Source organism: Paenibacillus sp. GCM10028914 (assembly GCF_042666275.1).
Taxonomy (GTDB): Bacteria; Bacillota; Bacilli; order Paenibacillales; family Paenibacillaceae; genus Paenibacillus_AQ.
On record NZ_JBHTFO010000009.1, the window covers coordinates 57672 to 115342 of the forward strand.

The 57671-nt window shown below is 43.6% G+C and carries 58 protein-coding genes and 1 pseudogene (2 of these 59 cut by a window edge); 19 read left to right on the forward strand and 40 right to left on the reverse strand.

The window, feature by feature from the left end; all coding sequences use genetic code 11:
* The 4 genes from ACFQV5_RS08910 to ACFQV5_RS08925 form a co-directional block, all read right to left on the reverse strand.
* Positions 1–719, reverse strand: the 5' portion of a protein-coding gene (locus tag ACFQV5_RS08910) for a toxic anion resistance protein (protein ID WP_379245796.1). 421 nt of this gene lie to the left of the window's left edge; only the first 719 of its 1140 coding nucleotides appear in the window; it begins with the start codon at positions 717–719; its stop codon lies beyond the left edge, outside the window.
* A gap of 51 nt (positions 720–770) precedes the next feature.
* A complete protein-coding gene (locus tag ACFQV5_RS08915; protein WP_379245798.1) occupies positions 771–2456 on the reverse strand; it encodes a vWA domain-containing protein in 1686 nt (561 codons plus the stop codon).
* 13 nt (positions 2457–2469) lie between these two features.
* Entirely contained in the window at positions 2470–3225 is a 756-nt protein-coding gene (locus tag ACFQV5_RS08920) for a hypothetical protein (protein ID WP_379245800.1), read from the reverse strand.
* Between the two features lie 361 nt (positions 3226–3586).
* Positions 3587–4429 carry a MurR/RpiR family transcriptional regulator gene (locus tag ACFQV5_RS08925; RefSeq protein ID WP_379245802.1) on the reverse strand — a complete coding sequence of 281 codons (843 nt, stop codon included), beginning with the start codon at positions 4427–4429 and terminating at the stop codon, positions 3587–3589.
* Between the two features lie 186 nt (positions 4430–4615).
* Here ACFQV5_RS08925 and ACFQV5_RS08930 point away from each other — a divergent pair, with 186 nt between their 5' ends.
* From ACFQV5_RS08930 to ACFQV5_RS08945, 4 genes are all read left to right on the forward strand, one after another.
* Positions 4616–5506 (forward strand): DUF8171 family membrane protein, encoded by an 891-nt coding sequence (locus tag ACFQV5_RS08930; protein ID WP_379245804.1) that lies wholly within the window; start codon positions 4616–4618, stop codon positions 5504–5506.
* The gene (locus ACFQV5_RS08935; RefSeq protein WP_379245806.1) at positions 5499–7403 is read left to right on the forward strand and encodes an ABC transporter ATP-binding protein; all 1905 of its coding nucleotides are present in this window, start codon (positions 5499–5501) and stop codon (positions 7401–7403) included. Before ACFQV5_RS08930 ends, ACFQV5_RS08935 begins: the two co-directional genes overlap by 8 nt.
* A complete protein-coding gene (locus ACFQV5_RS08940) occupies positions 7378–8187 on the forward strand; it encodes an energy-coupling factor transporter transmembrane component T family protein (RefSeq protein WP_379245808.1) in 810 nt (269 codons plus the stop codon). The genes ACFQV5_RS08935 and ACFQV5_RS08940 overlap by 26 nt, the downstream gene beginning before the upstream one ends.
* A 77-nt stretch (positions 8188–8264) precedes the next feature.
* Complete coding sequence (locus tag ACFQV5_RS08945) at positions 8265–9047, forward strand: PHP domain-containing protein (protein WP_379245810.1); 783 nt, start codon at positions 8265–8267, stop codon at positions 9045–9047.
* Between the two features lie 61 nt (positions 9048–9108).
* Here the strand turns inward: ACFQV5_RS08945 and pstB are convergent, their stop codons facing one another.
* The 9 genes from pstB to ACFQV5_RS08990 all read right to left on the reverse strand — a co-directional run bounded on the left by pstB (position 9109) and on the right by ACFQV5_RS08990 (position 20206).
* The gene (gene pstB / locus ACFQV5_RS08950) at positions 9109–9864 is read right to left on the reverse strand and encodes a phosphate ABC transporter ATP-binding protein PstB (RefSeq protein WP_379245812.1); all 756 of its coding nucleotides are present in this window, start codon (positions 9862–9864) and stop codon (positions 9109–9111) included.
* A 30-nt stretch (positions 9865–9894) separates the two neighbouring features.
* On the reverse strand, positions 9895–10803 hold the full coding sequence (gene pstA / locus ACFQV5_RS08955) for a phosphate ABC transporter permease PstA (RefSeq protein WP_379245814.1): 909 nt from the start codon (positions 10801–10803) through the stop codon (positions 9895–9897).
* The gene (gene pstC, locus ACFQV5_RS08960) at positions 10800–11753 is read right to left on the reverse strand and encodes a phosphate ABC transporter permease subunit PstC (RefSeq protein ID WP_379246193.1); all 954 of its coding nucleotides are present in this window, start codon (positions 11751–11753) and stop codon (positions 10800–10802) included. Before pstC ends, pstA begins: the two co-directional genes overlap by 4 nt.
* Positions 11754–11858: 105 nt before the next feature.
* Entirely contained in the window at positions 11859–12713 is an 855-nt protein-coding gene (locus tag ACFQV5_RS08965; protein ID WP_379245816.1) for a phosphate ABC transporter substrate-binding protein, read from the reverse strand.
* A 68-nt stretch (positions 12714–12781) separates the two neighbouring features.
* Positions 12782–14179 carry a stalk domain-containing protein gene (locus ACFQV5_RS08970; protein ID WP_379245818.1) on the reverse strand — a complete coding sequence of 466 codons (1398 nt, stop codon included), beginning with the start codon at positions 14177–14179 and terminating at the stop codon, positions 12782–12784.
* A 320-nt stretch (positions 14180–14499) separates the two neighbouring features.
* On the reverse strand, positions 14500–17187 hold the full coding sequence (locus tag ACFQV5_RS08975) for a family 78 glycoside hydrolase catalytic domain (protein WP_379245820.1): 2688 nt from the start codon (positions 17185–17187) through the stop codon (positions 14500–14502).
* A gap of 307 nt (positions 17188–17494) precedes the next feature.
* Positions 17495–18454, reverse strand: coding sequence for a serine hydrolase domain-containing protein (locus ACFQV5_RS08980; RefSeq protein ID WP_379245822.1), 960 nt, complete (start codon positions 18452–18454; stop codon positions 17495–17497).
* Positions 18455–18671: 217 nt separating this feature from the next.
* Positions 18672–19133 (reverse strand): hypothetical protein, encoded by a 462-nt coding sequence (locus ACFQV5_RS08985; RefSeq protein ID WP_379245824.1) that lies wholly within the window; start codon positions 19131–19133, stop codon positions 18672–18674.
* A gap of 176 nt (positions 19134–19309) precedes the next feature.
* Positions 19310–20206 carry an SDR family oxidoreductase gene (locus tag ACFQV5_RS08990; protein WP_379245826.1) on the reverse strand — a complete coding sequence of 299 codons (897 nt, stop codon included), beginning with the start codon at positions 20204–20206 and terminating at the stop codon, positions 19310–19312.
* Positions 20207–20479: 273 nt separating this feature from the next.
* On the opposite strand from ACFQV5_RS08990, the gene ACFQV5_RS08995 reads away from it, so the two are divergent.
* Positions 20480–22390 carry a beta-N-acetylhexosaminidase gene (locus ACFQV5_RS08995; RefSeq protein ID WP_379245828.1) on the forward strand — a complete coding sequence of 637 codons (1911 nt, stop codon included), beginning with the start codon at positions 20480–20482 and terminating at the stop codon, positions 22388–22390.
* 77 nt (positions 22391–22467) lie between these two features.
* Here ACFQV5_RS08995 and ACFQV5_RS09000 read toward each other — a convergent pair whose 3' ends face one another.
* The 14 genes from ACFQV5_RS09000 to ACFQV5_RS09065 all read right to left on the reverse strand — a co-directional run bounded on the left by ACFQV5_RS09000 (position 22468) and on the right by ACFQV5_RS09065 (position 34582).
* Entirely contained in the window at positions 22468–23421 is a 954-nt protein-coding gene (locus ACFQV5_RS09000; protein ID WP_379245830.1) for an ABC transporter permease, read from the reverse strand.
* A 4-nt stretch (positions 23422–23425) separates the two neighbouring features.
* A complete protein-coding gene (locus tag ACFQV5_RS09005) occupies positions 23426–24481 on the reverse strand; it encodes an ABC transporter permease (RefSeq protein WP_379245832.1) in 1056 nt (351 codons plus the stop codon).
* Positions 24478–26010, reverse strand: coding sequence for an ABC transporter ATP-binding protein (locus ACFQV5_RS09010; protein WP_379245834.1), 1533 nt, complete (start codon positions 26008–26010; stop codon positions 24478–24480). The genes ACFQV5_RS09005 and ACFQV5_RS09010 overlap by 4 nt, the downstream gene beginning before the upstream one ends.
* 193 nt (positions 26011–26203) lie before the next feature.
* Complete coding sequence (locus tag ACFQV5_RS09015; protein WP_379245836.1) at positions 26204–27310, reverse strand: BMP family lipoprotein; 1107 nt, start codon at positions 27308–27310, stop codon at positions 26204–26206.
* Between the two features lie 342 nt (positions 27311–27652).
* A complete protein-coding gene (locus ACFQV5_RS09020; RefSeq protein WP_379245838.1) occupies positions 27653–28645 on the reverse strand; it encodes an SPFH domain-containing protein in 993 nt (330 codons plus the stop codon).
* Between the two features lie 18 nt (positions 28646–28663).
* On the reverse strand, positions 28664–29539 hold the full coding sequence (locus ACFQV5_RS09025; RefSeq protein WP_379246195.1) for a TPM domain-containing protein: 876 nt from the start codon (positions 29537–29539) through the stop codon (positions 28664–28666).
* A gap of 2 nt (positions 29540–29541) precedes the next feature.
* Positions 29542–30573, reverse strand: a complete 1032-nt coding sequence (locus ACFQV5_RS09030) for a TFIIB-type zinc ribbon-containing protein (RefSeq protein WP_379245840.1) — start codon at positions 30571–30573, stop codon at positions 29542–29544.
* Positions 30574–30601: 28 nt separating this feature from the next.
* Positions 30602–31246, reverse strand: a complete 645-nt coding sequence (locus tag ACFQV5_RS09035) for a PspA/IM30 family protein (protein ID WP_379245842.1) — start codon at positions 31244–31246, stop codon at positions 30602–30604.
* Positions 31247–31429: 183 nt separating this feature from the next.
* On the reverse strand, positions 31430–31618 hold the full coding sequence (locus tag ACFQV5_RS09040) for a hypothetical protein (protein ID WP_379245844.1): 189 nt from the start codon (positions 31616–31618) through the stop codon (positions 31430–31432).
* Between the two features lie 117 nt (positions 31619–31735).
* Positions 31736–32758 carry a carcinine hydrolase/isopenicillin-N N-acyltransferase family protein gene (locus ACFQV5_RS09045; protein WP_379245846.1) on the reverse strand — a complete coding sequence of 341 codons (1023 nt, stop codon included), beginning with the start codon at positions 32756–32758 and terminating at the stop codon, positions 31736–31738.
* Positions 32759–32760: 2 nt separating this feature from the next.
* Entirely contained in the window at positions 32761–33270 is a 510-nt protein-coding gene (locus ACFQV5_RS09050) for a helix-turn-helix domain-containing protein (RefSeq protein WP_379245848.1), read from the reverse strand.
* Between the two features lie 147 nt (positions 33271–33417).
* Positions 33418–33618: a cold-shock protein gene (locus tag ACFQV5_RS09055; protein ID WP_379245850.1), complete on the reverse strand. Its 201-nt coding sequence runs from the start codon at positions 33616–33618 to the stop codon at positions 33418–33420.
* Between the two features lie 460 nt (positions 33619–34078).
* Complete coding sequence (locus tag ACFQV5_RS09060) at positions 34079–34279, reverse strand: cold-shock protein (RefSeq protein WP_379245850.1); 201 nt, start codon at positions 34277–34279, stop codon at positions 34079–34081.
* Positions 34280–34381: 102 nt separating this feature from the next.
* The gene (locus ACFQV5_RS09065) at positions 34382–34582 is read right to left on the reverse strand and encodes a cold-shock protein (RefSeq protein ID WP_379245853.1); all 201 of its coding nucleotides are present in this window, start codon (positions 34580–34582) and stop codon (positions 34382–34384) included.
* 322 nt (positions 34583–34904) lie between these two features.
* Between ACFQV5_RS09065 and ACFQV5_RS09070 the strand changes: the two genes are divergently transcribed.
* Both ACFQV5_RS09070 and ACFQV5_RS09075 read left to right on the forward strand, forming a co-directional pair.
* Positions 34905–35396: an RNA polymerase sigma factor gene (locus ACFQV5_RS09070; protein WP_379245855.1), complete on the forward strand. Its 492-nt coding sequence runs from the start codon at positions 34905–34907 to the stop codon at positions 35394–35396.
* Positions 35393–36406: an anti-sigma factor C-terminal domain-containing protein gene (locus tag ACFQV5_RS09075; RefSeq protein WP_379245857.1), complete on the forward strand. Its 1014-nt coding sequence runs from the start codon at positions 35393–35395 to the stop codon at positions 36404–36406. The genes ACFQV5_RS09070 and ACFQV5_RS09075 overlap by 4 nt, the downstream gene beginning before the upstream one ends.
* Positions 36407–36514: 108 nt before the next feature.
* Here the strand turns inward: ACFQV5_RS09075 and ACFQV5_RS09080 are convergent, their stop codons facing one another.
* The 7 genes from ACFQV5_RS09080 to ACFQV5_RS09110 form a co-directional block, all read right to left on the reverse strand.
* A complete protein-coding gene (locus tag ACFQV5_RS09080) occupies positions 36515–36715 on the reverse strand; it encodes a cold-shock protein (protein WP_379245850.1) in 201 nt (66 codons plus the stop codon).
* Between the two features lie 102 nt (positions 36716–36817).
* On the reverse strand, positions 36818–37018 hold the full coding sequence (locus ACFQV5_RS09085; RefSeq protein ID WP_379245853.1) for a cold-shock protein: 201 nt from the start codon (positions 37016–37018) through the stop codon (positions 36818–36820).
* A 340-nt stretch (positions 37019–37358) separates the two neighbouring features.
* A complete protein-coding gene (gene dcuC, locus ACFQV5_RS09090; protein ID WP_379245859.1) occupies positions 37359–38774 on the reverse strand; it encodes a C4-dicarboxylate transporter DcuC in 1416 nt (471 codons plus the stop codon).
* 31 nt (positions 38775–38805) lie between these two features.
* Positions 38806–39726, reverse strand: a complete 921-nt coding sequence (gene rihC, locus ACFQV5_RS09095) for a ribonucleoside hydrolase RihC (protein WP_379245861.1) — start codon at positions 39724–39726, stop codon at positions 38806–38808.
* A gap of 20 nt (positions 39727–39746) precedes the next feature.
* Positions 39747–40169 (reverse strand): GNAT family N-acetyltransferase, encoded by a 423-nt coding sequence (locus ACFQV5_RS09100; protein WP_379245863.1) that lies wholly within the window; start codon positions 40167–40169, stop codon positions 39747–39749.
* A 444-nt stretch (positions 40170–40613) separates the two neighbouring features.
* A complete protein-coding gene (locus ACFQV5_RS09105; RefSeq protein WP_379245865.1) occupies positions 40614–41288 on the reverse strand; it encodes a YdeI/OmpD-associated family protein in 675 nt (224 codons plus the stop codon).
* 111 nt (positions 41289–41399) lie between these two features.
* The gene (locus tag ACFQV5_RS09110; RefSeq protein WP_379245867.1) at positions 41400–41615 is read right to left on the reverse strand and encodes a hypothetical protein; all 216 of its coding nucleotides are present in this window, start codon (positions 41613–41615) and stop codon (positions 41400–41402) included.
* Between the two features lie 209 nt (positions 41616–41824).
* Here ACFQV5_RS09110 and ACFQV5_RS09115 point away from each other — a divergent pair, with 209 nt between their 5' ends.
* The 4 genes and pseudogenes from ACFQV5_RS09115 (at position 41825) to ACFQV5_RS09130 (ending at position 43196) form a co-directional block, all read left to right on the forward strand.
* Positions 41825–42313, forward strand: coding sequence for an RNA polymerase sigma factor (locus ACFQV5_RS09115; RefSeq protein WP_379245871.1), 489 nt, complete (start codon positions 41825–41827; stop codon positions 42311–42313).
* Positions 42313–42411: pseudogene (locus tag ACFQV5_RS09120) on the forward strand (zf-HC2 domain-containing protein); the annotation flags it as partial. The gene ACFQV5_RS09115 and the pseudogene ACFQV5_RS09120, both read left to right, overlap by 1 nt.
* Before the next feature lie 27 nt (positions 42412–42438).
* Positions 42439–42921, forward strand: coding sequence for a hypothetical protein (locus ACFQV5_RS09125; RefSeq protein WP_379246227.1), 483 nt, complete (start codon positions 42439–42441; stop codon positions 42919–42921).
* A gap of 98 nt (positions 42922–43019) precedes the next feature.
* Positions 43020–43196, forward strand: coding sequence for a hypothetical protein (locus ACFQV5_RS09130; RefSeq protein ID WP_379245873.1), 177 nt, complete (start codon positions 43020–43022; stop codon positions 43194–43196).
* A 106-nt stretch (positions 43197–43302) separates the two neighbouring features.
* Here the strand turns inward: ACFQV5_RS09130 and ACFQV5_RS09135 are convergent, their stop codons facing one another.
* Entirely contained in the window at positions 43303–44121 is an 819-nt protein-coding gene (locus ACFQV5_RS09135) for a methyl-accepting chemotaxis protein (RefSeq protein ID WP_379245875.1), read from the reverse strand.
* Positions 44122–44610: 489 nt separating this feature from the next.
* On the opposite strand from ACFQV5_RS09135, the gene ACFQV5_RS09140 reads away from it, so the two are divergent.
* The 4 genes from ACFQV5_RS09140 to ACFQV5_RS09155 all read left to right on the forward strand — a co-directional run bounded on the left by ACFQV5_RS09140 (position 44611) and on the right by ACFQV5_RS09155 (position 49127).
* Positions 44611–45783 (forward strand): M20 metallopeptidase family protein, encoded by a 1173-nt coding sequence (locus ACFQV5_RS09140; RefSeq protein WP_379245877.1) that lies wholly within the window; start codon positions 44611–44613, stop codon positions 45781–45783.
* Between the two features lie 40 nt (positions 45784–45823).
* Positions 45824–47062 (forward strand): MFS transporter, encoded by a 1239-nt coding sequence (locus ACFQV5_RS09145; RefSeq protein WP_379245880.1) that lies wholly within the window; start codon positions 45824–45826, stop codon positions 47060–47062.
* A gap of 201 nt (positions 47063–47263) precedes the next feature.
* Entirely contained in the window at positions 47264–48457 is a 1194-nt protein-coding gene (locus ACFQV5_RS09150) for an MFS transporter (RefSeq protein WP_379245882.1), read from the forward strand.
* 70 nt (positions 48458–48527) lie between these two features.
* Positions 48528–49127: a TetR/AcrR family transcriptional regulator gene (locus ACFQV5_RS09155; protein ID WP_379245884.1), complete on the forward strand. Its 600-nt coding sequence runs from the start codon at positions 48528–48530 to the stop codon at positions 49125–49127.
* Positions 49128–49246: 119 nt separating this feature from the next.
* Here the strand turns inward: ACFQV5_RS09155 and ACFQV5_RS09160 are convergent, their stop codons facing one another.
* Positions 49247–49882, reverse strand: a complete 636-nt coding sequence (locus ACFQV5_RS09160) for a 2OG-Fe(II) oxygenase (protein WP_379245886.1) — start codon at positions 49880–49882, stop codon at positions 49247–49249.
* A gap of 430 nt (positions 49883–50312) precedes the next feature.
* Between ACFQV5_RS09160 and ACFQV5_RS09165 the strand changes: the two genes are divergently transcribed.
* Genes ACFQV5_RS09165 through ACFQV5_RS09180 form a run of 4 tightly spaced genes read left to right on the forward strand, consistent with a single transcriptional unit; the run spans position 50313 to position 53496 of the window.
* Positions 50313–51167: a DUF4097 family beta strand repeat-containing protein gene (locus ACFQV5_RS09165; RefSeq protein WP_379245888.1), complete on the forward strand. Its 855-nt coding sequence runs from the start codon at positions 50313–50315 to the stop codon at positions 51165–51167.
* 3 nt (positions 51168–51170) lie between these two features.
* The gene (locus ACFQV5_RS09170; RefSeq protein ID WP_379245890.1) at positions 51171–51845 is read left to right on the forward strand and encodes a response regulator transcription factor; all 675 of its coding nucleotides are present in this window, start codon (positions 51171–51173) and stop codon (positions 51843–51845) included.
* Positions 51846–51856: 11 nt separating this feature from the next.
* Complete coding sequence (locus ACFQV5_RS09175; protein ID WP_379245892.1) at positions 51857–53230, forward strand: sensor histidine kinase; 1374 nt, start codon at positions 51857–51859, stop codon at positions 53228–53230.
* Between the two features lie 14 nt (positions 53231–53244).
* On the forward strand, positions 53245–53496 hold the full coding sequence (locus tag ACFQV5_RS09180; protein ID WP_379245894.1) for a hypothetical protein: 252 nt from the start codon (positions 53245–53247) through the stop codon (positions 53494–53496).
* A gap of 195 nt (positions 53497–53691) precedes the next feature.
* On the opposite strand, the gene ACFQV5_RS09185 is transcribed toward ACFQV5_RS09180, so the two are convergent.
* The 4 genes from ACFQV5_RS09185 to ACFQV5_RS09200 form a co-directional block, all read right to left on the reverse strand.
* Positions 53692–54948: a DUF438 domain-containing protein gene (locus tag ACFQV5_RS09185; protein WP_379245896.1), complete on the reverse strand. Its 1257-nt coding sequence runs from the start codon at positions 54946–54948 to the stop codon at positions 53692–53694.
* Positions 54949–55227: 279 nt separating this feature from the next.
* Positions 55228–56481 (reverse strand): mechanosensitive ion channel family protein, encoded by a 1254-nt coding sequence (locus tag ACFQV5_RS09190; RefSeq protein WP_379245898.1) that lies wholly within the window; start codon positions 56479–56481, stop codon positions 55228–55230.
* Positions 56482–56679: 198 nt separating this feature from the next.
* Positions 56680–57276 carry a 4Fe-4S single cluster domain-containing protein gene (locus ACFQV5_RS09195; RefSeq protein ID WP_379245900.1) on the reverse strand — a complete coding sequence of 199 codons (597 nt, stop codon included), beginning with the start codon at positions 57274–57276 and terminating at the stop codon, positions 56680–56682.
* On the reverse strand, positions 57276–57671 hold the end of the coding sequence (locus ACFQV5_RS09200; RefSeq protein ID WP_379245902.1) for a ComEA family DNA-binding protein. It continues 408 nt past the right edge of the window; the window shows 396 of its 804 coding nt (coding positions 409–804); its start codon lies off the right edge, out of view — the gene reads right to left on this strand; it ends in the stop codon at positions 57276–57278. Before ACFQV5_RS09200 ends, ACFQV5_RS09195 begins: the two co-directional genes overlap by 1 nt.

Consider the following 57671-nt stretch of genomic DNA (forward strand, 5'->3'; position numbering starts at 1 on the left):
GCCATAATTCCTTGCTGATTCACAACCAGCATTTGCTGCAAGTCCATCACACGCTGGCGCAGCGGGAATAAGACCTCTTCTGTTATGAACCGTATCTTGTCCTCTGATTCCTGACGCAATTTGGCAGCTTCAATCTGAGTTTCGATCTCTGAGTCCATTAACATCCCAAGCTGGATTTCCTTTTGAAGTTTCTTGGTCAGATCCCGAAGCGTCTGCTGTTCAAACTCTAATGTAGTATTGTCATTCCTTAATACGGTTTTTCCTTTATCTAAGGATATAATGATGTCCGAAATGACCGCATCAGCCTTCTGGTATTTGGCGAAGTAACTGCGCAGCGGGTTAAAGAACTTGCCCAAGAATCCACTTTTAGCAAAATCCACAACACTTGGATCTAAATCCTTCAATTGAAGCTGTAACTCCGTTAACCCCTTTGCAACCTGACCGCCTTCATCCCCTGTTTTGGACAAATTGCCTACAGATACTTGCAAGAGGGAGTTTTTCTCTGAGGAAGACCTCATCGTATTCATGCCAAAACTATCAATTGATTGCAAAACCTGTTTTCGTTTCTCTAATGAATCGATGTCGAGCTCAAGGATTGTCTGTACATTGTTAGATGCAAGTTGTTTCAGTTGAGTAACTTCCTCTGGTTCAGGCTTCACTTGTTCTTCGATGACCGACTTGAGCTTTTCTTCATTAATGACCTCCATTGTAAATGACACCGCGACCCCTCCTAAAGTGTTTAGTGAATTACAATTCAACTCAAGTTCAAGTTACATTTGAACGTTAAGCAATTGGCCGATCTTGTAGACAACGTCGTCTGTATCTGCGTTGATACTAGCTGCCTCATTGATACTAGAAATGCTCTCAAGTGCCTTAATATCCGCGTTATAACCAATGGTGTACACCGGAATTTTGTATGCCTCAATTAATCCCCTAATATCATCAAGTGAGTGCCCCTTATTCGTTTCACCATCACTTAGCACAAAGATTAAAGGCTTCACATCCGGATTTAACGCCATTTCGTCTTGAAGCATTTTCAAAGCTACAACAATACCATCAAATGTAGCTGTCCCTCCGCCAGACTGAAGGCTGTTAATTGCACCAACAAACATGGACTGCTGATTCGTATCGTACTTACCTATCGGTAGATTGATTGTCACACTATCGGAATAGGATACAAAACCAATGCTATTATCTCTGCCCAAATATTTTTGCCCTGTTAATAACGACTCCTTCAAACGGTTCAAAGGCTCGCCATCCATACTTCCTGATACATCAGCTACAAACACAGCCGTAACCGGTTTGTTGCCGTCTTTCTTCTCCTTCCACAGCTTCTGTGCCGAAGGCAAGAGACTGCTCTCAATCGTATCCATTTCCGGCTGGTAGTCATTAAGAGCATTAAAGCCCTTTTTCTCAGCCAAGCTCTGGTATTTGTCCTGCTCAACAAACTCTGCAAATTTCTTAATAATATCAGCTTTTTCCTGAATCACATTCCCAACAGCATACAGCGGACTGTCATGCCTTACGCCAAAAGGAGTGAAAACATACCCTTTGAAATCCGCTGCGTTCACAAAAGTCTGATACTCCAGTACAAAAGCATCTAGCGCCCCTGATTTAGCCGCCTCACGCATCTGTATCGTGGTTGAAGCAATGAAAGGAACATTGGCCTGGAATTTCTCAAATCCTTGGACTGCCTTTTCTCCAAGCATGTCGCTGCTATCAAAAGTCTGAAGCGCAGTTACGAGAAAGTTCAGACCCGTCGAGCTTGCAAAAGGATCGGTATAACCCATGGCCAGCTCATTCGCGGCGATCGCGTCCGTCAGTGTCTTGAGATTCAAGGAACCATATTTGTTGACGAGCTCATCAAATTTCGCCTTTCTGGTGACCACACCGGTTACATTACCGGTAAGACGCTTGGATACAAGCTCTATGTTCACTCCGCTCTCCTTCACCATTTCCCCCCACAACTCATTGGAAGGTGTAAAGGCATCCGGCACATATTTACCGGAAATTATGTAATCTTTAGCTGTCCCAGAGGCAATATTGCGGATTTTTACAGAAATCGGCTTCCCATTCACCACCATATTTGCCTTATTGAATTCTTCTGCCACTTCATTTAGCCATCCATCTATACCTGGCCCTGCTTTCTCCGGGGAAGAGAATATCTCAACGAAGCTATCTGTCGTATTCTCCACAGAAATCGGATATTTTGAGATATCCGGCAGTGAATCTCCAACCTCTACAGGATCAAGATCTATTTGTCCCTTCACCGGCTCAGCCGTTGATATCGTGATGTTGCCATACGCTTTATTCAGCTTTTTCGCTGCATCTTCCGTGCTTATCTCGGTCTTGGTTTTACCTAAATTGGACGTTAAGTTGATCCCTGCATATACAAGAATAAAAACAACTACTGCAATCGCAGCTAAGACAAAAAAGGCTTTGCCTTTACTCCGCATGTCCATCCCCCTCTCACTGCTTATAAAATTTGGTCTGCTGAATCAATTGGTCTATCTCTTTCATACATGGCATTTCATCAACATCTTTATAATCGGTACTGCCTAATAAAGAAATCTCTAACAATAACTGGTCTAACTTGAGCAGTATTTCTTCATTCGAATCGAGGTACCCCGTTACATGGGACAAATACTCCTCATATAGTGCTGTCTTTTTTTGCATTACATTGGTTGAACGCTGCGTAGTACGCTGCCTGGATCGTTGCTGACTCGCCATGCTCGAAAAATCGGATGCACTGAAGACCCCCAGTTTATTCAGAACCCCGTTAATATTGAGATAGAACAGCTTCTCGACCTGGGCAATGACAGCGTAAAACTTCTTGTAACTAAGCTCTGTTTGTTCAAATCGCTGTTGAAGGACATTTAGCAGGGTAAGCTTCTTCTTGTCGATTCGATCTAACTGATCCAAGGCAAGCGCAATATCATCCTTTAGTACTTTCACATTCCGATATTGATGAAGTGCAGCTATATAATCCTCACGTGTTCTCATATCCCTTACAGGAGCAAGGACGGGACGTTTAAACAATAGAACATAACTGCCGTACAGCAGCACTAGAAAACTGATAAATAATATCGTTACACCGGAAGCTGTCTGAAGAGCACTTTCCCCTCCGATTTCTAAACCCAGGAACCCTGGTGACAACATAATAATATTAATCAGTACCACCCCAGCAACAAGTAAGACGAGCTTCACGGCTTTCGAGCCATCCAAAACATACACCTCCCCCACTAATTCGATACATGAATCCAATTGTTAGTACAGCGATTCCACAACACTCAAGGCATAACACATAATACGTGATAAATGGAAGTTAGATGCATTTTCCTCACAAACCACCTTCATTGTCATTTCGAGTGCAGATTGTTAAACGCAGTATTAAATCAACCTCTATTATAACGGAAAACATCATAAACCAGCATAATTTGGTGAAATATAGGAGACTAAATTAAATAAAAATAGGCCTCACTGATGATCAGCAAAGCCTGTTACGGATCGAAACTCCTTATAACACATAGAAAAATCGTTCGTTTGTGCTCTGGGCGACTTGTCTTGCTCACATCTCCGGCAGCCTCTATGCCTTTCCCCGTGGCAATTTATCCGCATATCTCTTCCGCAGAACACCCAGATGATCCAATCTATCGATAACCTTCTCTTTGTTCAAAATCCCAATACTTAAAATGAGCTGCTCGATTAACAGAAGAGGTGTAACCATGGAATGAAATTCGCCCATATCACCTCGGCTGACATAGAAAGATACTTGAGCAGACGTTCCATACCGGAAATCCTCCCGGTCGGTGACCATAATAGCAGAACACCCGGTACGACTCACGCAGTCTAGGATAACCTCCGTCTCAGGCAGCATCCGGGTAAAGCTGAAGATTAGCACGGCATCCTCCTGCTCCAAATGCGCCAGGGATTCTAATAGCTCATGACCGCTTCCCGCCATAATTCGAATCGACATACCAAACCGCGACAAACGATAAGCGAGCAGGTCTCCTAGCGAAAGTGACGGACCTGGCGCATATATATAGACTCTTCTTGCCCCGGCCATCAGCATAGCGGCCTGCTCTAGCTCACCCGGCTCCGTCTTCTCCATCGTAGCTTGTAAATGCTGCTTCGCCTGCTCCAGCATTTTATATGGCAAGCTGTGAGCATCCATCTGGGACATCGTCTTCTCTAATTTTACTGCAGGCGTTGTGTCTGTTGACTCTCGAAGCGACAGCTTAAATGCCTTCGCATTATCATAACCTATCGCCCGCCAGAATCTTGATACCGTTGCAATGCTTACACTTAGCCGATCTGCAATTTCCTGTTCCGTCATAAACAGCACCTCTTCAGGACAACGCTCGATAAAATCAGCGATTTTGAGCTGACTTGGTGAAAGTTCAGATTTAACGGGGAACCAATTTATCACGTATGCTGCACTCCTTTTTGCGAGTATCGATTGTGTCTATCTTAATTCGTGATTATTATGTAAGTTTTATTTCATGGTTAAATTTATGTAAAAAATATTACACTCCGTTGACATAATTATCCGTTAGTTTTAACAATCCCCTCCTATACTAAGAGCAACTAATCCATTTCAAGGAGGCTAATCTTCATGGTTCGTAATTCAAGGGTGTATACCCTCACTTCTTCACAAAAAATGATGATTTTCGTTCTATCCATGTCTCTGTATGGCTTGTCTAACATGTTTACAGAACTAATCCCTTCATTAAAGCTCGGACCAATTGAGTTATCTGTTGAATACTTCGCGTTTATCCCACTCACCCTCTGCATGTTGTTCCATCCATTCTATGCGGCTGTAGGAGCGGCTCTTGGTGAGATCATCTTCGGTGAGCTTATGCTCGGTCAATTCGGTGGATTGGGAGAACTCGAGAAATTTCTGACCTTCTCCTTCGCCATGTATGTCGCTGGCCGGATCGTAAAAGATCCGAAGAACCGCGCACAGGTCGGAATTGCTGCCATGACAGGTGTTATTATTCATCAGCTCTGCAGCTCGCTGGTTGATATCGGTAAGGTATGGATTGGTGTCGAGGAATTTGAAGCTGTACCTGGTCTGGCACAAAGCGTTGTGCTTGTAGAAGGTGTTGGATTCCTGAATGATGTCTTATTCTCCGGAATTCTGTTTGCCCTGTTGCCTACATTATATCTGGTTCCAAGATTGTATGGAAAAATCGAGCCTCTGCTCGGGATCAAACCACGTCAAAAACTTACCAAATACGAAGCGGCCGGTATTATCTCCCCTAAGCTGATCATTATAGGAATCGTTCTAGCAATCGTCGCATTCGGAGCAGAATCCTTATCCGAGACGGATTGGAATATCGGTGAATGGGATAGCGGATTTGCAGACCGTTACGGAGTGAGTGCGATCTGGATCAGCATTGCTGTTGCAGCTGTTGTAGCCATTGCCGTCTTGCTGCTCATGCGTTCGAAAAGAAACCGCAGCATAAATAAAGAGAATACGTCAGGAAGTCTGCCTCATGCATAAACAACCTCAACCTACAGATGACGGCTTTGTTGTAAAAATTTCCGATGTATCCTTCGTTTATCCAGGTTCGGAGCAATCTGTGCTGAATGGATCTTCCCTGACCATTCAGCGCGGCAGCTTCACCGCCATTATTGGTGGGAATGGATGCGGCAAGTCCACCTTATGCAAATTGTTTAACGGTTTGATTCCTCATTATTATTCAGGGGATTATGCAGGCAAGGTCGAGATTTGCGGACTGTCCACTGAAGACCATAGCGTCTCGGAGCTATCCCGAAAGGTCGGTTATGTATATCAGGATTTCGAAAATCAGCTCGTACGTCCGACTGTGCTGGATGAAGCCTTGTTTGCCCCGCTCAATTACGGACTGGCCGATTATCGGAACATGGGTTTACGGTCACTCGAAATGTGTGGACTTTCCCATCTAAAGGACCGCTATATATGGGAATTGAGTGGCGGACAGAAGCATCTTCTCGCCTTGGCAGGAGCGCTTTCGCTTGAGCCGGATATTCTGGTCGTAGATGAGCCCGTCTCCCAGCTCGATCCTCAGCATGCGCGCCAAGTGTACGAAGTGCTGCGCCAGCTGAATCAAGTGTATGGCAAGACAATTATTGTCATAGAGCACCACACCGAATTTATCGCTGATTATTGCAAAGAAGTCTGCTTGATGGAGAAGGGAAAGGTGCTGTGGAAGCGTCCCGTTGTGGAAGCTCTAAACAGTATCGATGATCTGGAGCGCCTTGGTATTCAGCCGCCTGAGGTAACCAAAGCAGCCGTGCATTTGTCCGCAGCGCTGGCGAAGCATCCTGAACGCACTCCTGCTACTCAGCTGGAAGTGAAGACGATGTTACCTTATCCCATTACTGCTGACGCTGCGAAAATGTACTTTAGTGAACTTTTACAAACATATGCAGTCAATTCTATAACCCACCCAGAAGCTAGATCGTACGAATTAGAGTTACGTCCTACGAAGTTGGAGACAATCCATCCTGTGTGGGACAGAGCGAGTTTGGATGCTGCACCAGGTGTAAGCCATAAAGCTACACCAGTAATCCAGTTTAGCCAGACCCGATTAAGCTATCGAACGATTCGCAAAGCGCAGCATGAAGTGCTTCGGGGCATTAATCTGAACTTATATGAAGGAGAGCGCATTGCGCTTGTAGGCAATAACGGTGCGGGGAAATCCTCTCTACTCAAGCTGATTGCCGGCATCGCCAAACCTTCAGATGGTTCAGTCACGATTATGGGGAAGTTGACAAAGGATTTGTCGATCGAACAACTCTCTTCAAACGTTGCATTTGTCTTTCAGAATCCCGAGGATATGTTCATCGAAGACAATGTCTATAAAGAAGTCGCCTACTGCCTGAAAAGACGCCGTTATCCGGATGCTGAAGCCAAAACCAATCAAATGCTTAACAATTTCCGGCTCGAACCCTTAAAGGATCGTGATGCCCGGCTCCTTAGCGGTGGTCAACAGCGCCGCGTATCTCTAGCGATTGGAGCAGCCATTATGCCTAAAGTGATTCTACTCGATGAACCAACCGCCAATCTCGATCTGGCCACCCGTGAAGAACTGCTTGGTACGCTTCAGGAACTTGAGGAGCATGTACGCACCGTCATTATTGCCACCCATGACATGCAGCTTGTCCACCAATGGGCAACCCGGGTTATCGTCATGAATGAGGGCTCTGTAGCCGGAGATGGAACAGTGGATGAAATTTTCTCGAATACGGACCTGATCCAAAGAGCAGGACTCGCACCGACACAGATGATGGAGTTATCTGCAAGAATGGGGCTCATCTCATCAAGCAGTTCCCCAGCAAGCTTTGCCCAGCAGATTTACGGAATGCTTACAAGAAAGGAGAATCTTCACGATGCAGCTTGTCCGCAACTGGGTTAACAAAATTACAATCGAACGGATCCAGCTTGAGCTGATGAATACAGCTTATGGCAGCGGTCATGCCTCTCTCTCCAGATTGGACCCGCGAGCGATGCTTATCTGGTATCTGTTCTTCGCCATCGTGCCCTGGTTTATTTCGAGTATTACCGTGCTAGCCGGTTTATTCCTTATGATGGTGATCACGACGATCCTGTCACGAGTCACCCCGTTTATTATTTTCGTGTTATGTCTCGGGCTCATTGGACAGGTCGGATGGTTGTTCATTATTTCCCTCTTCTTCGGCGGAGATATCAGTTCAGCATTGCCACTGCTGAAGCTGACGCTGAAGTTGTCGGTCGTATCTTTGGCAAGCATTACCGTCTTCTCCGGTATGGACCCCGAGAAGATCAGCGATGGTCTGCTTGCACTCGGTATGCCCGCCGCTTTCTCTTTCAGCTTATCGTACGGATACCGGATTCTTCCCGTGCTGTTTGAAGAATTCCGCAACGTCCTGCTGTCCCATAGGCTGAGAGGTAAAGCACCTGAGCGTCCCGGTTTCCTGTACTCTCGTATGGCCATCTATTATATTAAGCTGCTGGTGCTCTCCTTCTTCCCGCTCATGCTGGCAACGGCGAAGCGTTCCCGTACTACAGTGGAAGCATTGGAGACTCGCGGCTTCTCCTTTGGCATGAGCAACCCGACTTCCAAGAAGCTGAAGCTGTCCCATCTTCGCATCACCACTCGGGATATTGTATTCCTGTCCGGAACAGCATGCTATACCGCATTACTATTCTGGATTGGGTAAGCTGCCAAAGTATCTAGCCTGTTACATCACTCAGTTCCAGATACCCCATTTCACTATAATACGAGGAGTGTTCACCTATGAAAATTGATCTGCATACCCACGCTAAATTGTCTAAAGCTTCGGATTTCACACCGGCCTATTATGAAGAAATGATTCAGGAAGCGAAAGATAACGGTCTGAATGCACTCGCATTGACCGAGCACTTCAACACGCGGAATTTCTACGAGGTCTACGAGCAGCTTGACCGGATGTTTCCATACAACGGCGAATACTACGATGCTGACGGATTGAAGATCTTTCCCGGCATGGAAGTCGATATTCAAGAGACAGGTCATATCCTGCTGATTGGACAGAAGGAGCACATCCTGAAGGCTCGCCGTCAATTGGATAACTATACAGAGAAAGGCGCCTTCATTGCCTTCGATGACTTGATGGATTTGGCTGAGGAACTGCCGCTGCTCAAGATTGGAGCACATCCTTTCCGCGAAAGCACCCCGCTCTATCATCTGGAACGCAGTCAGCTGACACGCCTTGATGCATTTGACCTCAATGCCAAGGATATGTACCAGTACGGTTGTGAGAATAACCTTGAGAAGGTCAAGCAATTCGCAGCCGATCTTGGCAAGCCGGTTACTGCAGGCAGTGATACCCACCAGTGCCTCCAATACGGAAGTGTCTATAACGAGCTTGCCACTCCATGTGAATCCGCTGCGGATCTTAAGGCGGCGATCCTTCAGGAAGCCTACGAACTTCGAGTCTCTGATAGCCTTCCACTTAAGGTCAAAGCCTCTGTTATGCTGAAAAAGCTCATGAAAAAGATCGTCCGGCTTGAAGCTGCTTCAAGTGTTCATTCTGTCTAAATGAAACCAATTATGATGCCCCGGTCAAGTAAGTTGACTGGGGCATCTTTTATATAGGGGATCAGCCAAATCGACCGCTTATATAATCCTGCGTTCGCGAATCGCGAGGTGTAGAGAACAGCTCCTGAGTAGCTGCACACTCCACCACTTCTCCATTTAGGAAAAAAACCGTCTGCTGCGATACCCTAGCTGCCTGCTGCATATTGTGCGTGACCATCACAATCGTATAGCGTTCCTTCAGCTCATGCGTCAGCTCCTCAATCTTGAAGGTGGAGACCGGATCAAGCGCTGAAGTTGCTTCATCCATGAGTAAGATGTCCGGCTCGACCGCTAGCGCCCGTGCAATGCACAGCCGCTGCTGCTGTCCTCCAGAGAGACTTAACGCTGGACGTTTCAGATTATCCTTTACCTCATCCCAAAGCACCGCGGAACGAAGGCTCGTCTCCACGATCTCATCGAGCATCTTCTTGCTGCGAATACCATGCTGTCTCGGTCCAAAAGCCACATTATCATATATCGACTTCGGAAAGGGATTCGGCTGTTGAAATACCATTCCGATTTTTTTGCGGAGGGATTCAATATGAACCTCATCGGCATAAATATCGGTTCCGCCAATAGCCACTTTACCTTCAATCCGCGTTCCAGGTATCCGGTCGTTCATCCGATTAAGCGTCCGCAGGAGCGTGGATTTCCCACATCCCGACGGACCGATAAATGCAGTAATCGCACGCTGCGGAATATGAAATGAAACGTTCTTAAGCGCATGAAACTCACCGTAAAATAAGTTAAGCTTATTCATTTCAATTAATGCTTGCATGGCTTTTCCCTCCAAGGTAGAAATCTACGATTACGCTTTATTCTTCCGTGAATTCAGCCAAAGCGGGACACGGAACACGATGTTAATGAGCAATGCTACAAAGATGAGTACCGCGGTTGTCTTCTGGGCAATGTCCTGGGCATCCGGCACAATCGCTTCCGACTGGACGTACCATAGGTGAACCGCGAGCGTTCCGCCCGGCGAGAAGAGATTGAAGTCCCACATTTCGCCCGAAGTGGATACACCAGCAGTCAGAATAATGACTGCACTCTCACCGAATGCTCTGCCTGCTGTTAGACAGATACCGGTCATAATCCCACTCATCGCAACAGGCAACAGTACACGGCGAATCGTCTGTAGGTGCGTTGCACCGAGGGCAAAGGAAGCATTGCGGAGCTCTTCAGGAACAGCACGAATCGATTCCTCCGTCACGCGTGTTAACACGGGCAGGTTCAGAAAGGCCAAGCTGATGGCCGCGCCAAGAATTGTTAGTCCAATTTCGAAGAACTCAACAAACAGCGCAATCCCGAACAAACCGAAGATGATAGACGGAACTGAGGACAAGCCCTCTACGCAGATCCGAACGACCTCGATTAATTTATTATTCGGAGCGAACTCAGCCAAATAAATACCGGCGGCCATCCCAATCGGAATGGAGACAATGAGAGAGATGATCAGCACGTAGAAGGAATTGAACAAAGCAGGTCCAATGCCGCCCCCCTCCTCAATCTCGCTTGGCAATCCGTAAAGAAAGTCCCAGCTCAGCTTCGGAAGTCCCTTTTCAAGCAAGAGAAATAACAGCCCGAGGATAAATAAAATGACGATAATACCAACACCCCATACAAGCCCGGTAAACAACCGGTCCAGAACAACAGATGTACCTCTGCGTTTCCCAAAATAATAGGAGGGGATGGAATCTACTGGCTCTTTCAACCTCATAAATAACGTCCCCCTTTCTTCTGAAGCATTCTGACTCCGACGATCATGAGAAGCGAGATCGCCAGCAGGATAAAGCCCATCATATACAATCCGTAATTCCAGGTAGAATCGAATTCAACGCTCGAAATCTGCATTACGATGTTACTCGTCAGTACAGCCGTCGGGGTGAATAGACTGTTCGGCAATTGGGCCGTATTCCCGATGACCATCACAACAGCCATGGTCTCACCTATGGCCCGGGCCATACCCAGTATGACTGCATACATGATTCCACCTTTAGCTGCAGGCAGCACCACACGGATAACCGTCTGAAAGCGATTCGCACCAAGTGCATAAGCCGCATCACGGTATTTATTAGGAACGGCAGCGATGGCATCATCACTAATTCGGCTGATCGTTGGCAAGACCATAATCGTAAGGACAATCGACGCGGCTAACAGTCCGTCAGCTAGATCATGCCCGCTGATGTCTCGAAGCCACGGAATGAGGATAGTCAATCCCAAAAATCCGTAAACCACCGAGGGAATACCCACCAGTAGATCCATGACCGGCCTGAGCAGGTTACGTAACCATTTCGGTGTCATCTCGGCCAGAAACACTGCAATGATCACAGAGATTGGAATGGAGATCAGCATCGTCAGACTGGTTAATGCGAACGTGCCAAGAATGAATGTAAGTGCACCGTAGTGCTCATTTTCAGGATCCCAATTGGTGGAGAAAAAGAATTCCTTAAATGAGACATGGGAGAAGGTTAAGACCCCCGTACGAAGCATCAGAACCAGAATGCAAAGCAGAACAAGGCAGACAAACAACGCACTGGAAATACAAAGTACGCGAAACAGGCTGTTAGACCATCTAAGACGTGCTTTACGATCAAACTTTGAACCGGAGGCTGTGCCAATTCTGTGGCCAAGCTCAGCTGCGGTCGCGCTTTTCGCCTCGGAATTCATATTTATCATGATGGGTTCACCCTCTCATAAAGAGAAGCCAGCTTGGCGTCCGTGCGCTGTAGCTAGCTTCTCTTCCTTATGAAATACGAATGTTAAAGATCAAGCTTATTTTACAGCGGACAGTGGAATGAATTTCAGTTTTTTGAGTGAACCGTTCTGGAATTTACTGCTTTGGATGTATTCAATGAACGCTTTGGTTGCACCGGTTGGTTGACCTTTCGTCATGTAGTAGCCGATTCCCCATACCTTGTAACTTCCGTTCAGCACATTTTTCTCTGTTGGAGCCACGCCGTTAATTGAAATAGCCTTCATCTTACTCGTCACATATGGAAGGTCGATATAACCGATTGCATTCGGCGTCGTTTCGATCGTGGTCTTCATGTCACCGCTGGAGCCAACTTCCTTGTAGTTATCCCCTTTGTTCATAAAGTCTGTGCCACCCAGTGCTTTTTGCTGAAAATTAACGCGCGTTCCGGAACCGAATTTACGATTAACGACGACGATATTCGCATTGGCCCCACCAACATCTTTCCAGTTGGTTACTTTACCTGAGAAAATGTCCTGCAATTGCTTGGTCGTCAAGCTTTGCACACCTACGTTCGGATTCACTACAGCGGCAAATACAGTTACCGCTACTGGATTCGCTACCAGACCATCAAACTTCTTGAATCCAGGTACATCCTTGGAAGCGTCCCAATCTACTGCACCGATATCGGCGATTCCTTTACGGACCGATTGTGGTCCCGTGATCGAACCTGCTGCAGAAGCAGAGACTCTGACTTTGGGATTGTCTTTCTTGAATTCACTTGCTGCTTGAAGTGTAAGTGGAAGAAGTGCGGAGGAACCGTTGATAACAATGTTGCCTTTCAGATTACTTTTGGCTGCTGCGGCAGAAGAAGCGCCGCCGACCAAAGATACGGCCACCATAATTGCCGTTAAGGATTTCATCCATTTTTTCATCGTATATAAACCCCTCTCCATTTTGGAAAATCATGAATCTGTAAATTACCGCTTTAGAAGTAAAGCCATTACTTTGTAACCGACTTCCAGGAATCACCTGCGCTCACAAAAACCTGATCATTCTTAACAATCGCGATTTGTGATCCATTCACAACGATAGAAGATACATCAGAGGATACGGTGTACAGCTTCGTTTGCTTGCCAGTCAACGTATCGATGGCATAAATCACACTGCTCGTATCATCCAGCGCTGCCAGAACATACAGCGTGTTCTGATGGAGAACGACTTGCTCCACATCATGATCTGTAAATATTTTGACCATCTGAGAAGAGCTGTCTACAGACATGAGTGTTGCTTTATCTTCCGCAGAAGGCACGCTTACATAGTAGGCTTTCAAGCCATCGTTCGAAACCACAAACACTTTGTCATCCGTTGTGGAGGTAAGCGCCGACGCTTTTGGTGTTGAATTTTCAATGTTAAACGCATTAATTTGCGTCTGATTCGAAGAGAAGTCGATCGATACATTGTCCTCATCAACATTAGTCGCATCAGACGTTACCGTACCGAGTGTCGTTACCGTGTATATAAATTTCTTGCCATCCGGAGAGACACTCAGGTTCTCCTTGTAATCCACCTTATCCTCAACGATCTTCGTCATCACCCCATCGCTCAAGCTGAGCTTGGCAATAACCGATCCCTTATCCCCTTGCAGGAAATAAATCTCGCTTCCGTCTGTAGACCATACGAACTCCGACTTAATGCTGTTGTCGTTCGTGATCAGCTTAGAGGCTTTGCTCTTCAGATCCACGACATAAACTGCACCTTCAGCAGAAGAGTACGCCGCTTTATCTCCACTAGGTGCAACCACCAGATCAGAGCCGCCGGTCGTCGTCAACAGCAGATCGTATTGGCCGCTAGCTGTATCGATCAGATAATCCGTTCTTCCGTTCTCACCCGATTTGGAGACAATCAGCTTGCCCGCTCCTGCGAAGCGAGGATTCTCCGCACCTTCGAGCAGCTCTATAGTGCTGATCTCGATAACTCCCGCATTCCGAACCAGCGTACCGCCAAGCCCGGAAATAAGCGGACGAACAGCAACATAGCTTGAGCCTTCGATGTTAGTCATGGGTTGTGACATGTTGGAAGCCGTACCATCAATGATGATCTGCTTCGAGTTTGATCTGAGGACCACCGTATGGTCATTCAGCTTGATCGTTGTCGTTCCGCTACGTACATCAGCTTGCGCACTGAACGCTGTGATCAGATCACGTACGGATACGAGCGTTTCACCATTTTTAATGATAGAACGGACCGAAACCGTATTGCCGTTGATCTTAAATGAGGACTGCTGAACTTTCCCTGTCGCCGCAGCTTTCGCTGCAGGTGCAGCCGATACTGCGCTCACAACAGAAGTACTAACTACAGCAGTAACCATCGAAACTACTAACGCCTTCTTCATCAACATTGGCTCATGTCACCCTTCTTTTTTAGCATTCAAATCAATTTCTCTTCTTATTTATTAGTACAACCTGATGCTTGAGCTATCGCGAATCGATCTGAGCGACCCTGGCTCATCCCCCCAAACTCTCCTGCGCTGATTGTAAAATTTATCCTGATATGATGTTATTATAGGAGCCATTTGTAAACGGATAAGCCTATATTTGTAATTGAATTGTCAATATTTTCATTTCAATAATATTCTTCTAGGTACGCGCAAAAAAAGTCCCCACCTCACTTAGGCTGCTCTGGAGCAACCCCTAGGTGGAGACTCTATGGAATCTTAATCTATTCGGAATAATGAATCCTAAATTCATATTCCCCGGACAATAGTTCGAGATTAAGTGATGCATCCTTTAGATCGCAACGAACAATGCCATCTACTGTCGAATGACCCAAATCCGATCCCCATATGGCCCTTCCGCCAGCGGTTAAGACTCTAATAGGGTGTGAGGTTGAAGCATCTAGCATTAATCCCGCGCTCATCATACAAGGGATGGTCACTCGAAGCTGGATAACCGATTTCGACACGCGCTCCCAGCGTACAGCGATATGTCCTCTTACCGTGGATACGACGGCTTCTGCAAAATCCAGATCTAGGGCAAAGTAAGGTCGTATTAGCACGGAAGCGAACCCTGGCGCACTACACTGAATACCGCAAATATATTCCTGAAGCAAACGGGCCGGATAGCCGTTCCACGCATGGCAGTGGGATTCGATGTCATCCCATCCTTCCCACATGGTTTCTGCTCCTTGCGTGATCATATACCCCCAACCGGGGTAGTCTGTTTTACTAAGCAGATGGTAGGCCAGCTCCTGCCGCCCCTCTTCGAACAAAAGTCGTAGCAGCGGTAATGACAGCACGGTTTTGCTCTCCCACGGCTTCTCTGAGACAGCATTCACAGCAGCTTCCCGGTGTTCATCCGGCAATAATCCGGCGTACAATGCGAGTGCATTAACACCTTGGTGGAATGCATTGGAGCCCGAACTGTCATGCAGCAGCTTACTTGCTGGATCGTATAAATGGCTCAGGATACTTTCCTTCAGTCGGGCGGCTTGCCTGGTATATGCTTCTTGATCCTCCCTTTTGCCAAGCAGCGCGGCTGCATCTGCTGTAATGCGCAGTGCCTGCCATGCTTTAATCTGCTGTACGGTAAGATGATCGCCCTCATGCTCTACGGTTGGATAAGGCCAATCACTAATGTGCCAGGCAGAGCCAAGTGGTATTAAGCCCGTTTCTGGCGACAGATCTGACATATAGGCATCGATCATGACTCGCATCGGCTCATAATACCGATGGAGTAACTGTTCATCTCCACTAAACAAGTAGAGCTTCCAGAGCAAAGTTGCGTAATGCATATCCCATTCGGGAATTTGAATAAAAAAATCGGGATGCTCATAGTTCGACGGATAGACAAACGGGAAGGTGCCATCCTCCAATTGACCATCCGTGAAATCCTGCAGCGTCTTATTCAATACGCCATAGGCGTCAAAATTGTACAGCAGCGTCTCCGCCTGCAAATCCGTATCGGCTAAATACTGCGCCTGCTCACGGTGCGGACAGTCAACCACCTGGCCCAATACATTGTTGCGCTGTGTTCGCAGACTGACCTCATACAGCTTGTTGATATGCGGTGATGAACAGTGAAAATGCCCCGTCTTCGCCATGTCTGTGCTGACCGCGATTACCTGTAGCTGGCCTTCGACCAACGGCTGCGGATATCCGTTAACTTCAACATACCGAAAGGCTTTGAAGCTAAAATCAGGCTGCCATGTTTCAATGCCGCTCTGTCCATGCATCGTGTATATGTCATAATAATTGGATGAATCCTCATTACATACGTTGTGGGCAACCCTCCCCTGATCATCAAGCGACTCGGCGTAACGCAGCTGTATCGAAACACCAGCTATACCGGGCAAGGTGATCTTCGGCCAACCCGAAATAATTTTCCCCGTATCAAATACCTGCACCCATTCCTCATCACCGTTCAAGAACGGCTCTGTTGTAGCAACCGGAAGAATGCACTCAAACTCCCTTGCCTCTGGTATCTGCTGCCACTTCAGTTGCCACTGCTGAACAGCTGAATGAGCAAGCACCACAGGAGCACATTGCTCCTCACCTAACTCTAACTCAGATGTGAGCCAGCTTGGATCGAATAACGACGCATCGTAATCCTCTATACCCGATAGACGGCGGCTCTGCTGATAGGGGGTGCCAATCCGGTGCGGAATAAGTCGCAGCGATTGCCATGTCAGATCCGAGTTAACAAGCTCTTGCGTCCCATCAGCATACTCCACGTGCATCTGCAGCAGAAATCCTGGCAAGCCATTCACATAATTCTGACCACTGCCTCCCAAATAATGAGCAACTGCGCCGATACAATTAGCGCCTTGCAACAACAAGGAAGTGACCTCGTAAGCCAAATAATACTTGGTTTGCGGTAACCCCGTAGGTGCCGGCGATCCATACCCGCCAATACGCTCTCCATTGACATACAACTGAAATACGTGATGGGCGGACACATATACTTTGACCCGAACCACTGGCGCCGAAAGCACGAATGTTTTACGAAAATAGGTATAATCGTTGATCTGAATATCGCTCGATCGCCAAATCCACTGCGCCTGCCAGTCACCGGGAAATAATCCTGTCTCCCACCATGCCGGATTCATTTCATAACCGTTACCGTCTCGATCCCACACGCCTACTTGCCACCAATAGCGCGTATTGCTCTTAAGAGACGGACCACCGTATAGAAGGTGCAGCTCAGGACCCATTATCCTTCCACTATCCCATAACAGACCTTTACCTTCCTGATAGAGTCCCTGCTCGGAAGTGGATAGTTTCACCCGGTAAGCAGCCGACTCCTTACCACCTTTTGCACTTTCTAATTGCCATGAGAAACGTGGCAAAGGCACATCCAATCCAAGCGGGGAATCCAGCCCATTTACGAGTGGTTTAACAATGGTTAGCATAATGAAACAGCCCCTCCCATCTACTTCCTTTCGTTGAACAGTTAGCTTTTGAATCCATAAAAAAAAGAGAATCGCACAACGAAAACATTTCGTTATCAAGTCGATTCTCTCTCACAATCACGTGCATGATGTGCCGATTTCCCTATGTAGACCCAGTGATTGCAAATGGTGTGCACTTAACCTAGCTGCAAGATAGCCTAGAATATACGCTACACCTAAATATCAGCATAGTAAATGGAGTATTTTCACCCTCTTTATAGCGGATCGTCTGTCCGCAACATATTCTATCGGCGTGATCTCTAACCCCTTAGCGTTCCGCTGCTTCTGGTAATAACAGCGGGACAATCCATTCCCGGAATACATCAACCTTATGCCGGTCTTTTTTACGTTTATCCTCGGTCAGCACGATGACCGTCTCCAGTTGTGGAACGACATAGACGAACTGACCACCAAAGCCTCGGGCGTAAAAGTACTCATAAGATACGCTAGGATCTTGTCCATTATCCGTAGAATAGAATGTATCGACCCACCAATGCCATCCATACCCGCCGGTCCAAGGAGGATCAACGGTGATGCCGTGCTGGGTAGATTGCCACACCCGTTCTGCTGAAATGAGTTGCTCTTGCCCCCATCGCCCTTTTTGCAGGTAAAGCTGTCCGAATTTCATTAGGTCGCTCGCCTTCAACCACAAGCCATAACCGCCAGTATGTACGCCCTGAGGATCGATCTCCCATTCATAACTTTCGATACCCAAAGGACCGAATAAATTCAGCTCAGCGAACCGGGCAGTTGTCATACCGGTAACCTCGCATAAGATCGCTGATAACATCTGTGATACACCGGAATTGTACTCGAAGCGTGTACCGGGTGCTTCGGATAACGACTGCTCCAAAACAAAGTCAACCCAATGCGGCGATCTCGTCATCCGGGGAAAGGACTTTTGCCCACCAAATTCCGTCCAATTGAAGCCAGCCGTCATGGTCAGTAAATGCTCCAATGTGATTTCCCGCTTACGGCTATCGCTGGACTCCGCAAGCTGAGGAAAAAAGTCGGCTGCCGGCGTTGTCACTTCCGGAACAAGTCCGCGATCCATACCGATGCAAAATAGTGCAGAAACAATGCTTTTAGTACAGGAATTAATTTTGGCAGGCTCGTCCTTAGCTCGCTGATCCCGGTAATATTCAAAAACAGTTGTTCCGTATTGGTTAATGATACAACTTCTTAGATCGACGGAGGAAACGGCCTTTTGTAAACCTTCAAAGTCCATGTTCTAACTTCCTTTATGCTGAATTGAGTGCTGGGTAATAGTTGCTGGGATTAAGTCTTAAACGGCCTCCCGTTAGTAACTAAACCACATGTCCATGATGTCACGCCAAACTCCTAATGTCCATTCACGCAGAAATTACGAAGTCCTTTCATATAGCAAAAACGAGCCGCTGGATCAGGCCCAAGACTCGCTTTATCGCTATGACCGTCTTATCACATCAGTTATCGTATTCACTTAATGTATGCAGATTAAACGTCTCACTGGCCATCGATCTCCCATCTATTCCTAACACTTGAACTCCTATATGGTTGTGGAAAGATTGACCCTTGATGTCCCATTTAAGGGACCAACCATCATCTCCATCGATATCATAACCGATCAGCTCTCTTTCCTTACCAGTCTCCGTACCTGTAGGAGAAGACCAGAATAGGACTATGTCAGCATGCTGAGCTTCAACATGGATTGTTAATGTTTCAGCATCTTGGGGGACAACCCACCACCCGTCTTTTTTCTTGGCATCGGTATAGACTTTATCGATCTTGACCTCTGTATTCGTTAAATTAGAAGGAGCATCTGAATTGGGCTGATCTGTAATTGTTTCATGCTCCTCGCTTTGAGAACAAGCAGATGTCAAGACCATTATGAATACAATAAAAAACACTATAAATATTCTTTTCATATCCAACCTCCGTGCGTTTAGGCATGTTCTTTTTCAACAAAAATTCCTACTTATAAGAAATAACTCGAATTATGAAACAAAGTTACACAAAATCTGCATCTAAATTTTCTCTGTTATTTACATAAAAAAAAAGACCTCGCTATGGAGGTCTTTTTTCGCTTTCGCTGTAGATTCCATTATGGCGTCGGCATACCGCCGTTCGCGTTCAATGTATCGCCAATCACATAGCTGGACTCCTGGCTGGCTAGATACACATAAGCTGAGGCCATTTCTGCTGGCTGTCCTGGACGGCCGAGCGGTGTTTCCGCGCCGAATTCTGGCAGCACCTCTTCCGGCTGACCGCCGGTGATTTGTAAAGCTGTCCAAACCGGGCCGGGCGCTACGGCATTGACCCGTATCCCTTTGCTTGCTACCTGTTGGGCAAGAGCCTTAGTGAATGTATTGATGGCAGCCTTGGTCGTTGCGTAATCCAGCAGGATTGGTTCAGGGCTGTATGCCTCAATAGAAGATGTATTAATAATGGCGCTACCTTTAGGCATATGCTTGATGGCTGCTTTGCAGAGCCAGAACATCGCATATACATTCGTTTTAAATGTCGCATCAAATTGTTCTGTCGTAAGGTCCGCAATGTCCTTCACATACTGCTGCATACCGGCGATGTTCGCCAAAATGTCCACGCCGCCAAGCTGCTCCACAGCAGCCGAGACGACCTGCTCACAGTATTTCTCTTCCTTCAGATCACCTGGTACCGCAACGGCTTTGCGGCCGGCTTCTTCTACGAGTTTGACCACCTCTTTAGCATCTTGCTCCTCTTCCGGCATATAGGACAGGACCACATCTGCACCTTCCCGAGCAAAAGCAATTGCCACGGCTCTTCCGATGCCGCTGTCCGCCCCGGTTACAATCGCCTTTCGGCCAGCTAAACGCCCGGTGCCTTTGTAAGTTGCTGACCCGTCATCAGGCCGCGGCTTCATCTCGGTCTCGAGACCTGGAGGCGTTTGCTGCTGCTTAAACTCCGGCGTAGCTTTCTGATATTGTTCTGCAGGGTCCTGAAATTTGTATTGATCGCTCATCGTACGTTCCTCCTCTGTAAGTCTGATATTGTGTAGTACGTAAGATTACTGAAACCCGACGAGTTTATATAAATGACTCAGCCCTCTTTATTTAACCAATAATGGTTTTTCACAAACTCAGGTTGGCTCTTCATTCTTGGGTTAATGGACTAAGAAGTATCACGGTGACTAAACTAATGATTGATTTCCCCAAGAGATTCCAATAACATTAAACATTATAATGATATAATGTTTATGGTTTCACAACATCATACATGCAAAGGGGATATTCAAATGAAACTGCATTTCGAGGGTCGAGTTTCGGATCTGATGCCCGGTATTCAGTCTTTGTTAGATGAGGTCCAAGTAGATTTGAGCGAGGCCGGAATTCCAGTTCAAGTCGAAGCATCAGAAGGAGATCTGGAGGTCGGTCTGGAGGACAGCCGCGCCTATATTCGTTACGGGAAAAAGCATCAGTTCTTCCGGGGACTTGGACTACTTATTCAACATAGCCGCACGAGCGACCAATTTCATATTCAAGAGAAACAGCAGTTTGATGACATTGGACCGATGTTCGACTTATCTCGCAATGCTGTACTTACGGTAGACAGCTTTAAATTAATGCTGAACAAAATGGCTTTAATGGGCATGAATACCGTCATGCTATATATGGAGGATACATACGAAATCGAAGGAGAGCCTTACTTCGGATACATGCGAGGACGTTACACACACGAAGAACTGAAAGAAATTGACGATTATGCAGATCAATTCGGAATTGAGGCCTTCCCAAGCATCCAAACCCTTGCCCATCTGGAAGAGTTCCTGAAATGGGAACCGGTCAGACATTACAAGGATACCAAAGGGGCTCTACTCGTCGGAAGTGAGCAGACAAATTCTCTGATCGAGAGAATGATTGATGCAGCAAGCGCGCCATTTCGTAGTAAAAAAATCCATATCGGCATGGATGAAGCCGAAGAACTTGGACGGGGTAAATATCTAGACAAAAACGGATACGATACGCGTTTTAATATCATGATCTCGCATTTGGATAAAGTGCTTGAAGTCGTCCGCAGCCGCGGTTTAAAACCGATGATGTGGAGTGACATGTTCCTGAAGCTTGCTTCAGGCAACGGTGAGGATTATTACAACAAAGAAACTTCCATTCCCGAAGAAATGGCTCGCCGCATTCCTAAAGATGTAGACATGGTGTATTGGGATTACAACCACATCGAGGCTGAGGACTATGAGAAATTGATTGCCAATCACAGACCACTCGGCTGTAACTTGGTATTTGCGGGCGCAGTATGGATCTTTAATACGTTTGGTGTGAATTATGGATTGTCTTTGAACGCAACTGATGTTGCGCTGCAAGTGTGCAAAAAAGAAGGTATTCGCGAGGTCTATGCCACCATGTGGGGAGACGATGGGAATGAAGGGAATCCTTTTGCCGCCCTGCTTGGTTTACAACTCTATGCTGAGCACGCGTATTCGGAACAGCCACCAACGCAAGCCCAGCTTGCAGAACGGGTTAAGTTCTGTACAGGTATTGATATGGAAACCTTCCTGCAATTAAAAGATCTCGATGAGATTCCTGGTCAAGAACCGAACAATGCCAAGCAAAGTAACCCTTCAAAGTTCTTACTTTATCAGGATGTGCTTCTTGGATTGTTTGACAAACAAATCGAAGGTCTTGAAGTGGCGAACCATTACGCCAATTTGGAGCAAAGTATACATGCGAGACGTGATCCGAATGCGGAACTCGATTATTTATTTGAGATGCCTGAAAAGTTAAGTGCTGTGTTGAAGCGTAAAAGCGAGATCGGCATTGCGCTCAAACGAGCTTATGATGAGAAAGATATTGATACACTCCGAACAATCGCTAAGAACGTACTACCTGAGATTTCGAAGAGTGTCCAGGAGCTCCGAGCGGCACACCGGACGCAGTGGCTCCGGATGTTCAAGCCTTTCGGATGGGAGGTCATTGATATTCGTTACGGCGGTATCATCACGCGTCTGGATACAGCATCCTTAAGAATTATCGACTATGTCGAGGAACGAATTCCAAAGATTGAAGAGCTGGAACAAGAACGACTGGTATATAGTACGACCAACCGTTCCAACAACAAGGGAGTTGGCTGGTGCAGCTATTATTACCGGATGGCTACGCCGAATGTCTTCTTCCATGTATTGAACCCTTTCTAAGCAAGAGAAAAACCTCTGAACGACACCAGTTTAAAACTGGATAGTCAATTCAGAGGTTTTTTGTTTTAATCGAATCGTCATCGTTTCCCAGAATCAAATGGTTCTCCTGCAGCTTTTGGCGCGTTAGATGATTTAGAGAAGATCACCAACGCAATCAAAGTAGCTACATAAGGGAAAATCTTTAGGATAACGGGTGGAAAAATGGCAAGTGACGGAATGACCTGCGATACGTTAGCCACCGTTGTAGCAAAGCCGAAAAATAGGGTAGCAGCTAAAATACCAAATGGTCGCCACTGTCCAAAAATCAGGGAAGCCAGGGCAAGGAAGCCGAGGCCTGCAACGTTTCCGGTAAAGGCTCCGCCGTACGTAAGCAGGATAATCGCGCCGCCGAGGCCAGAGAAAGCACCCGAAATCATAACACCGATATAGCGCATGGACTGAACCCGAATACCAGCTGCCTCTGCAGCATGCGGATGCTCGCCGCAAGACCGTAGGCGTAAACCGAACGGTGATTTATATAGCAACAACGTGCTAAGTACAAGTAACAGAAGCACTAACCATGTCGTAATATACGTGCTTGAGAAGAACAATTTCCCGATCACAGGTATATCAGACAGCCATGGTATATTACCACGGTTAAAACCTCTAGTGATGTCGATCTGACCACTGCCTGTAATATTACGAGCCAAGAAAATGGTCAGTGCGCCGGCAATCATATTGATCGCCATCCCGCTTATAATCTGATTGGCACTCAGATTGATACTCGCAAAAGCATGAAGCAGAGAGAACAGCGCACTCGCCACTGCTGCTGCAATAAGTCCAACCCATAGTACCCATTGTTCGTTTGGCCATTGTTGTTGCATTTTAAAGACGGTAAAGGCTCCAATAAAAGAACCAATAATCATAAGTCCATCCAAGCCGATGTTCACGACCCCGCTTCGTTCACTGAACAGAGCGCCTAAGGCGGTAATCAAAAGCGGGATGGTGTAAGCGATGGCATACGGAAAAATCTGTTCAATCGTTGTCCACATGTCCTTACTCCCCCTGCTTTTTATTAGCCGCACGACGCAGCTTCAATTTTCGAATAACACGCTCGATCAATATGCTTGTTGCCGCAAAATATATAATAATTGCGATGATTGAATCAGCAATCTCTGGTGGAACTTCCGTCATGGCATTCATAAACCCTCTGCCCGAGTATAGAATCCCGAAGAATAAAGCGGACAGAAATACGCCTACAGGTGTATTTGCGCCTAACAGCGCAACCGCAATGCCATCAAATCCTTGGCTTGGCAGGATACCGATCTGCAAACTGGACGCATTCCCGGCATACTGCGCCACACCGGCCAGTCCAGCGATCCCGCCGGATATGAACATTGACAGCACAATACTTCGTTTTACCCCGATACCCGCATATTCCGCAGCATGACGGTTGAATCCTACCGCCTTCAGCTCATAACCCAGCGTTGTTTTGTTAATCAGAAAAGCTACCACAATCACAGCCACAACTGCGATGAAGAATCCCAGGTTAACATAGGATCCTTGAAATAAATCGCTAAGCCATTGCTGGTGAAGCATGGCTTCCGGTGGGAGCTGCCGGGATTCTGTTTCCAGGCTTTCTCCCTTGAAGTAAGCTGGGACTATATAATAAATCGTCCAGTAGGCGATCCAGTTCATCATGATCGTTGACACGACCTCATGCACGTTATATCGCGCTTTCAATAACCCTGGTATAACCGCCCATAAAGCCCCACCGATAAATCCGACTAGGATCATAAGCGGCAAAAGCAATCCCTTCGGAAGATCCACCGTAAGTCCGATCGCTGTTGCACAAAAGCCGCCGAACAGCATCTGCCCCGCTACACCGATATTAAACAACCCCGTACGGAATGCAAAAGCAACCGACAACCCCGTCAGAATAAGCGGCGTTGATGTCGCCAGCGTATTTCCGATCCGTTCCGGGTTCTTCAGTCCTCCTTGGAATAGGTACTTGAACCCTTCTACAGGATTATGTCCGGTCAGTACCATAAGCAACGCTCCCGCAACAAGTCCGAGCAGGACGGCAATCAACGATTTCACGCTGTTTTTCATGCGGTACCCTCCTCCTTCTGATACCCGGCCATCATCAGACCGAGTTCATTTTCATTCGTTTCGGAGGATTTCACGATACCCACCAGTTCCCCGTTATTGATAACAGCGATCCGGTCTGACAAGTTCAGCACTTCATCAAGCTCAAGGGATACCAGCAATACGGCTTTCCCCTTGTCCCGCTGTTCGACGAGACGCTTGTGAATATATTCAATCGAGCCAATATCAAGACCCCTGGTCGGCTGAACGGCTATGAGCAGATCCGGGTCGCGTTCTACTTCACGCCCGATGATAGCCTTCTGCTGATTACCTCCAGACATCGAACGTACAATCGATTTCCCACCGGTTCCTGAGCGCACATCGAAGCTCTGAATAATATGTTCAGCATGCTTGCGAATCGTTACCGGTTGAAGCAGACCATTCTTCGAGTACGGAGGCTTGTTATATACTTCGAGAATCAAATTCTCTTCAATTGTATAATCCAATACAAGCCCTCTCTTTTGACGATCTTCAGGAATATGACCGATTCCAAGCTCATTCCTTTGACGTATAGATAAGCCAGTAATCGATTTGCCGTTCAAACGTATGGTCCCGCTCTCCGCCTGTCGAAGACCAGTAATCGCTTCGATTAATTCAGTCTGGCCGTTTCCGTCTACTCCAGCAACACCCAAGATCTCACCAGCATGCAGTTGAAGCGTGAAGGCTTTGAGTGCATCGATCTTTTTATTATTCTTCACCGTAAGCGACTCGATTTCGAGAACCGGCTCACCTGGGCTGCTCTCCTGTTTATCCACCTTAAAGGAAACGCTGCGGCCCACCATCATTTCTGCCATTGTCTCTCGACTCGTATCAGCCACATCCACAGTGCCAATCGTTTTACCACGACGGATAACAGTGCAGCGATCCGCAACCGCTTTGATCTCTTTCAATTTATGTGTGATAAGGATAATCGATTTTCCTTCTTTGACTAGGTTTCTCATAATGCTCTGAAGTTCTTCAATTTCTTGCGGTGTCAGCACAGCTGTTGGCTCGTCAAAAATAAGCACCTCAGCATCGCGATACAGCATTTTGAGAATCTCGACCCTTTGCTGCATGCCAACCGAAATATCTTCAATTTTGGCATTGGGATCCACATTGAGTCCGTACTTCTTAGATAGTTCCTCCACACGCTTCGCGGCGGTTTCGACATCCAGAAACAATCGCCACCATTTACGTGTTTCGTTACCAAGGATAATATTCTCGGTGACCGTAAACGGTTCAACCAATTTAAAATGCTGGTGCACCATTCCGATCCCTAGTCTATTCGCCACATTCGGATTGGTAATCCGAACTTCCCGACCATTGACTTTAATCGTCCCGCGATCAGGTTGATACATGCCGAACAAAATGCTCATTAAGGTTGACTTACCTGCCCCGTTTTCACCAAGTAGCGCATGGATTTCCCCTTTTTTCAGTCTGAGCGTAATGTCGTCATTCGCCACAATCCCCGGAAACTCCTTACGGATGCCCACCATCTCGACAACATAGTCCATGGTTATGGGTCCTCTCCTTCTTCCGTCCCGATTTGGGACAGTTTATCTGCTTTCAACATCAATAAGACCAAAGGAACGTGCCCATAAGAGTCTCATAAAAAAAGACGGATTCCCGTCCGTCTTTTTTATGAGACGGGGAAGCACAAGTATACTTCCCTATGTCACAAGATACTTTAGTTTAATCGAGACTCAATTACTTAATTAGATCTCCCTGCTCAGCAGTTACCTTAATCTCGCCAGCTTTGATCTTATTGAACGCTTCATCCACTTGTTTCAGGATGTCCTCGCTCAGATTCGGGTTTTCCTTCGGAAGGCCGACACCGTCATTCTTCGCATCGAAGATGAGTGTCTGTCCGCCTGGGAACTTACCCTCTTTCTCCGCTTGGATCATATCGAATGCCGACTGGTCAATTTTCTTAACCGCTGAAGTCAGAATAACCGACTTTTCTCCCTCATAAATGCCATCCTTATACTGGTCAACGTCAACGCCAACGATCCAAACATCGTCCCCATTCTGAACACGGGTCTTCGCTTCGTTGATCGCGCCTACCCCTACACCACCTGCAGCTGCGAATATTACATTGACACCACGATCATACATCTGTGCCGCCAACTGGCTTCCTGCAGCTACGTTATCAAAGGAACCTTGGTATACAACGTTCTCCTTCTTCACCATCACCTTCGTATCCAAGTTCTCGTTAGCATATTTCAAGCCCTGCTGAAATCCCCAGTTAAACTTCTGTACCGGAGGAATCTCCATTCCGCCAATAAATCCAGTTTCCCCTTCTTTTACATGCAGCGCAGTTGCTACACCAGCCAGAAAACCTGCTTCTTGCTCTGCATAGAAAATCGCAACCGAATTTTCCTTAACCACGGGCTCAGCTCCCGGCTCCCCGGAATTAGGTGCTCCATCGATCAGTACGAACTTGGCATCCTTATATTTATCCTGTGCTTTAAATATTGCCGTTTCGAATTTAAAGCCCGGTGTTACGATAAATTTAAAGCCGGCATCATACAGGTTTCCGATTTCTATCGTATATTGGGCTTCTGTCGTTCCTGCTGGCTTCAAGTATTTATACTCTACGTTTAACTCTTTGCCAGCTCTCAGAATACCCTCGTAAGTTCCCTGGTTAAAAGACTTGTCATCGATCGTACCTGCGTCTGTAACCATCCCCACCTTGAAATTAGGCGTTTCGCCACCAGCACCACCACTTGACCCTGTTTCTGGTTTGCTGCCGCAACCTGCTAGCATCGTGACCGATAATGCTAGACTAATTAATGAAATGACCCCTTTTTTCATTCAGGTTAACCCTCCTAGGTTTTATACTTCCTTTATCAATAGATTAGTGCTACTTACAATATATTCATAAAAAATACTATTTTCAACAAAAAAATTGGAACTTTCAACCAATTACTTCTGCATCGCGTTGCAACGTTTAAGGAACACTTATCGCTGATTATGATCAACGTGTGTATAAGGGCCATATATAAAATGGTGCAACGGTGTCTAAATCTACCTTGTCTCTTGAAATATATGCGGGCTGTCCGGTTTTCTTGATCACGAATCTTCTGAATCATGTAAAATATAAAAGGCTCTGACTTTAAGTCAGAGCCTTTTATTTTTCCTTTGTGTTTAGTCTATTCAATTCAGCTTCTGTCCACAATTCGGACAAAAGTTAGCTCCTTCATTCTTCGCTCCGCAATTCGGACAGAAATTAGGCTTTTTACCTTCAGAGGCAGAGGGAGCAGGCGAAGCTTGTTGAGATCCCGCACCAGGATTCTGAGCTTGGTTTTGGTTCATATTCTTCATCATTTCATTCGCCATGTTCATGCCCATCATCATGCCCGCCATGTCCGAAGCAGCACCGCCACCTTGTACTTTGCCAGATGCGATTCCGTCCGTCATGCTCACTTGTTGATACTTCTGCAGATTGCCGATCATTTCATGAGAAGCCGTCTTCGTAATCATATCCTGAATTTCTTTAGGATAATTGAAACTCATCACCTGGAAGCCGGTAATCGTCATTCCGTTGTCCATCACCTGCATATCCAAATCTTCTTGAATACCTCTCGCAATTTCAGATGCATTCGCCTGCAGATTAAACATATCCTTGCCTTCTCTGCTAATCCATTTCATTAACAGCTGATCCAGCACCGAGGTAATCCGGATCTTCACATCCTCAACGAGATAGCTATTCTTCATCCCGGCCACCTTATCAATAAGTGTAACGTAATCATTCACTTTAAAATTGAACGTACCATTCGCCCGAATCGGCATTCCGCCCGGTAATTGAGGCGTCGGAATAAGAATAGGGTTCTGAGTCCCCCATCTAACCGTAAATTCCTTAGTGTTTACGAACAACACTTCCACACGCATCCCGCTGTTAAAGCCAAACTTAAAGCCTTTTAATGTTGATAAAAAAGGGATGATATCCGAGTCGATACTATATGTCCCTTCGTCTTCAAAGATCCCCTCGATCTTACCGTTGTTCACGAAAATCGCGTCTTGACCGGAGCGAATAATCAATTTACTCCCTTTTTTAATCTCGCGATTACTCCACTTCCAGAAGATCATGTCATCTCTAAATTCTTCCCACTCTACCACATTCGAAAATTGATTCTTGAAAAATCCCATCCTTTATCATCCCTTCCACTAAAATTTCCCACTACTACTGCTATGTGAATGCCCGCCTCCGGAGATACCTCCGCCTCTACCGCCACCTGAGCCTCCATTTGTGTTTCGCTCGATCTTCCGTTTGGTTACCGTTGTTCGAAGGTAGCGGTCTTCCCGTTGCAGAATTCCTGAAGTGCTTGAATCCTCATAGGTATGCCGATTGACTGTAACACGGCCCCCAGAGCGATAAGCCATTACTGAAACAGCAATTCCTCCAATCAACATGGCTACTCCGAGCTGAAACCAGATGTTAAAGAAGATACTATCCGGATCGACACCCGAATTAACGCCTGGATTTATGTTCTGATTGATGCCTGAATGGATGCCTGAGCCGACTCCAGGATTTATATCCTGATTGATATCTGGCTCCATGCCCATATATTCGTAGGCCGTTTTGATATATAACTCAAAAGCTTGCTTATAATCACCGCTGGATAAATAGGGCGCGATTAGGCTGCGAATCTCATCAAGACGGCTGCCGTCAAGATACTCCTCGCCCTTATAATAACCTTGCAAACCAACATCTCGAGAACTAATCACTACGGTCAGAATCACGGTATTCCCGTGTGGTTTGTCATATCCCGGTGCATATTCATCGTAGAAATTTTCCGTCATTAACTCATCGTCGTCATTAGGGGCGCTCTCAGCTGTAAGGATGATAAAATCCGTCTCTCGCTTCGCTCCATATTCATTCGCCATCACGTTCAGTTCATCTCGATCTTCCTGGCTAAGCAGTCCCGCTTCATCAAAGATAAGCTGCTTTATTTCCGGTGCAGCCATCGCCCTTTCTGTCGGAGCAACACTATACACAACAAGGAAGATCAGCAATGTCAGTACCGCTCTGCATCTGCTCACGCTCACAAAAATCCGCCTCCCATCATCCAAGAGATTAGCCTCAGTGACAGGAATGAGATACCAGAAATCGCCGCGAACCATCCCGCCACCTTCGCCTTGCTAATCGGAGGTTTGCCAACCACCTTGCCGGTCTGGCCATTCATCGCAAAAATATGCTCTGTCTTGTTGAAGTCATAATGTACAATCCAGACCGGAAGCAGTACATATTCCGCTTGTTTCATTGTCGTATCAATCTGCTTATTCGTGTAGTTAACCGTTGTGTACCCAGACACGGCAGACGAAATATAAGCTTCGATATATCCTCTAATTTTATCTTTTGACCGCGGAAACAGCTCTTGCTCGTCATAACTGTACTTTTCCGCAACATAACCGGCGAGATAAGGAGTTTTAAAGCTTTTTAGCTGATCGTAGGGAAATGGTTCTAATCTATCCATCAGTTTATCGTTCATTTTCTCCGAGGCATCAATCGGCACCTTCACATAATTCAGACGAATTTTCCTGTAAATATCATAATGCTGCGTTTCCGTATACTGATAATCGCCTCTTGTGTAGGTTCTCACCTTCGTTCCGTGCGCCTGAACCTCAACTTTATTATGTAATTCATATAACCAGAAAGGTACATAAATCCCGGTTATACTTTTCACTCGATCAGCGGTCATAAACCCACTAGGCGTCAGAAGGCCATTCTTACACCATTTTCGGAATGCTGCCATCGCTTCATCTTTACTAATAGAAAAAGGGATTACCTTCGCTGGAGCCAGCTTCCCGGTGAGTCGGTCACCAATAACAACCGCTGATCCACAGAAGCTGCAAGATGTTGCAGTCGTTTCTGCTTCGGTCATGATGACCGCCCCGCAGCTCGTGCAATGATATTCCTTCGCCTCATCCTCAGAAAAAACATTAGTCGTCAGCGGGTCAGAAATACTCCCAATATCATCTTTCCTGCCGCAACTCGGACAAGATAATGTTCCTGTTTCACTGTCAAAAACCATGCCACTACCGCAATTTGGACATTTGTATTCGATAACCGGCATCTGCTCACCTCAATCACAAAAGAAAATGTTATTCTTCAGTATTCGTATTCTTATTCTGATCCTTCTCCAATTGTGCGATCAGGTCATCCAGGTCATCTTTCTTCGCTTCTGCTCGAAGCTCAGCTAAAGCGATCGCTTCATCCAATGCAAGATTAGCCTTCTCCTCCATAGCATCAAATGCTGAGTTCACATTACCCATGGTGGAGGTGTCGGAGTTTAATGTTTGCTGTGTTTTGGCAGCTGCCAGCTTCCCTTTTAATTCTGCATGACGTGCTTCTAGTTTCCCTATATCCGATACCAACTTAACCTGCATTTGTTTCATTGTAGCTGCATTTGAGGAAGCTAAATCATAGGCAGCTTGCAACTCACCATATTTCTCTTCCTGCGCTTTTTTTCGATCCAGAAACTTCTGAGCACCCTCATGATTTTCCTCTGCCAATGCCTTATCGGCATACCGCTCCAGCTTCTTCAACTCGGCGCCGCATTCATCCAGCGCTCTCTTCGCTCTTCTCTCATCTGCTATCACCGAAGCCGTCTCCGCTTTGACTTTACCCAAATCACTGTTCAAGTTCCGCATGTATTCATCAATCGTCTTCGCTGGATCTTCTGCCCGTTCCAACAAGGCATTAACATTAACCTTCATAATATCCTTAACCCTCGATAAGATTCCCATGTTCATCTCACCCCTCGAAAAGTTTACATATATCATATATTACATAAAAACGGTGAATTGGTTTCACTCTATCATCTGTGCAGTGTCTATTGATGAAGTTGCATATAAAAAAGAAAACACCTTCACAAGGTGTTATAGGGCGAGCATGGAGCTTAAAATAAATCTTATAGTCTCTACTATTTTTTATTTACGGCGAGATTTCGTCATTCGAGTATACATAACCAGAGCAGCAACAATCATACCAATAAAACCAGCATTTTCTGCGGACGCAGAGTCCATCCCAAATACCATACAAATATTGAACACAAAGCTTTTCGTTAATAGCGCAACAAGAATCAACATCACTGGACGCCATATATTATACCTTCTCATCCCCACAACACTCCTGACCCATTTCCCATTATGTACTTAAAAATTCAACATAGTAAGACGATTAAATCCCATTATAGCATGAATAGGAATGCGCATACATTTTTGTTCCATCCGAATTTATCGTTTCTGTGTACGTTGATACATATCAGGGAATGAGGCCATAAAGGTTATCATTTCTTCTGTAATCGTCCAACCAAACGCTTCTGTAAATACAGGATTGTTGAAGAACGATTCGACTACTTTACGGTTTATATTCGCGGTATACACCTCAAAACGTTCATTGCAATATCCTCCGTCTGATTGTTGCAGATCAAGTACCTTGGCATCGGAATCCAAAGAGAAATCCAACTCTTCAAAACAGATTATTGTCCTCTGCTGGTGCCGATTTGTTAGAAAATGTACTTCCTTTCGATCCACATCGTATACAAGACTATAAATCGTATCCTCTCGCTGGGCAGCTCGCAGCGCTTCAAACATATAATCTATCTGCTCTTCAACGCCTACTGGGAATGGGCGGGCCACAGACGCGGCTGCTTTGATAAAGCGTTCCATAGAATTTCGAGAATAGTCATCATAGTTCTCACGCCAAGATTCTTCCGGATCCTCTAAGTCTTTTATCGCCTGGGCATAAGCTGTGTTCGCTATAATGGCGACCGGTAGTGTTTCACCTCGATATACGTTCATCTGCCCATTTAAAAACTCAACAATTGCGCAGTCTCCCAAACGATCGCACACGATATAATGAAGGCGAGACATCGGGTCAATAATTCTTACGCTCGAAGCCGTTTCAATCACTTCCTGTACAGATGCGCAAGTATCGAGCATTAGCTGAATCCAAGGTAGCTCGCCAATCGCGAGAAGAGTCTTATCTTCTGGGTACGAAGATTGCCATAATGTTGTCTGTTCCACGACAAGACCAGCTTCGTTCATCCCACCATTGGGCATTTCCTTGCCCACCTGGGAGACAGTTACACTTCCATACAATGAACACCATTCAACGGGTTGTTCCGGCGGCATAACCATTGCTCTTTTTGCTATATTACGCAGATTTGTGAATACATAGGCTCCATCGTAAGGAATGTCTTGGTTTTTGCCGAGAAAGTTCATGCCATCCTGGCCGACATATATACTGGTGCTCATACCTACACATCCCCCTTTAGTAGTCTTGCACTTAGACTCTCTACGTTTCCGGCTTCAAGTTCATCTAACACAAGATCAAGAAGGGCATCCATTCGTTCATCTTCCTGCTGCAAAATAGCGATAATTCTCGCAAGACGAAGCTCATCGATCCACTCTCTCTGAAGCTCCCTTTTTTTCTCCCGATAAGGCTCGATATCCTCCTCGTCTGCCTCCTCTGCTTCAAGTTCTGCGATCTTTCGGTCCACCAGCAGCATATGAAGTTCGATTTTCTCGTGAGGAGTTAATGGTTTTGCATATTGGTTACGATCAATCAGCACCGTTTCTTCGACTCCAAAATAATCAGCGAGAGCCTGCAACCGTTCCTGTGGAATCGGTCTGCGGTTCTTAATCCAATCCGAAAATTGCTGTGGTGTAATGTTAAGCTCACGACCGATACCAGAGTACGACTGCTCATTAATCATGACTAAGTATTCCAATACCGTTGTGGAGTGCTTTAGCGCCTGCCGTTTCATTCAAACCACCTCATTGACATAAATTATGTCTTCAATATGACAGACGACATAATTTATGTCAATGCCTGAATGTAAAATAAATAATTATCTTCTATCCAAGAACAACAAAAAACCCGCTCATGATGAGCGGGTTTAGCAAATTCAATATTAAAGTTTTACAACATTCTCAGCTTGCGGGCCACGTTGGCCTTCCACGATATTGAATTCTACGCGTTGACCTTCGTCCAAAGACTTAAAGCCATCTCCTGTGATTGCGCTAAAGTGTACGAATACATCGTTACCGCCCTCAACCTCGATAAAGCCAAATCCTTTTTCTGCGTTAAACCATTTCACTGTGCCTGTTTCCATAATACAATTACCACCTAAATTTTATTACATGTGCTCTTACTCTCAAAAAATCTCTTGCAAAATCTCTTAAAAAAATAAAAATTCACATATGGTACAAGGTTATTGTTGATTCAAGAATAACCCTCTACGCTATGCGAATTCATTAGGTAACTCTTTGTTCGATAGATTTATTATAGCACACCCCATGTAATAAAGAACTATAAACAATATGGTAATAGAGTGATTAAATGTAATGTAGATTGACCCGAAAAAAGCTGTTTCCTTCTCGGACTTGATATCTATATAAGAGATCATCCCTTTATTTATTGTTTATCGTAAATTTCTGAACATTGCCCAAATCCTTATCGCTGAAATGAATATGCAGTCCCCGTTAACTAACGAGGCATTTTTTTTAATTATCATTATATATAGACAAAAAACCCCCACAGTTTTTGGGCTGTGGGGGTTCTCATATTCAATATTAAAGTTTTACAACATTCTCAGCTTGCGGGCCGCGTTGGCCTTCCACGATATTGAATTCTACACGTTGACCTTCGTCCAAAGACTTAAAGCCATCTCCTGTGATTGCGCTAAAGTGTACGAATACATCGTTACCGCCCTCAACCTCGATGAAGCCAAATCCTTTTTCTGCGTTAAACCATTTCACTGTGCCTGTTTCCATTATATAATTACCACCTAAATTTTAATTTTTGCATTTGCAAATTTCGTTCTTCACTGCTCTATCTTAAATATGTTGACGAACAAGTTCGTTTATAATTCAATATTAGAGTTTTACAACGTTCTCAGCTTGCGGGCCGCGTTGGCCTTCCACGATATTGAACTCGACGCGTTGACCTTCGTCCAAAGACTTGAAGCCATCTCCTACGATTGCGCTGAAGTGTACGAATACATCGTTACCGCCCTCAACCTCGATGAAGCCAAATCCTTTTTCTGCGTTAAACCATTTTACTGTGCCTGTTTCCATAATACAATTACCACCTAAATTTTATTACATGTGCTCTTACTCTCAAAAAATCTCTTGCAAAATCTCTTAAAAAAATAAAAATTCACATATGGTACAAGGTTATTGTTGATTCAAGAATAACCCTCTACGCTATGCGAATTCATTAGGTAACTCTTTGTTCGATAGATTTATTATAGCACACCCCACGCAATAAAGAACTATAAACAATATGGTAATAGAGTTATTAAATGTAATCATCTCGTTTTTATGTTTCTGAAATATTTTCGCAATACTCTTAACATTTCTAAATTCTGCCCGTTATACCTATGAAAGGTGGTGAAGCATGGACACCGGACAGCTCTACACAATGTTGCAACCTAAGCTAAATGAAATCCGGAAATATCTGATTCGTCTGGGCGCTTCTCCATCTGATGCAGAGGATATCGTACAGGAGACTGTCTATAAAGCTTTCTCATACATTGATTCGATTGAAGAAGGAAAGTTTGGTGCGTGGATGTATAAGGTGGCTATTCATCGCTACTACGATCTCTGCCGCCGAAAGAAGTGGATCACGATTCCGATTGAAACGATAGACATCCCAGATTCTGAACTGCCGGAAGATGCTCTGCTCGAGCGAGAAAAGAAAGAAGAGGTGGACGCTGTTCTCTCTCAACTCATGCCAGTGCATAAACAGCTTCTCATTATGAAGTATGAGATGGAGCTGCCGTATAAGGAAATATCAAAGTTACTCGGGATGCGGATGGAACATGTTAAAGCGGCGCTGTACCAAGCAAGACAGCAGTTCAAAAAAATATATGGGAGTGAAGTTAGATGAATGAGCCTTACAAAGATGCTGATGAAGTAAATTTTACAAAAGTAATTAGGAAGGCAAAATGGAAGTCGATCATAAGGACGACAATCATTTCAGTCATTGTATTTATCATCGTTCTATTCGGTGCTACGCTTGCAAATGTTCAATTAACAAGCCGTGCTGCAGAAGAGGCTTCGAGAAGTGAATGGTTCATGAGACAAATTACTGGACCCAATGAGGTGGAAACAGCCCGCATGAACCACAGTGGTTTTCTATCTGGAACATTGCAGACTTATACAGCCAAAGTTATCGAAGGTGTCGTCATACCTTGGTCAAATAAAGAGACGAATTACAATGTCTTCCCTTCCTTCAGTTTCACTTCTTTGTCTGGTAGTATTTCGCAAAGTGTCTCCTTAACCGATGAAGATATGAAACAAAATGGTTATGAGTATACACGGAGTTATAACGGATTGAACGGTCAAAGAGAAATGATGTTTTACATTCCGGGAGTAGATTATAATGACAAAATCCTTAACGATCTTCCCCTCCTTCAGGAGATGGACCCGGCAAAGCTCGTTGAAATGGCTATTTCTTTTGACAAAACCTATTCTTTAGACGAAGTAAAAAAGCTGACTCCTCCTGGAATAACTCAGACATGGTACTGGGTAGACACCTATGATAATAAAAAATTCTATGAGCCTTTTATCGATGGGAATGGGAATAAGAGTTATGCCACTCCTCATACAGATTCATGGGCTCATGGGTTTGGTATCATTCCTACGGAGCCAACTATTGAAGTAACGGAGCAGAAATTCTTAGACGCCTTAGAACGGGGAATCCAGCTGGAAGGGCAATATCATTATGATTTCAACCGAATCTACAATTACTTAAAGAAGGATAAGGTCAAACCTGATGCAAGTGATGTTCGTATTCTTGGTGTGGTCGTTACAGGGACTGCTAAAGAACTTCAGGTGCTTAGTGGGCAACCTTATGTGAGGGGTATTACTTTAGGGGCTGTGGTTGATAAATACTAAATCTGTAGGCACATCTTTCAGCCAATAACTATACATTTAAATGTTCATATTCAATCTCTGAACAACAAAAAAACCCGCTCATCATGAGCGGGTTTAATAAGTTCAATATTAAAGTTTTACAACATTCTCAGCTTGCGGGCCACGTTGGCCTTCCACGATATTGAATTCTACGCGTTGACCTTCGTCCAAAGACTTAAAGCCATCTCCTGTGATTGCGCTAAAGTGTACGAATACATCGTTACCGCCCTCAACCTCGATGAAGCCAAATCCTTTTTCTGCGTTAAACCATTTCACTGTGCCTGTTTCCATTATATAATTACCACCTAAATTTTAATTTTTGCATTTGCAAATTTCGTTCTTCACTGCTCTATCTTAAATATGTTGACGAACAAGTTCGTTTATAATTCAATATTAGAGTTTTACAACGTTCTCAGCTTGCGGGCCGCGTTGGCCTTCCACGATATTGAACTCGACGCGTTGACCTTCGTCCAAAGATTTAAAGCCATCTCCTACGATTGCGCTAAAGTGTACGAATACATCGTTACCGCCCTCAACCTCGATGAAGCCAAATCCTTTTTCTGCGTTAAACCATTTTACTGTGCCTGTTTCCATAATACAATTACCACCTAAATTTTATTACATGTGTTCTTACTCTCAAAAAATCTTTTGCAAAATCTCTTAAAAAAATAAAAATTCACATATGGTACAAGGTTATTGTTGACTCAAGAATAACCCTCTACGCTATGCGAATTCATTAGGTAACTCTTTGTTCGATAGACCGATTATAGCATATCTAAAATAATATAGATACCCCGCAGCATTGTAAATTAAGTGGAAATAAAGTAATTAATTTCAAGTAACGATAAAAAAGGAACAGCCACTGACCGTATCTACGGCAGTGGCTGTTCCTCAATAGAACTATTTAGTTTAACGATAAACGTCCATCATGAATTTACAGGAATATGATCATGGAGAGAACGAACATAAAGACCACACCAACAATCATAGGTACCGATGTACGTTTCACAATCTCAATTGGACTCTTCTTAACCGATCCAGCTACGATAAGCACAACAGCCGCCACTGGGGAAACTGCTCTTAGCAGGTTACCAGCAAGACCCATTGGAATCGTAACAGCGATTGGGTTAATAGCCGCTGCCTCAGCAAGAGGAACCATCAGAGGCACCATGGAATAGAAGAGTGCTGTTCCACTTCCGCTTAGAATAACGATCAGAGCGGTTACGCCAACGAGAATGAGCGGAAGGATAAATCCAAGGTTGGAGCCTTGAATACCTACCATTGCCGATTCCAACGCTTCAATAATTCCGATGGATTTCAGACCGGTAACGAATACAGATGCCGCCACGAGTAGAACAACAATCGGCATTGCATTACCCATCCCTTTGAAGAAATGCTCTGTGCCATCCAGTACTGCCTTCGCATTTCTTTTGCGGATTAATTCACACACAATCGCAATTGCGAAAGATAGCAATGCTACAACTTCAACGCTTACATTGATCGAAAGATCAGATACAGATTGAAGGATAAATATAACGATCAGGAACACGATTGGAAGCACTGGCAATAAAGCATATACAGCTGTAAACAGTTTCCCACCGGTTACTAACTTAACATCTTTCAATTCTACTTCTGCCTCATCCGTATTGACACCCATCTTCTTATCCATGCGCTTCTGCCAGAAATAGTGGGCAGCCGCTATGACGATAAGTGTAGGGATGGAAACCAAGGCATGATAACGGAATACATAGTCCGTTACAGTCAAATTCGCAAACTGAGCATGCTGTGCTAGTTCAGTTGCCACCGCAACGTTATCTCCGCCCATTGGGGTTGGGACAATCGTAGCGGATGTTGCAATGATCGCTGCTGCAGACAATGTTGTCATGCCCGCTTTTTTCAACACTGGGAATAGCGTAGCAAGCAAAATAATAGCTAAGTTCGAAGCACTAGGTATTACCAGGGACAATAAGTTTCCAAGCAAGAAAACTACAGGTACAAGGATATATACCGATTTAATTTTACCAAGTGGCTTCGTTAATACATTAACGGTTACATCATTCGCATTAATATAGGACATATACGCTGTATATCCACCAAGAACGAGGATGATAAAGCCTGCTGAAGTTAGTGAGGACTTAAACTGGTCCGTTATTGCCAGCAATGGGTCTAACCATACAGCCCCCGTTGACTCAAAGTCTTTAGCGCTAATTCCATTGCCCATCATAATCGCGATAAACATTAACACAATTCCGATGAAGAACAGTGTTATTTTGATATCCATCTGCTTAATTAGCATGTATACGATTACTAATATCGCTAAAATCGCTGATCCATACATAATTATATCCACTGTAAGCACTCCCCTAGTTGTCGTTCGTTCGTTAGTTGCACTTACTCAAACTATCGAGCAACCATTCTCTAAATAATTGCTGGTCAATATCTACACATACTTTGGCGTTATTCGGCTTCTTCAAGTAACCTTTCAAATCAACAATGGTTGCTCCTGCCGTCATACTGCCGTTCAGTTCTACATCAACGAAAGTGTCAACCGTTTCGAACATGTCAGGCTTCAACAAATATGCAATAGCGCAGCTATCATACATTTTCAGTCCTGTTTTCATGCTGCCACCGCGGTAACGCTTAAAGAGACTATGAAGCATAAATCCAACATCGTTCATTTTCTCAAGTTTGGCGCTATCTTCTGGCAGTACAAGAGCTTTCCAGCCAACATCGAGACCCGCCATCACGATTGGAAGACCACTGTCAAAAACAATTTTGGCTGCCTCAGGGTCAACATGAATGTTGAATTCGGACATAACGCCTTTATTGCCTCTGGTAACCGATCCACCCATTAGGACGATTTCTTCGATATTGTTCTTCACTTCAGGATAAACTTTTAATAGAAGTGCAATGTTCGTAAGTGGTCCGATCGGAACGAGTGTTACCTTCGTTTCACTTTCTTTAATAACTCTGTACATGGCATTGACCGCGTTCTCTTCAAGAACTAAATCACGAGTTGGTTCTTCGAAATCAAAGCCTTCCATTCCACTCGCACCATGAACATCGCTCGCATCTTCTAGCTGTCTAATCAATGGAACGTCCGCTCCCATAGCAACAGGAACTTCCTTCTTAAAATATTTCAACAGTTTTAGAGCATTATTAGTTACATTATCAATTCCAACATTACCAGCTACGGTTGTGATTAGCTTTACATCTAATTCTTCGCTGTACAATGCAATCGCCAAGGCTACTGCATCATCAATCCCAGGATCTGTGTCGATAATAATCGGTCTTTTTAACATATAATTCATCCCCCTATAAACTAAACGTTTTCATTGTTTACAAACTTGACCATCCCATGACCGAATTCTTCATTAGGACGCTGTATAAATCCAAACTTTTTATAGAAGCCTTCCTTATTCGGCGTAGACATTAATCCTACATATGCATTTTTGCAGGCTTTTCCCTCAATGTACTCCATTAAAGAGAGCATAATGTCATGGCCAATGGATCTATTCTGGTAATCAGGATCAACGACTACGTCTTTTATAAAGAACACAACTCTGTCATCTCCTAATACCCGTCCAATTCCTACAGGTTTATCAGCATCATATATAACAACAGAAAAGAGCGTTTTTTCTAATGCCATGGCGACATCTTCGAACGAATACTGTTTAAATCCTACTTTTCGTCGAAGCTCAATGTATATTTCGGGAGTTAATGTGTTGGTTACTTTTTTTAGCATTTAACGACCGCCTACCTTTTATGCATTAACCCATGGAATGCTCCAAACCTTGGTTTCTGCTTCAGCCTCTAGCCAATTGATAAAAACATCTTTTCCATTCTTATAGAAAATGATTCTGTTCTTACCTTTTGGGATGCCACTCGAAAGCTGAAATGGTGATTGAAGAAATGTTTGCAGATGAATGTGTAACCGGTTCCACATTATCGACACCAATGTCCTCATTTTTTCATAAAAAATAATATGTTGCCAAAAGAGTCCACTCTAGCCTTTAGAACTGAGTTTTAATCACAGAACTTAATGTAATCAAAACTTCTTTCTTCTTATATGATGAATCTCACATGACTTTTCATTTCATAAAAGCGAATTCATAATCATTTAAGCGCTTTTCCGTAACCGGTTACACAAATTATAAAAAATACTTCAGCGGCTGTCAAAGGGAAATAATTACATTTGATGATCCCGTCGATACAACTCACGACTCTTATAGCCTTTCTGCAAAATCATTTTCATTTCCTCACGACGTTTTGCTATGGTACTCTCTTGTTTAGCACTGTACACATAGCGAGCCCAATCTTTACGATAACCCGGAGTCAATGATTGGTACATCGCAAGCAGATCTGGTGTATTCTCCAAATCTTTATCCACCTGTGGAATAAAGGAAATATAATCATCTACAGATTGACTTGGTTTGGATGAAGGCTTGTTCTTGCCTTTAGCGTCCTCTTTAAATCCAACAATCGTAAAGATATCGTCAAGACCTACCATTCGTGCAAATTTAATTGTGCTTGTCCCGACATACCCATTCTCGTCGCTCCCAAGCCCATCTAACAATTCATCACGATGAATAAATGTTGGGTACACCTTGTTACCTTTCTTAGGGTACGCGGCAAAGAGATATCCATTCGTCTGAAGATGCTGATGCTCAATTACGCGATCAACAAGTGCCTTTAACGACTCCAAATCCAGTACAAAAGCAAATATAAGATCATACGCACGGTTCTTAAGCTCTGTATCGTAATCTGTTAACTCCGCTAAGTAGTCGGAGCCTTCTGGCGCATCCAACACAGCAATCTGAGTATATTTATGCAATTTCAACTTTTCTACGATTGATTTAGCCATGTGAATTCTCTGGGCACCTCCATTTATTTGTTCCTCATCTCTGGATATCCTCTATTGTATCACCAACAATATTTAATTATTGCGAAAACATGTTTCGTATTAGATGGCGTCTTATTCTGAAATGCTTTCAATCGCCGTGAAAAATACGTCATGAAGCTCTTTATCGAAATTGTCTTTTACATATTCGGATATTCGTACGAGCTCTTCCTCGCTTTTGTACTCCAAGCATGGTCGGCCTTCGCACCATAATACTGTGCATTCAAACACTTCCTTAACCTGCTCAATCAGGCAATCTTGCGCGACCAATCCACGATTCGTTGCTGTCAAACGCCCTCCACCCTCTTTCCTAATCCTGTTTACCTTTATCTTATTATTCAAATTTAAGATATTCTTACGACGATATTTATCACATATATAGGAAAATTAAGTGTAACAAGCTATTAAAAAATGAACTTAATTGGTAAATTAATATAATTTGAATGAAGGTTGTAACGTTTATCGGCATTTACGGATATATAACTTGAGGAGGTGAACAAATGCAGGACACCGAGGAATTATACAGGGAATACTCGACCCAAGTATATAAATTCGTATTTAGTTTATGCCATAATCACTTGCTGGCAGAAGAAATCACCCAAGAAACTTTTTATAGAGCTATAAAGTCAATACACAGATATGATGGTACCTGCAAAGTATATGTATGGCTTTGTCAGATTGCGAAGCATGTCTGGTATAAGGAGTTGGACAAGCAATCCAAGAGGGACATCTCCTCCCTGGAAGACGCCTCCTTACCTGATTTGCCTGATTCCAATTCCACAGAATCTCAATTCATTTTGGCTCAAGACAAGATGGAATTATTCAAAAAGCTTCATTTACTTGATCCCAATACGAAAGAAGTATTATACCTGCGTTTGACCGGGGAATTCAGTTTTCGGGAAATTGGCGAAATTCTTGGCAGAGATGAAACCTGGGCTAGAGTTACCTTTTACCGCGGGAAACAAAAATTGATGAAAGGAAGATTATGATGAAGTGCGATATCATTCAGGATTTATTACCTTCATATATTGAAAAGCTAACCTCTTTACATAGTAACGAAGAAATTGAAAAGCATTTGCAAACCTGTGAGAACTGTCGTAAGGCGTACAAAGAAATGTCTGCGTCAACAGACTTTAACTTGCCTGTAATTGACCAAGAAGAAGTTGAAAAGCTCAACTATTTTAAGAAGTTGAAAAAAAAGAACTTAACGATCATCTTTCTCTCTGCCTCCGCGGCCCTTGTCTTGGCCACAGCTATTATTGTATTTTTCGTCATTGGTTTTTCGGTGTCATCTAAAGATGTAGACATTGTTTATGAGAAGATTGATGGTCGTCTAGAAGTGAATCTAACACTTAAGAACGGTAAAGATCTGTTGTTCACGAGTAAAACTAATTTCATTCGCGATGAGAATGATAATGTAATCGGCATTGAATCGCGGTATATCCCAAAAGGCGTACTTCATAATCCATTTGATGATGTGGGAAATGAGATTATGCTGGGAACGGTGATTAATGCTGATGAGGATCACCAAAGTTCTTTTATCATTGAATTTAAAGATAAGACAATGACGTTCATAAATGGTGAATTGGTGGAATAAGATGCTTCGTTCTTTCACTGCAGCACGAATATCCACATAGCAGCCAGCACATAATAGAGCTTCACAACCCATTCCAATAAACAAGGAGGACCTTCCAATTGAGCACAAATCAACCGGATAAGAACCTCATTAACACGGTGGAGCAACTGGAGCAGGCACCCGTAAACAGCCACGAAGCCCAGCAACAGCAGCAAGCTCGGAATGATCGCCGAAAACAAGCGCTGCATGGAAACGATGGGAAATACAAGGAAAGTGAAACTGGAAATTATCATTAAAGGCGAGCGAGTTCAAAAATTGATGATTGTGTAAACAGACAAGTGATCCCCGCCATCTATCAGAGGGCGGGGATCATTGTTTGATTTCTCTTGTTCAGACATCGCTTTATAATCTCTTTGCAAAATTATTCAACTGCTCCGACATCCGATCAACCTCTTCGATAAAGTCTAATATCTGTTGAGATGACGACACCTGCTTGTCAACAGTTGCCGACATATGTTCAATGGATAGACGCATTCTACTTATCGCCTCTTCGAATGTCTTCAGTGTATTCTGAATCACGTTCGTGGAACTTAAGGTTTCTTTGGAAAGTTTCCTTATCTCGCCCGCTACAACCCCGAATCCTCTTCCTAGATCACCTGCATGAGCTGCTTCAATCGCCGCATTAATGCCTAATAAATTCGTTTGGTCCGCTACTCTTCTAACAATCGCTACAACTTTATCGGTTTCATTGACCTGTTCTACCGTCTGATTAGAGAGCGTAAGAACCTGTTGTGCAGACTCGGCCAATACACGTGAACCTTCCGCGACTTGCGAAAGCTGCTTGTTAGCTTGAGTTAGGGAAACCGAGATTTGTTCGGCAATAGCTATTAATTCACTTTGCTTCCGAATTTGAATGGCTATACCGCCGATGACGTTGCCCTTGGAATCGTGAAGCGGTGTAGCCGTCCCTGTAAATTCAAAACCATAAAATGAGGCAGGAACCACCGATCTCAACGCTTCATTATTTCGAATCGCTTGCATTAATGGTTCCTCTTGATGCAATAGTTGACCGACACGTATCTGCAAATCAATATCTTCTCCAGGCCAATATGCAATAAATTTCTCTGTATCACAGATAGCAATCGATAATTCAGCAGGAACCGCCGCCTTCAAGATCGGAATTATTTCTGCCACAGTTTCCAGGGATTCAACGCTGTTCATCTCGGATTCTCCTCAATATGTAACGATATAATAATCCTTCAATTATCTTCTATATTAGAATCTAATATTACTATCCTTGGAGAATTTTGTGAATATAGGGTCAGGAAAATATTTCACTCGCGAACAAAAAGTTGTTTATGCCGTTTACGTCATTGTCTGTGCTCTATGTCACAAAGAGGCTCCTTTTTTTAATACATAGGTCATTAGCCCCAATTTCGTCTTCCCCCATCCACTCCAGTGAATATAACAACAAATTGACAACCCCTCTATAAACAATAACAAATCGCCGACACCCCTAATTTACCTCTATTCTCTAGATTTTTTCGAATTCATCCGTTCACAAAATTAACACTAGGAAACTATTTAAAGTTTTTTAGTTTCGTAGTATTCTAGATTTGTTAGAAAAAACATCTTTTTTAAGGGACCCAAAAAGGACGTTTCATCTTCGCTTTCACATTAAAATTTCTTTTCTAGAAGGGAGTCCTCAACATGATGGACTGGTTTAATCAAATACCTGTAGAGAAAATTACAGAATGGCGAGAACATTTACACAAACATCCTGAGCTATCTTTTAAAGAGTTCGAGACATCTCAATTCATTTACGACACACTATCCACCTTTCCGAATCTTGAATTAACACGACCTACCAAAACAAGTGTAGTAGCTACACTAGTTGGTACTGCTGGAGAAGGGAAAACCATCGCTTTAAGAGCGGATATGGATGCACTCCCCGTTCAAGAAGAGTCGGAAGTTGACTTTAAATCTGAAAATGATGGCGTAATGCATGCTTGCGGACATGATACCCATGTTGCCATGCTTCTTGGTGCAGCCAATGTTCTCTCTGGTATGCAAGATAAAATCGCTGGTACTGTGAAATTTATTTTCCAACATGCGGAAGAGCAAGTTCCTGGAGGCGCGCAAGAGCTTGTTGATGCAGGAGTGCTGGAGGGTGTAGATCAAATCTTTGGTATTCACATCATTCCAAGACTTACAGCTGGTTCACTTGGTGTTGTTAGCGGCTATACAACAACGGCAGCAGACGGATTTTTCTTAAAAATTCAAGGTAAAGGATCACATGCTTCAACGCCTGAGCTATCCATCGATCCGATTGTTGTCGGCAGTCACCTGGTTATGGCACTTCAAACGATTGTGTCCCGTAATGTTCCAGCAAAAGAAATGGCTATTCTCAGCGTTGGTGAGTTCCATAGTGGACAAGCGCCAAACATCATTGCGGATACCGCTAAGCTAAGCTGTTCTATTCGTACGACCAATGAAGAAATTCGCGATCTCATGGAAAAGCGTGTTAGAGAAGTTGTTAATCAGGTTGCTGCTACTTATGGCGCTACGGTTGACCTTGATTATGTACGTGGTTACTCTGCTGTATACAGCACGCCTGAACTCGCTAAATCTGCATTTGATTCGGCAACAAAAGTTCTAGGTAAAGACTTAGTTTATGATTCGCCTATGCTAATGGCAAGTGAAGACTTCTCTGCTTACACGAAAGTCGTACCAGGCTGCTTTATGTTCCTTGGCGGCGGCTTAGAAGCAGAAGGATGCGGTTATATGAACCACCATCCTAAATTCAAAGTTCTGAATGAAGCGATGGTTAACGGTACGAAAGTAGAAGTTCAAATCATCTTAGACTTACTCGGTTCCAAATAGATCAATAGATCATTTCATAACAACTTAGGTGGTGCTTCTCATGGCAAAAAATAATAGCAAAATATTCTACGGTTGGTGGATCGTAGCGACAGCTTTTATGTCTATGACATTCCTATTCACACCAATTGTTAACTTAATCTCATTCTTTACTGACCCTGTAACTAAGGACCTGGGTATTGGCAGATCTCAATTCAGTCTATACTTTACCATCGTTACATTGGTTGGTTTGGTGGTATCCCCATTTGCTGGTAAAGTGTTGAAGAAAGTAAATATCCGAGTCTATATGACAATATGTACTATTCTAGGTGCATTATCATTTGTCGGATTTTCTTTTGCGAATAATATTTATGTTTTCTACGCTTTAGCTGTTCTTCAAGGTATTTCACTGATCGCGGGATCGATTGTTCCATCCTCCGTTCTCATTACAAACTGGTTTAATGAAAAACGTGGATTGGCACTCGGTATCGCCTTATCAGGTAGTGGTTTCGGCGGTATTATCCTAAGCCCGATTGTAAGTTTCTTGATCAGTTCATACGGCTGGAGAACAACCTATCTGATCATTGGTATTGTGATTGCCGTGACGATCGTTCCACTTACTGCATTCGTTGTCAGATTTCATCCATCAGATATTGGTCTAACACCACTTGGTGAAGCGCCTAGCAAAAATAAAAACCAGGTATTGAAGGGTATGAATCAAAAAGACGTATTAAAAACACCTTCATTCTGGATCTTGTGCGCAGCCATTATCGTAACAGGTATTGTTGCTAATACCATGATCATTAACTTGGCTCCATTCTTAACTGATATTGGTGCTACAACTTCAAGAGCTGCATTCCTGTTATCTCTAGGCTCAGCAATGGTCATTGTAGGTAAGCTCTTGGTCGGCAGAATGTTCGACAAGATGGGACTAGCTCTCATGATAATCCTCCTGGCTATTTGTAACGTGCTCAGCTTTGTGTTCCTAAGACATGCTGATCTGCAAATTCCAGGTATTCTCTATGCAACATTCACAGGATTTGGTGCAACTGCACTTACAATTGCTCCATCTTACATTACAGCTTACCTATTCGGTGAGAAAGATTTCAGCTCCATCTTCGGTACGGTTTCGATGTTCTCTTCCCTTGGAACAGCACTCAGTGCGGTATTCGGAGGGGTTGTGTACGGTATTAATAATTCTTACGGATTAGTTCTAACTGTTCTCATTGTACTTTCTTGTGTAAGCGGAGCTCTGTACTTCCTTGCAGTTAAAACTAAACCAAAATATGAAACTGCTTCTTAAACAAGCAGGCAATACCGCTGGTAGTCATGCTTGATAAAGAATGTATTTGGTGAAAATAATTCCTCCCTCCACATCAAGATGATTGATAATTCATTAAAAGCTAACCACAACTATGACTTTATGGTTGTAGTTAGCTTTATTTTTTAAAAACAACAAACGAATAGAACAATCTAACGTTTCTAAGCTAATGAGGTGTGCTCAGTGATACTGACAAAAGAACAATGGAAGATTGCATTAACGGTACTCGTTATGGGATGCTTCGTCTCGATGGATAAAAATATGATATCGATGACAATACTGACCTTAAGCGAGCAATTTAAATGGTTGCCGAATCAAACGGGCATTATTCTGAGTGTTTATTATATCGGATTTACTTTAATTACGATTCCAGGGGGATGGCTGGTTGATCGATTCGGTTATCGTAAATTCATACTTTCTTCATTGTTTGTGCTCATCCTATTTTCTATATTATTCAGCTTCTCCAGTTCACTGATTGCACTAGCCATCATGCGGATGGGCGTTGGATTCGGACACGCAAGCTACACCAACGGAACACCGAAGATCATAAGCACGAATTTCGAAGGAGACAAACGCGCTTCTATACAATCAAAAGTATTAGCAACCACAGGCGTGGGGGGGGTCTTGGCTTTTACAATAGGAACACAATTAATAAGTACAAATTGGCGCGCTGCTTATTGGTTAATGGCCGCCTTATATAGTGTAGTGTGGTTAATGATGTTTATTTTTGTGAAGGAAAAGAAAGAAGCTCCTATAGACACACATACAGAAAAAAGCATATCTCTATTTGATGCATGGAAAGAAAAGAATGTACTCGTTATTGCAATTGGAATGCTATTTACAAACTTAGTCGCTACTGGTCTTCTATCTTGGCTTCCCTCCGTCTTAAAGGCTAATTTTCATATGACGGATACTAGCAAAATCGGATATTTATTAACGACTAACTCTATCGTTATGGCAGTTGCTACAATGATGGCTGGAGTTCTAATTAACAAGTATTTTAAGCATAAGGAGAAAGCCTTTATCATGCTTTCTTCTCTAGTTGCTGCAGCATGTTTAGTAGGCTTTATTTTCTCTACTCATTTTGTCATGACCATTGTATTGATGTATGTCACTACGATTCTAATTATGTTCTCCTTTACGGCCTATATGACTCTGCCTTATAGATTGGTATCTCACAAAATCATAGGATCTTCCTTTGCTGTCATCAATATCGGAGCATTTATCGGCGGAATCATTGCGCCTATACTTATTGGCAATCTTGTCACTGCCGCAAACGGCTCTTTTATAACCACATTTATCGCAATGAGTATTTGCTTGGTATGTGCAAGCATCATACCGGCGTGTATAAACCTGAAGAGACCAGCCAATTGCTAAAAAAATTGTTACTGACACACGCCTAAAAAAATAAGTAATATAAGAATATGTTTCAAGAGGAGGTGCTGATATGGAGACAAGGGATCGAATTATTGAAGAAGGAAAAAATCTAATTGAACAATTTGGATTTCGTAAATTTACAATGCACGAGCTAGCAGATAATTTACGGATTAGCAAGAAGACGATCTATCTTCACTTTAAAGATAAGGATCACTTAATTAGTGCGATTTGCGACTCGTATATCGCTAATGATTTGGATGAAATGAATCGACTCATCAACGAGAAAGAAGATTATGTCGAAAAACTGCGCGCTGTTTTTTTTCTATATCATATTAAATCTCTCCGAAAGAAGCATCTCAACCAGCTGAAGAAGTATTTCCCTCATGATTGGGAGAAGTTTAGAGCATTTAGCGAAAATCGTAGAGAATACGTCCGGAAAATTTACCGCGAGGGCGTAGAAAAAGGAGTGTTTATCGCAGAGTGTCCGGATATTCCAAACGTCCCTACAAAGATTGGGAAGGAACACACGGACGAGCTGTTAGTATTCATACTAACCTCTGTTATTAACCAAGCCTTTGAAACAGAAATGTCAGATTATGCTTTTGATGTGAATACCATGTTGATCTATTCCTATGAAATGTTAATCCAGCTGTTCCTCGTTAAGGAGTAAGATGCTGTGCTGATCAATCCGTATATGCTTTTATCTCTCTATCTCCGGGGAGCGACACAAAAATCCACAATCTTAATCGATTGTGGATTTTATGTATGTATGGATGGATACGCCTAACTTTAGTAGCCTTCCCGAAATCGCTGTTTACGCATCCACTGAGTAGCTACCCACTTTTCCCCGCGGATAACCGGTTCACCACTATGGAGAGTTAATTCGTTTAACGCCTGATTATTATAAAAATACTCGAAGTAAACCGCAGAACCTTTAACGGGCTTAACGGTAATACCTAACCTTGGAAGGGTTGTTTCCCCTCCTTCTTCTACATCATTTAAATATATGATTAATGTGCTTATTCGATTATTATGACTAGAAGGGCTATTGATCCCAAAGAAATCATAATGTTCTTTAAACTCTTGTCCAGGTTCATAATGTAACACTTGAAGTCCTTCCGCATGTGCAACGGGTACATGCATGAGGCTTGATATACGGTTCTCAACAAGCGTAATTAAAGGGCTTTCATTTTCTTCAAAAAACATACCACTGCTAGTCCGAATTTCACTAATTTCTTTATTCGCTAATTTTGATTGTTTAAGACGTGATGCAGCAGAATTAATAAATATCTGACATTCTTCATCGCTTAGTACATGATCAAATTTCATTATTAAAGGTTCTTCATGTAAGACGGTGGCAGTAATAATGTGATTGTCAATAGAATAGACAGATTGAATGGGTAAGATAGAAACTTCCGTTATCATATTATGAATCAACCTCCTCTATATAATCACTTACAATGGCAATAACAAGAACCTCAAGACTAAGCATAAAATATTTCCATTAATTTCAAACTTACTGAAAAAATTCAAAAATATGAATATATTCTGATACATATTTTTTAGACTATTTAACTCATCAAACTCTAATCTAACTGTAAAGTCTTTCTCATCGATTATGTTTTACAGTGAAATAAATGAATAAATGCGAGGAGGAACGGAAATGAAAAGTCAATTTAAGTACATGTTATGTTTATGTTGTATAGTAATTCTATTATTAACTGGTTGTGAAAGCGTAAATGTATCTACTCAGTCCTCTCAATCCTCTGAAATCGATTTAAGTGAATTTAGTACCATTGAAACAACATCTCAACAACCCATCACCTCAACATCGAAGTCATCGATTGATAAAGACATGACCACGATCAACATAAACGATAAAACCAAGACTCTTTCAATTGAAAACCGAAATGGCTCGATTGATATTAAGCAAGGCAGTGGCAAGGATATTGAAGTAAAATCAACCATCATAGTAGATCATGCAACGAACGAGGAAGCGTTAGAAATAGCGAGTAAGACGAAATTACAAGTGAATGAGGGCTCCACTCTCGAAATTAAGACCTATAGCGAGCCATATGGAGCATCTAACAACCACTATCCGAGCATCCATCTGGCGATTACAATCCCGGAGATCAAGGATACCAACTTACAAGTGAATCAGAAGAACGGAAATCTGTCTTTGTCACATGTTACAAGTATAGGTAAGATTAAATTGTCTACAAAAAATGGAAATATTGATGCTGTAGGGATTGGCAACGAAGTTGTATTAGAAACGGTCAATGGTGTCATCGTGGTGTCTGAAGCGAAGAAAAGCGTGCAGGCTACAGTTACGAACGGTAACATACAAGCTGATCAAATTGTGGGTCCATTAGAAATGAATACGACCAATGGCAACTTATCTTCTACCATGGCTAGCTCCTCGATCAAAGCTTCCAGTGTGGCGGGAAATATTACAATTGATAGCGATACTGTCGGTGGTGATTGGGATATCAATTCAAATGCAGGAAACGTTGAGATTCATTGGCCTGAAGAGGCGCACGTCGAAGTTGATGGCAAGACAGATTTTGGGGTAATTCAAACTGATTTCCCGCTGACGGTTAAACCAAATCATGTAACAGGGAAAATTGGTGATGGCACCTATAAAATACAGGCAACTTCCTTAGTCGGTTTATTGAAATTGCAAATTAGTAAGGCAGGTGGAGGTGATTAGAACGTGAATGAGCGCGTCTTAATTATTGAAGATGAAGTAGCTATGATACGCCTTTTAGAACTAGAGCTCGCTTATGAAGGCTATGAAGTTTCTATTGCTAGCGATGGGATCGCAGGTGCTGATAAAGCACTGAATGAGAACTTTGATCTGATTTTATTGGATTTGAACCTACCAGGGATGAATGGAATTGAAGTTTGTAAAAGAATACGCATGAAAAAGCAGACACCGATTATTATGCTTACGGCTAGAGATACAATAAGCGACAGGGTACGTGGGCTGGATACTGGTGCGGATGACTATGTTCCCAAGCCATTCGCAATTGAAGAATTACTTGCACGGATGCGTTCCTTACAGCGTAGACTGCAGGTCAAAGAAACCGAGGAAATATTGCAAGCGAAAGATTTAATCATGAACATTACTTCACATAGCGTCAGCCGTGGAGGGCAGGAGATTGAATTATCTCAACGTGAATTTAAATTACTCCACTGTCTGCTCTCCAATAAAAACAAACTGATGAACCGTGAGGCACTACTCAATCTCATATGGGGTTATTCATATGTAGGTGAGACGAATGTCGTAGATGTTTATATTCGATACATACGCATGAAGGTAGATGAAGGTTTTAATGATAAGTTAATCCATACCATCCGCGGCAGTGGTTATATTTTGAGGGACTGAAGGTGAAGAGAATGAAGGCTTGGACGTTCTCTAGAAAGGTAAGTGTATTCATCGCGGTATCCGTTCTGATTGTCTCCGCTGTTGTCAGCGGATTTGTCTATATTACCTTCAAAAATTGGACAGAACGACAGGAAAGAGATTTGCTAAACGCAAAGCTCAAGCAAATTGAACTTCAGATCGGTGAGCTCAAATTTTTACCTTCCTTACTAAGGCCCGGACTATCGATAGGTAAAAAAACAGCTGCATACCTTAAACCAGATCTGTCAGCTTTACAGTCAGAACTAGATGAAGGACAACATCTCCAATTGTTTGATTCCAAAGGAGAATTACTAGCTGAGGTAAGCAGAGGTGAATCTATCCATAATCCCGTTAATTATACGGTCAAAAGCGAATTCAACCTGCTCGTCTACGGTCCAGTGAAACTGCAACTTACGGATAACGGATACTCGAGGAGTGCAACGGCTGAACGCGAAATAGGAAGACTCCTTCTTCTTGGTTTATTTATTACAGCTGGATTAGGGATCCTTGCTGGCGGGATCGTAGCTCGTTCGGCATTAAAGCCGATCCGCACAATGATTCAGGAAGTACAAAACATTGGGACTAGCAACTTAAATCAGCGACTACATTTGCCTAATGCAAAGGATGAGCTTCACCAATTAGGTGAAACCTTCAATGGGTTTCTTCATAAGCTGGATATTTCCTTCGAACAGCAGCGCCGATTCGTAGCGGATGCCTCCCATGAATTAAAGACCCCACTTGCCATTATTGAAGGACATACCCGTATGATTCAAAGATGGGGTAAGAAATCACCTGAAATACTGGATGAGTCGTTAGACTTCATGATGAATGAAACCAATAGGATGAAGGAACTCATCTCTCAACTATTACTGCTTGCTGAGATGGAGAGCTCCGCTCCTTCTGATGCAGGAGAAGTAAGTGATTTGAAAGAAACTTTGCGGGAACTGATTTCGCAGTCTGTACACGTAAATCCTGAAGTAACACTTATATATGAAGAGAGTCCATCAATAGATCAGATTCTGATTCAAATGCCAAAAGCAGCTAGCTATCAGGCACTGCGTAACATTGTTGAAAATGCGCTTAAATATACTCCTGAGCATGGTACTGTCACAATAGAAGTAATGATACGAGACGCACAGATTATCGTTAAGGTTAAAGATACTGGAATCGGGATACCCGCTGATCAATTGCCTCATATTTTCGATCGATTCTACCGAACTGAAAGCTCTCGAAACCGGACGAACGGCGGATCGGGGCTTGGGCTTGCCATCACCAAAACCATTATGGAGCGTTATGGGGGTTCAGTTGTGATCGACAGCAATATAGATCAAGGTACGAAGGTGACCTTATATTTTATTAAGGTGTAAGGAGATTGAGAAAAATGAAAAAAACATCTGGAATTATATCCACTATCCTTTTTGTTGTTGGATTAATATGTTATGTTGTAATACTCTTCGGCAATGATCGTTTTCTAATAGGTGGAGTTATTGCTTCGGCAATCGGGTTCGTTTTGGCACTTTTCGCTGAAAAGGGTGCATATAAAAGGATTGGTTTATTCGGCAATGCAATGATCTTAATTGTTGCAGTCATTTTTCCTTTTATCGTCACTACTTTCTTCTGGAACCAACCATAACGCAATTCCCTTCAATGAATTAGCCGTGTTTTGTAGTTTGATTTTTGACACGTGAAAGCGACAATACAAAAAACCGACCTCTGTGAACTGCCTTTCCAATGTTAGATCATGTCTAATAATTTGGATGCAGTTCACATCAGGACGGTTTTTTTCATGATATGTGCAATTAAAACGTAAGGTGAACCGGTTCTCCCCTCACTCAGAAAGTATCCGTTTTTGACCTGTCAGTTCCTGAATCGGCTTAATATTTTGAGTGAATTCAAGCGTACCTAAATACTTTCCTTCTTCATCCCTTACAGCGAAATAGCGAATATAGACAAATTTATCTTTCACCGGGAGCCAGAAATCTTCCTCGTCTTTGACACCTGCTTTGAAATCAGCAAGCAACTGATTGACGACATGTACGCTTTGTGGAGGATGGCAGTTCTGAACACTTCTGCCGATAACCGCTTTGGTACGAACGAAGATTCTTTCTTTCCCATGTGAAAAGTACCTAACGATATCATTCTCATCTATAAAAGTCAGGTCGACCGGTAAATGATTTAAGATAGATTCCAACTGTTTAACCGATAAGATACCTGTACTCATTCGGATGTATCCTTCTTGTAGCGGAGAAGACTCCAATCCCTGATCTGTGCCAGGTTCAGCTGCTCTAGCAGGAATCCATTGTTGCTCCGGTGCTGTCAGGCAATAACCGACCTCTTCACTTTGCACGGCAATTTGAAGCCATTCATCCTCCGTTAATTTGTCCAGAGCCATAGGTAATAAGATATGTTCCTCTTTATAGATCATTTCTGTTACTTCTTTTAAGACGCGTTTTGCTAGATCCACGAATGCCTCGGCATTGCCATCAAAATTAGTGAGCTTCTGTTTCACTTCTTTTATTCCAATCCGGATACCATCATCTACTGCCCACATCACCTTGGTTGGTCCAAAAATTCCGTATTTTTCGAGGAAAGGAAACAGTAAATTTTCTTTGCGGCTGTAATGTTTGTCTACATCATAGAGGAGATTGAAATCCTCCAGCAATTTAAGGCGATTTGCCTCTCCTTGATCTTTAAGAAATTGATCCAGATGCAGTGCAATTTTGAAGTTTGCCAGTCGATCAATTTCTCGGTTCTCCATCTTAAAGGTATGCACAGGATGTCCAGGCTGCTCTTCAGGTTTGTGAGCTCTGTGAATGTCTTGGATGGAACCTTTAAACACAGCAGCATGCACACTACACAACCGCTGTACTTCGGTCACCGGTATTCCTTCCTCTTGCATCAATACCTGCTCCAACTCCGAAATTTCATCAACGGATATTTCCCCTACGGCTTCGTTAAACTTTGCCTTTACTTCCTCCACACTTTTTCCATGATGCAGCTCTTTAATGATATCCTTGAGCATATTTATACGGATAGTTCGATGAGCAGAAACACCATTCTCACGGTTATTAATTAATTCACTCATATTCTCCACCTCTGTTTTATTTCTATATACATTTAAAGATTAAATTTTCTTGTTCACATCTATAAACTAGCATCCCTGCACTGCAATGCTTGTGATTAAAAACACAAATGAAATGGATATTCATTGAACAAGAAAAGTGACCTCTCTTCTTCGAAATAATTGTCCAACAACAAGAAAAGACCCTTCACACAGGGTCTTTTCTTCAACACGATTAAGTTCTAATAAACGATCACGGTCATCCATGCATCGATTTTTCGCCCTTCATCCTCCGAACATTTCTCAATATCCACGCGAGTATTGCGGGTTTTCTTTTAGATGGACGATATCATGGCCCGTTGGATTTTGGAAGGCACGAAGTCCGAATGTCGGTGCAACCGCAAAAATGTGGTCAAATATATCCGCTTGAATCGATTCATACACTCCCCAGTTGGTATCATTGCTGAAAGCGTAGATCTCGAGCGGCAGTCCATTATCTCCCGGCGCTAACTGTCTGACGATCAGCGTCATATCCTTACGAATTTTCGGATGATTTCTCAAATATTGATGGATGTATTCTCTGAATACGCCTATATTGGTAAGCTGTCTGCCGTTAACTTTGCTTTCCATATTAATCTGATGTTCCATGTTGTACGCGTTAATCTCATCTAATCTTGTCGTAATATAATCGGTAAGATATTGAATCTTCTGAAATTCCTCAATCATTTCCTCTGTACAAAAAGATATGCTGGTTGTATCTATATTGATACTTCGCTTAATTCTTCTGCCACCTGTTTCTTGCATGCCTCTCCAATTCTTGAATGAGTCTGAAATAAGAGCGTAGCTGGGAATCATCGTAATTGTCTTATCGAAATTCATAACCTTTACCGTATTTAATGTAATATCAATCACGTCACCGTTCGCATCATACTTAGGCATTTCAATCCAGTCACCTACACGCACCATATCATTCGATGATAATTGAACGCCTGCCACCAGGCCCAATATGGAATCCTTGAAAACTAGCATCAGCACAGCCGATAAGGCACCAAGCCCACTAAGAATGATCACAGGATTCTGACCGATGAGGATCGAGATTACCACAATGCTACCGATGATATAGAGAAATATTTGCGCCACCTGAATATATCCTTTAATCGGTCTGATCTTGGAAACTTCAAACGTACGATAGATTGCTTCAACGGCATTCAGCAGCGCACTGAACACAATGATAATTACGATAATGATATAGGTTATTGCTAGTTTTTCTATCAAAGCATGATAAGGCGAAAAGATGGATGCTGAAGAATAGATGATAATCGCTGGTACCAAATGCGACAGCTTATGGAACACTTTTTTCTCCAGTATAATATTGTCCCACGTATATCGGTTGTTATTGATGATATGAGTAATCCACTTCAGCACAATTTTTTTGGTCACATAGTTAGCCAGTATGGAGCCGACAGCAATAATAACAATCATGATCATATTCGAAAGATATCCTATCATTTGTTCACTTATGCCGTATCCCTCTAGTTGATTTTTAATAAATTCCATTATCTCCTCCTGATGCAGTTTAGATTAGCCTATTATTATAAATAAGATTCTAGTACAAAATCAAACTATTGGTGATACTTTCTAAAAATTAAAAGAGCGCCGCATTGGGCGCTCTTTTAGAACGTAAGGGAGACGAACCGTGGGTTAGCAAAACCATAATTCGCCGCCGCGTGATGCTAAAGTTGTTCGAAAGAAGGCTCACAGTAGCCCTCTAAATAGGTCCTTCAAGTCTCCAACCTCTGCTAAGCCGTTAACCATAACCCTACCATCAGGGGTAAGACGGACCTCTAGCCTATTTGGAATATCTGTCATTCGTTCTTTAAGATGAAGGTACCGTTCTGTCAGAAAATGATAGCGCTGATTGGAGGAGCCTACCCAAGGACGGCTCGTATCCAAATGCTCTATCTGAAAAGGCCCATCAATGAGCAGATCGGTAATTGCTAATAAGTCGAGGTAATCTTGGTTTCCCGATTGTTGCAGGTTTTCAAGCAGGTACCCTGTAAACGTCATCACAGAAAGTCCCTCTTGCTTCAGGATCTTCCCTAGTCTAGCCAGCGCTTGAGCTTGTGCAAAAGGTTCCCCACCCAGAAAGGTTACACCTTCAATTGCAGGACCTTGGAGAATTTGTTCAGCAAGTTGATCGACTCCCATCGTGAAGCCTCCGTCTTCCGGCCACGTAAACGGAACCGCACAGCCTGCACAATGAATCGGACATCCCTGTACCTGAATACATGCACGTATACCCGGGCCCTCAACTTTGGTCGTAGGTAAAAATCGATGTACTCGCAGCAGCATTAGAAATCCACCACACGACCCTTTAGCTTAGGAGGCTCCTCTGATAAAGATTGAACAGTAATTAGCGGACGAACGCGATCTATGACGTGTGGCTTTAACCCCAGTAATTCAAAAAATTCATCGACAGAGCGGAAGCCATCATTTGTCTGACGATGCTGGATCGCTTTTTTGGCAAGAATGGCTCCCACTCCTGGTAAACCTGCCAAATCACTCTCTGTTGCCGTATTCAGATCAACTACCTCTAAGGCCATGGGCTCGGGATTTATGACTTCTGTGCTTTCCTCATTTGGGGTCTCCAGTTGCATCAAAGCCTCATCAGCACGTTGTTTGTAGACATCCTGCGCCACCGGAAGATCATCTGCTTGCAGGGCTCCCCTTTGTTCAGCAGAAAGCGG

Excerpts from the sequence above, each read along its gene's own strand:
- ACFQV5_RS08995 (WP_379245828.1), top strand. The coding sequence starts at position 20,480 with ATGAAACTGCATTTCGAGGGTCGAGTTTCGGATCTGATGCCCGGTATT.
- ACFQV5_RS08935 (WP_379245806.1), top strand. The coding sequence starts at position 5,499 with ATGCATAAACAACCTCAACCTACAGATGACGGCTTTGTTGTAAAAATT.
- ACFQV5_RS09065 (WP_379245853.1), bottom strand. The coding sequence starts at position 34,582 with ATGGAAACAGGCACAGTAAAATGGTTTAACGCAGAAAAAGGATTTGGC.
- ACFQV5_RS09115 (WP_379245871.1), top strand. The coding sequence starts at position 41,825 with ATGCAGGACACCGAGGAATTATACAGGGAATACTCGACCCAAGTATAT.
- ACFQV5_RS09075 (WP_379245857.1), top strand. The coding sequence starts at position 35,393 with ATGAATGAGCCTTACAAAGATGCTGATGAAGTAAATTTTACAAAAGTA.
- ACFQV5_RS09070 (WP_379245855.1), top strand. The coding sequence starts at position 34,905 with ATGGACACCGGACAGCTCTACACAATGTTGCAACCTAAGCTAAATGAA.
- ACFQV5_RS08915 (WP_379245798.1), bottom strand. The coding sequence starts at position 2,456 with ATGCGGAGTAAAGGCAAAGCCTTTTTTGTCTTAGCTGCGATTGCAGTA.
- ACFQV5_RS09010 (WP_379245834.1), bottom strand. The coding sequence starts at position 26,010 with ATGGACTATGTTGTCGAGATGGTGGGCATCCGTAAGGAGTTTCCGGGG.
- ACFQV5_RS09105 (WP_379245865.1), bottom strand. The coding sequence starts at position 41,288 with ATGGCTAAATCAATCGTAGAAAAGTTGAAATTGCATAAATATACTCAG.
- ACFQV5_RS09005 (WP_379245832.1), bottom strand. The coding sequence starts at position 24,481 with ATGAAAAACAGCGTGAAATCGTTGATTGCCGTCCTGCTCGGACTTGTT.
- ACFQV5_RS09015 (WP_379245836.1), bottom strand. The coding sequence starts at position 27,310 with ATGAAAAAAGGGGTCATTTCATTAATTAGTCTAGCATTATCGGTCACG.
- pstB (WP_379245812.1), bottom strand. The coding sequence starts at position 9,864 with ATGCAAGCATTAATTGAAATGAATAAGCTTAACTTATTTTACGGTGAG.
- ACFQV5_RS09140 (WP_379245877.1), top strand. The coding sequence starts at position 44,611 with ATGATGGACTGGTTTAATCAAATACCTGTAGAGAAAATTACAGAATGG.
- ACFQV5_RS09035 (WP_379245842.1), bottom strand. The coding sequence starts at position 31,246 with ATGGGAATCTTATCGAGGGTTAAGGATATTATGAAGGTTAATGTTAAT.
- ACFQV5_RS09085 (WP_379245853.1), bottom strand. The coding sequence starts at position 37,018 with ATGGAAACAGGCACAGTAAAATGGTTTAACGCAGAAAAAGGATTTGGC.
- ACFQV5_RS08930 (WP_379245804.1), top strand. The coding sequence starts at position 4,616 with ATGGTTCGTAATTCAAGGGTGTATACCCTCACTTCTTCACAAAAAATG.
- ACFQV5_RS09100 (WP_379245863.1), bottom strand. The coding sequence starts at position 40,169 with ATGCTAAAAAAAGTAACCAACACATTAACTCCCGAAATATACATTGAG.
- ACFQV5_RS09145 (WP_379245880.1), top strand. The coding sequence starts at position 45,824 with ATGGCAAAAAATAATAGCAAAATATTCTACGGTTGGTGGATCGTAGCG.
- ACFQV5_RS09020 (WP_379245838.1), bottom strand. The coding sequence starts at position 28,645 with ATGGGATTTTTCAAGAATCAATTTTCGAATGTGGTAGAGTGGGAAGAA.
- ACFQV5_RS09060 (WP_379245850.1), bottom strand. The coding sequence starts at position 34,279 with ATGGAAACAGGCACAGTGAAATGGTTTAACGCAGAAAAAGGATTTGGC.
- ACFQV5_RS09155 (WP_379245884.1), top strand. The coding sequence starts at position 48,528 with ATGGAGACAAGGGATCGAATTATTGAAGAAGGAAAAAATCTAATTGAA.
- ACFQV5_RS08945 (WP_379245810.1), top strand. The coding sequence starts at position 8,265 with ATGAAAATTGATCTGCATACCCACGCTAAATTGTCTAAAGCTTCGGAT.
- ACFQV5_RS09195 (WP_379245900.1), bottom strand. The coding sequence starts at position 57,276 with ATGCTGCTGCGAGTACATCGATTTTTACCTACGACCAAAGTTGAGGGC.
- ACFQV5_RS09185 (WP_379245896.1), bottom strand. The coding sequence starts at position 54,948 with ATGAGTGAATTAATTAATAACCGTGAGAATGGTGTTTCTGCTCATCGA.
- ACFQV5_RS09080 (WP_379245850.1), bottom strand. The coding sequence starts at position 36,715 with ATGGAAACAGGCACAGTGAAATGGTTTAACGCAGAAAAAGGATTTGGC.
- ACFQV5_RS08965 (WP_379245816.1), bottom strand. The coding sequence starts at position 12,713 with ATGAAAAAATGGATGAAATCCTTAACGGCAATTATGGTGGCCGTATCT.
- ACFQV5_RS09125 (WP_379246227.1), top strand. The coding sequence starts at position 42,439 with ATGTCTGCGTCAACAGACTTTAACTTGCCTGTAATTGACCAAGAAGAA.
- ACFQV5_RS09135 (WP_379245875.1), bottom strand. The coding sequence starts at position 44,121 with ATGAACAGCGTTGAATCCCTGGAAACTGTGGCAGAAATAATTCCGATC.
- ACFQV5_RS09055 (WP_379245850.1), bottom strand. The coding sequence starts at position 33,618 with ATGGAAACAGGCACAGTGAAATGGTTTAACGCAGAAAAAGGATTTGGC.
- ACFQV5_RS08985 (WP_379245824.1), bottom strand. The coding sequence starts at position 19,133 with ATGAAAAGAATATTTATAGTGTTTTTTATTGTATTCATAATGGTCTTG.
- ACFQV5_RS09045 (WP_379245846.1), bottom strand. The coding sequence starts at position 32,758 with ATGAGCACCAGTATATATGTCGGCCAGGATGGCATGAACTTTCTCGGC.
- ACFQV5_RS09030 (WP_379245840.1), bottom strand. The coding sequence starts at position 30,573 with ATGCCGGTTATCGAATACAAATGTCCAAATTGCGGTAGTGGCATGGTT.
- ACFQV5_RS08990 (WP_379245826.1), bottom strand. The coding sequence starts at position 20,206 with ATGAGCGATCAATACAAATTTCAGGACCCTGCAGAACAATATCAGAAA.
- ACFQV5_RS09050 (WP_379245848.1), bottom strand. The coding sequence starts at position 33,270 with ATGAAACGGCAGGCGCTAAAGCACTCCACAACGGTATTGGAATACTTA.
- ACFQV5_RS09190 (WP_379245898.1), bottom strand. The coding sequence starts at position 56,481 with ATGGAATTTATTAAAAATCAACTAGAGGGATACGGCATAAGTGAACAA.
- ACFQV5_RS09160 (WP_379245886.1), bottom strand. The coding sequence starts at position 49,882 with ATGATAACGGAAGTTTCTATCTTACCCATTCAATCTGTCTATTCTATT.
- ACFQV5_RS08970 (WP_379245818.1), bottom strand. The coding sequence starts at position 14,179 with ATGTTGATGAAGAAGGCGTTAGTAGTTTCGATGGTTACTGCTGTAGTT.
- ACFQV5_RS09175 (WP_379245892.1), top strand. The coding sequence starts at position 51,857 with ATGAAGGCTTGGACGTTCTCTAGAAAGGTAAGTGTATTCATCGCGGTA.
- ACFQV5_RS09165 (WP_379245888.1), top strand. The coding sequence starts at position 50,313 with ATGACCACGATCAACATAAACGATAAAACCAAGACTCTTTCAATTGAA.
- ACFQV5_RS08975 (WP_379245820.1), bottom strand. The coding sequence starts at position 17,187 with ATGCTAACCATTGTTAAACCACTCGTAAATGGGCTGGATTCCCCGCTT.
- ACFQV5_RS09040 (WP_379245844.1), bottom strand. The coding sequence starts at position 31,618 with ATGAGAAGGTATAATATATGGCGTCCAGTGATGTTGATTCTTGTTGCG.
- ACFQV5_RS09000 (WP_379245830.1), bottom strand. The coding sequence starts at position 23,421 with ATGTGGACAACGATTGAACAGATTTTTCCGTATGCCATCGCTTACACC.
- ACFQV5_RS08940 (WP_379245808.1), top strand. The coding sequence starts at position 7,378 with ATGCAGCTTGTCCGCAACTGGGTTAACAAAATTACAATCGAACGGATC.
- ACFQV5_RS09180 (WP_379245894.1), top strand. The coding sequence starts at position 53,245 with ATGAAAAAAACATCTGGAATTATATCCACTATCCTTTTTGTTGTTGGA.
- pstA (WP_379245814.1), bottom strand. The coding sequence starts at position 10,803 with ATGAGGTTGAAAGAGCCAGTAGATTCCATCCCCTCCTATTATTTTGGG.
- pstC (WP_379246193.1), bottom strand. The coding sequence starts at position 11,753 with ATGAATTCCGAGGCGAAAAGCGCGACCGCAGCTGAGCTTGGCCACAGA.
- rihC (WP_379245861.1), bottom strand. The coding sequence starts at position 39,726 with ATGTTAAAAAGACCGATTATTATCGACACAGATCCTGGGATTGATGAT.
- ACFQV5_RS08980 (WP_379245822.1), bottom strand. The coding sequence starts at position 18,454 with ATGGACTTTGAAGGTTTACAAAAGGCCGTTTCCTCCGTCGATCTAAGA.